This is a genomic window from Micromonospora sp. NPDC005553 (assembly GCF_042871765.1).
Taxonomy (GTDB): domain Bacteria; phylum Actinomycetota; class Actinomycetes; order Mycobacteriales; family Micromonosporaceae; genus Micromonospora.
The window spans coordinates 56138-107446 of the sequence record NZ_JBIAJD010000011.1; the positions used below are offsets into that span (position 1 = coordinate 56138).

Here is a 51309-nt window from a genome sequence, read left to right on the forward strand (position 1 = left end):
TGGTCAAGGCCGACGGCACGAAGCAACCGGCCGAACTGGGCGGCGACTGGGTCGTGACCGCCCTCGGGCTGCAGCCCATGCCGGTACGGACCACCGGCGCCGGGTTCGCCGCAGCCCGCTCGGTCGACGTGATCCCCGGCGGGCAGTTCAGGTACCAGCCACCCACCCGGTTCACTGTCGTGCCGGGCGGAGACAACAAGCCCATACCGGTGTTGATGACCCCTGCGGTCCGCAACGCGCTGAGCCTGCGCATCGGCGACACCGTCGACCTGACCCTCTCCGGGGCGACGCTGCCGGTGCACCTGGTCGGCGAGCTGGACTCCGTACCGGCCACCACCGGCGAGGGCGTCCTGCTGGACCTGCCGGTCGCGGTCGACGCGATGATCCGGAGTAGCGGCGCGGTGCGACCCGTACCGGAGTGGTGGGTCGGCGCCAGCGACGCGAACGCCGCCGCCCAGGCGGCCAGAGCGCTACCCGGCGTCACGGTGCTCAACCGGGAGGCGGCCATCGAGGCGGCCGCCGACGACCCGTACTGGCGCGGCTCGCGTACCGGCATGCTCGCCGCCGCGCTCGGCGCGGTGCTCCTCGCCCTCGTCGGCCTGATGGTGGACGTCTGGGCCACCGCCCGACGTCGGCTCGGCGAGTTCGCGGTCCTGCACACCCTCGGCGCCACGCCCCGGCTGATGGCCCGGGCGCTGCTCGCCGAACAGACGTTCCTCGCCGGCATCGGCGTGGGCGTGGGGTTGTTACTCGGCACCGCGGTCAGCGCGACGATGGCCCCACTGGTCATCCTCACCCCGGCCGCAGGCCGGCCGACACCCCCGGCGGCGTTCGTGCTGCCCTGGGTGCCGATCGGCCTGACCGCTGTCGGTCTGCTGCTGGCGGCGCTCGCCTTCAGCGCGTTCATCGCCGCAGGCATCCGTCAGCGGGTGGCGGCGGTTCAGCTGCGAATCGGGGGAGAACGATGAGCGTCGGGGCGGCCGTCCGGCGGGTCCGGGCGTACGGGGGGCAGTTTCTCCTGCTGGCGGTGCTGACCCTGGTGGTCACGCTGCTGATCAGTGGAGTGCCCCGGCTGGTCAACCGGCTCGCCGAACAGGGGCTGCGAGCACAGCTCAACAGCGAGCCGGCCGCGCGCCGGGACATCTCGTACACCACCAGCCTGGAGCCCGCGACGTCGCGGCGGACGGCGATGGGCGACGCCGCCGAGCGGTTCGACGCCCTGGCCGCGGAGATGCCGCCGCCGGTGCGTTCGGCGGTGACCGAGCGGTGGTACAGCGTCGAGACCGCGCAGGCCCGCGTGGTCGGGCCGGACCTGGCGGCCCGCAACCTGCTGGTCGACATGGGCCTGCGGGCCATGCCCGACGTTCAGGGAGCGAGCACCCTCGTCGAGGGGACCTGGCCGAGCGAGACGTACGTTCCCGACCGGCCGATCGAGGTGGCGCTCGACGTCGACGTGGCCGGCAAACTCAACCTGCGCGCCGGCAGCCAACTGCGCATCGGCGAAACCGACGAGAAGGGCAGGCTCGTCGACGGTGTCCCGTTGATGGTGGTCGGGCTGTTCCGCCCCGTCGACCGCGCGAACGGCATCTGGGACGGGCTCCCACAGCTACTGCGGATCATCGAACCGCAGGGTGATGGCCAGCCGTTCGTCATCGTCGGCGTCGTCGCGCAGTCGCCCTTCAACAAGCGGGCCGCGGAGGGCTGGGCGATCCAGTCCACCTGGCGGTACCGACTGGGCGTCGACCGGATCGACGCACGCGAGCTGGACCAGATGATCGACGGCCTGCAGGTGATGCAGCGCAACAAGCCGCCGGGGCTCAGCCTGACCCAGGGCGTCGACGTTCCGTTGCGCGCGTTCGCCGCCCAGATCAACGCCGTCCGGACACTGCTGGCGGTGATCGCGGCCGGCGTCCTGGCCACCCTGGCGGGGCTCATCGTGCTCGCGGCCAGTCTCGCCACCAGACGGCGTCGCTCGGAGTTCGCGTTGCTGCGTGCCCGTGGCGGCGGGGCCACCGCCGGTGCCCGGCGTAGCCTCGCCGAATCGGTGCTGGTGGTCCCGATCGCCGCGGTGCTGGGCTGGTGGCTGGGCACGCTGTTCCCCGGTGCCCCCGACCCGACCACGCCGTACCTTGTCGCGGCGACCGTGCTGGTGACACTCGCGCTGCCGGTGGCGACGCTGGCCGTACCGGCCGGCGCAGCGGCTCGTCGGGACCTGATCCGGGTGCGCCCGTCGGCCCGTCGACTCACCGCCGAGGTCTCCCTGCTGCTCCTGGCCGGGCTCGCGGCGGTGCTGCTGCGTCGGCGTGGCCTGATCCTCGGAGAGGTGGATCCGCTCCTGGTGTCGGTGCCGGTGCTCCTGGCGGTCGCGGCGGCGGTGCTGGCGCTGCGTGCGTACCCCTGGCCGTTGTTGCTGGTCAGCCGGCTTGCCGCGCGGACCCGGGGCAGCGTGGCCTTCCTCGGCACGGCCCGCGCCGGACGCTCGGCGGTCGCCGCCCCGCTGGTCGTGGTGGTGCTGGCGATCGGCACCGCGGCGTTCTGCGCGGTCGTGGCCGCCGGCGTCGACGCCAGCCGCGAACGGGCCGCCGAGCAGATCGTGCCCGCCGACGCGGTGATCCGCGGGGAGCGCTTCGCACCCGACACCGTCGACGAGCTGGGCCGCCTGCCGGGGGTCCGGGCCGTCACCCGGGTGCTGTACGAGGACGACGAGCGGTTCGCGTCCGACGAGGCCGGCACCGACGCCTTCATCGAGCAGACGGACGTGCTGCTGGTCGACGGCTCGGGGTTGGACACTGTGGCCCGCGAATCGCAGGTGGACGTGTCGGTTCCGGCCGCGCTGCGCACCGCCGCGCCCGGCCCGGGACCGCTGCCGGCGATCGTCTCACCGGCGGTCGCCGCCGACCTGGCCAAGGCCGGGCTGGCCGACTCGGCCTTCATCTCGGTGCAGGGCCAGAGGTACGGGTTCCGGGTGGCCGGCACCGCCGACGGTTTCCCGATGCTGGCCGCGAACACCGGCCGGTTCGTGATCCTGCCCTGGCAGGCCCTGCCGACGCGGAACACCACACCCGTGCCGACCAGCCTGCTGATCGCCGGGAACTCGCTGGACGCCGAGGCGCTACGCGTCGCCGGCGACCAGGGGCAGGAACGCTACCAGCGGGACGGCACGGTCACCGGTCGGGAACGGCTGATCGGGGTCACCGTCGACACCCGGGCCGACGTACGCCGGGACCTTGGCGAGGGCGGCGCGAACGGGGTGCTGGCCTTCGGCTTCGTGGCCGGGGCCGTCGGCGGCACCGTGCTCGGGCTGTTGGCCATCGCGTTCACAGTGCTGGCCGGAGCGCGCGCCCGGGGTCAGGTGCTGTCCCGGCTGCGTACCCTCGGCCTGTCCCGCCGGCAGTGGCGTGGGCTGCTGCTTGTCGAGTTGACCCCGCTGGTAGCGGTGTCGGTGCTGACCGGCGCGCTGGTTGGTGCGGTGCTGCCCCTGCTGCTCAACCCGGTGCTCGGCCTGTCCGCGTTCACCAGTGGTGTGCCGGTCCGGGTGGCTTTCGAGCCCAGCCTGGTCGCCGCGGTGCTCGCGCTCGGGGCGGTCGCCCTCGGCTTCGCGGTCGCCGTCGAGGCCCTGAACAACCGCCGGTTGCGCCTCGGAGAGGTGCTTCGGCTCGGAGAGGAGAGCTGAGATGACCGCTACCGCCCAGACTCCACTGGTGCCTGACCTGGCCGCCCTGCAACAGCGGGCTGCGCTTCGCGCCGCCGAGCGGGCCGGCGGGCAGGACCGCCTTCGCGGGCACATCGTCTGCGACGGCCTGGTGCGCATCTTCAAGACCGAGGGGGTGGAGGTGGTCGCCCTGCAGGGGCTCGACCTGGTCATCGACCGGGGCGAGCTGGTGGCGATCGTCGGTGCCTCCGGTTCGGGCAAGTCGACGCTGCTCAACATCCTCTCCGGCCTGGACACCCCGACCGCCGGCATCGCCCGGGTGGCCGACTACGACCTGCTCTCGCTCTCGGCGAAGCGACGGCTGAGCTACCGCCGGCAACTGGTCGGGTTCGTCTGGCAGCAGACCGGCCGCAACCTGCTGCCGTACCTCAACGCGCTGGAGAACGTCGAGCTGCCGATGCAGTTGGCCGGCAAGCGCAGCAGCAAGGCCCGCCGGGAGCGGGCCCGGGAACTGCTCGACCTGGTCGGTGTGGGCTACTGCGCCGACCGGCGCCCCGGGCAGCTCAGCGGTGGCGAGCAGCAGCGGGTCGCGGTGGCGGTGGCGGTGGCCAACGACCCGGAGGTGCTCTTCGCCGACGAGCCGACCGGTGAGCTGGACGAGGCGACCGGCGCGGAGGTCTTCGCGGCGCTGCGCACCATCAACGCGGAACTGGGCGTGACCATCGTGGTCGTCACCCACGACCACGCCGTGGCCACGCAGGTCCGTCGGACCGTCGCGATCCGCGACGGCCGGACCGCCTCCGAGGTACGCCGGACCGCGCGGATCGACGCGGACGGCAACACCGAGCTGGTCAGCGAGGAGTACGCGGTGCTGGACCGCAACGGTCGGATGCAGTTGCCGGCGGCGTTCGTCGACGCGCTCTCGCTGAAGGAGCGGGTCCGGCTCGACCTGGAGCCGGACCATGTGCAGGTACGGCCCGGCGACCGGGCCTCGGACGAGCGGGGGGCCCGGGCATGAGCCGGCAGAACATGGTGGTGACCGGCGCGGCCGGGTTCGGCGGTGCGCCCGGGGCACACCCCGACGAGGTGGTCCGGGTCAGTGGGGTGAGCCGGACCTTCGGCCGGGGCGAGCACGCCGTGCACGCCGTGCGGGACGTGTCGTTCAGCGCCAACCGGGGCGAGCTGGTCGCCATCCGGGGTCGGTCCGGGGCCGGCAAGACCACGCTCCTGAACCTGATCGGCGGGCTGGACCGACCGGACAGCGGCCAGGTGGTGGTGGCCGGGCACGAGGTGACCTCCGCCGGGGAGGCGGAGCTGCTGCGGCTGCGCCGGGGCACCGTCGGGTTCGTGTTCCAGACCTTCGGGCTGGTGCCGATCCTCTCCGCCGCCGAGAACGTGGGAGTGCCGTTGCGGCTGGCCCAGGTGCCGGCCGCGGAGCGGGAGGAGCGCGTCGCGGTGCTGCTGGAGCTGGTCGGCCTGGGCGGGCACGCCGCGCAGCGCCCGTACGAACTCTCCGGCGGGCAGCAGCAGCGGGTCGCGGTGGCCCGCGCGTTGGCCAACGAGCCGGACCTGCTCATCGCCGACGAGCCCACCGGTCAGCTCGACTCGGAGACCGGCCGGTCCATCATGGACCTGCTGCGCGCGGTGGTGCACGCCCGCGGCATGACGGCCCTGGTGGCCACGCACGACCCGGCCCTGATCGACCTCGCCGACCGGGTGCTGGTCCTGCGCGACGGCCGCCTGGTCGACGGCTGACGGCCATCGAACTGCTGTCCGACGCTGTCCCACGCCTCCCGCATGCGGCGGTTGGGCGGCGGGTGGCTGGGCGGCGGATGGTGGTCCGCGTTTGCTGTGGAGCTGATGTCGTCAACGAATCGCCGGACGGTGACTCGTCCACGACATCAGCTCCACAGCCTTCGTACGGCAGTAGGGCGAGGGAGTTCCCCTACTGCGTCTGGTCGGGCCGGTCGTGCTCGAGCCGGTCGTCTCTGGGTTGGTCGGTGCGCTTCTGGCGGTCAGGAAGGGACCCGGCGAGCGGGATCAGCAGATAGCCCAGCAGGGCGAGGAGAAGACCAGCGCCCGGCCCGGTCGAGATCAACTCGTGTTTGACGTAGGGGTCCGCGGCCTCGAAATACCAGTACGCCCCGGTGAGGCTGCCGCAGGCGAGCACGTTGGAGATGAGCATTCCCAGGCTGGCCTGCCGCCAGACCCAGCGGGCCGGGCCGGTGTTGGCGAGCGACAGCACCGCGAACACGGCGGCGGTCACCGCGAACGGTAGCGCCCAGGCGAGCACCTTCCAACCCGGAGTGGTGTCCGTCCGGTCCAGGTGGACGCTACGCCAGGCGGGCAGCCAGAACGCGACGACGACCAGGAGGACGCCGACCGCCAACAGCGCCGAGCCAGTCCGGCGCCATGACGGGCGCGACGGTGCGGCGCCGGGCATCGTCGGCCTGCTCATGGCGGCGAACGTAACCCGTTCGGGGCGATTTCCACTGCCCCGCCGGGTGAACCAGACGCCGGGTCAGAGCGCGAGCTTCATGCCCTCGTGGCTGGCCACGAAGCCGAGGCCCAGGTAGAAGCGGTGCGCGTCCTCGCGGGTCTTGTCGGTGGTGAGCTGCACCAGCGCGCAGCCACGCTCGCGAGCCTGGTCGACCGCCCAGGTCATCAGCTGCCGGCCCAGCCCCTGGCCACGCCGGTCGGAGCGGACCCGGACCGACTCGATCAGCGAGCGCTCGCTGCCGTGCCGGCCCAGGCCGGGGATGTAGGTGATCTGGAGGCAGCCGACCAGTTCGCCGGCCTGCTCGGCCACGATCAGCTGGTTGCGCGGGTCCGCGTCGATGGCCGCGAACGCCCTCTCGTACGCCTCGTCGACCTCGGTTAAGTCGCGCGCCTTGCCCAGGACGTCGTCGGCGAGCAGGGCGATGACGGCGGGCAGGTCGGCCCGGGCCGCCTCCCGGTAGATCACGTCGCTCATGTTGGCGATCCTGGCACAGCGAAACCGGCGAATGGGTCTGTGCCGGTTGCGGACGACGGGCAGCATGGGGCGGCATGGAGCTAGTGCTACTGCCGTTCCGCTGGATATACCGGGCGTTGGTGTGGTTCGCGAACTCGCCCCGCACGCTGATCACCTCGTACCTGTTGATGATCGTGGTGGCCGGGGTCATCTACGGGGAGGTCGAGCAGCGCAGCCCGGCCGATGCCGTCTGGTGGGCGGTGGTGACCGCCTCCACCGTCGGATACGGCGACATCTCGCCGACCACCTGGGCGGGCCGCACACTGGCCGCGCTGCTCATCTCGACCATGGTGCTGCTGGTCATCCCGCTGATCACCGCGCACTTCGCGAGCCGGCTCATCGTCGACGACAACGCCTTCGAGCATGAGGAGCAGGAGCAGCTCAAAGCCGACGTGCGCCGGATGCGGGCGCTGCTGGAGGAGTTGGCCACCCGGCAGGGGATCAATCTGCCCCCACTGCCGCCGACCCAGCCTGTCAGCGGGCCGGGCAGCGCTGCCCCTCCGGTGGCACGGTCAGGTCGATCAGGTAGGCGTCGACCGCGTTGGTGATGCAGGACGTCTGCGGGTAGGCGGTGTGCCCCTCGCCCTCCCAGGTCAGCACCCGACCCACACCCAGCATCGACGCGAGCCGTGGGGTCTGCTCGTACGGCGTCGCCGGGTCGCCGGTGGTGCCGACCACCACGATCGGCGGTGCGCCGTTCGCCTTTCCGGTCGGGTAGGGGTCACGCCCGCCCGGCCATTCGACGCAGCTCAGCATGCCGACCGCCAACGCCGGCCCGAACAGCGGGTATTTTCCGCGCCACTCGGACTGCAACTGCCGGATCTGCTGCCGGCTCGGCTTCTCCGTCTCGTCGGCGCAGTTGATGGCCAGGTTGGCGTCGAACAGGTTCGAGTAGTGCCCGTTGTCCTCCCGGCCGGCGTACGCGTCGGCGAGTCGGAACACGTCCTTCGGGTCGCCCTCGGCGAGCTTGTCGATCGCCTGGGCCAGCTCCTGCCAGCCGGATTCGGTGTAGAGCGAGGAGATGACGGCGTAGAACACCCAGCCGGCGGTGGCCTCCCGCCCGTCGTCGCCGCGTACCGGGGAGACCTTGGCCTTGTCGATGGCCGACGTGACGGCGGCGCGGGCGTCCGGGGCGATCGGGCAGCGGCCGGCGTTCGCCGCGCACCAGCGGGTGAAGTTGGTGAAGGCCCGTTCGAAGCCGCGGGCCTGGCTCTCCGAGCCCTCGACCAGCCGCTGCTGCGGGTCGACAGCGCCGTCGAGCACCAGCGCCCGCACCCGCTGCGGGTAGAGCTGGGCGTATGTGGCACCGAGCAGGGTGCCGTACGAGTAGCCCAGGTAGGTGAGCTTGTCGTCGCCCACGGCGGCGCGTACCGCGTCCATGTCGCGGGCGGCCTGTTCGGTGCCGTACAGCGGCAACTGGTCGCCGTAGCGGTCTCCGCAGCCGCGCCCGATCCGCTGGCTCAGACCGACGAAGCCGTCGAATGCCGACTGGCTCGCCGGGTCCGGGTCGAAGCCGAAGCTGGCGTCCAGGTCGGCGTCGGAGATGCACTTCACCGGGCTGGAGCGGGAGACCCCGCGCGGGTCGAAGCCGACGATGTCGAAGCGCTCGGTGATCGAGGCGGGCAGCCCGCCGAACTGGGAGCCGAAGGAGAGGTAGACGGCGGTGTCGACACCGGAACCGCCCGGGCCGCCCGGGTTGATCACCAAGGAGCCCAACCGGTCGCGCTGCTTGGTGGACCGGGCGCGCAGCAGGGCGATCTCGAAGGTCTGCCCGGCGCCCGGGCCCGCGCTCGCCCCGTTGCCGGTGCCCCAGTCACGGGGCACCTGAATCCGGGTGCACTCGTAGCGCATGTTCGGTGCGCTCCGCCCGACCAACTCGTCGGGCACCTCTGGGCAGGGCCGCCAGTTCGGTGAGCTGCCGGTCGGGGCGGCCGCGCCTTCCACCTCGGTGCGCGGCGCGAACGCCGGCAGCGTGCAACCGGCGGTGAGCAGCGCGGCGACGACGAAGGCGGCCAGAGTGCGACGGCCCCGGCGGCTGGACGCCATCCGAGGCTGGTCGGCGGTGCGGATCACGTGGTCCTCCGGAGTCGGGTCAACGGGCCAGGCTACGCCGAGCCGGTGGCGGCTCGGTCCACGGTGGCCGTCGGGTCGCCGCGCAGCACCTGGTCCACGTCGAAGCGGATCGGCCGGTCGAGCTGGTCGTAGCGACAGGATCGGGGGTCGCGGTCCGGGCGCCACCGAACGAACTGCGCGGTGTGCCGGAACCGTTCGCCCTCCATGGCGTCGTAGCCCACCTCGACCACCAGCTCGGGGCGCACCGGCTCCCACTCCAGGTTCTTCGTGCCGGTCCACCGGCTGACCCCACCGGGGATGCGTTGGCCACGCTCGTGGTCGCCGTGCACCCACGGGTGTTCACCGGCGATGTCCCGATAGGGCGCCAGCTCGTCGAGTAACTCGGCGCGGCGGGCCATGCTGAACGACGCGCTCACGCCCACGTGGTGCAGGACCCCGGCGTCGTCGTACAGGCCGAGCAGCAGCGAGCCCACCACCGGGCCGGACTTGTGCCAGCGGAAGCCGGCCACCACCGCGTCCGCGGTGCGGGCGTGCTTGACCTTGAACATCAGTCGCTTGCCCGGCTCGTACGGCAGGTCGGCCGGCTTGACGATCAAACCGTCCAGCCCGGCGCCCTCGAAGACGTCGAACCAGCGCCGCGCGGTGTCCGGGTCGGTGGTGACCTGGGTGACGTGCACCGGCGGGCGCACCCCGGCCAGCGCCTCGACCAGCCGCTCCCGACGGCGCGGGTAGGGCTGGTCGAGCAGGGCCTCGTCACCGATCGCCAGCAGGTCGAACGCGACGAAGTCGGCCGGGGTGGTCTCGGCCAGCATCTTCACCCGGGACGCGGCCGGGTGGACGCGCTGGGCCAGCAGCTCGAAATCCAGCCGGGGCTGGCCGCTCGGCCCATCGCGCCGAATCACGATCAACTCCCCGTCGACAGCGCACCGCGGCGGCAGCTGCCGGCGGGCCTGCTCGACCACCTCGGGGAAGTAGCGGGTCATCGACTTGCCGCCCCGGCTGGACAGCTCGACCTCGTCACCGTCGCGGAACACGATGCACCGGAACCCGTCCCACTTGGGCTCGTAGGTCACCCCCGGCGTGGTGGGCAGCTTGGGAACGCTCTTGGCCAGCATCGGCTCGACCGGCGGGTTGATCGGCAGGTCCACGCCGACCAGTCAATCAGACGGTGCCGACAGTCGTGAGGCAGATCACCGTGCACGGCGGGGCGGCGTGTCCCTCCGCGCGCCGCTCGTCCCGACCGGGCGAATCGAATAGCCCCAGGTCAGAGCTACTTTCGCGAGGTGTCCGAGTGGGTCTGTGACTGCTGCGGGCGGTGGCGGGTGAGCGTCGAGCTGATCCGGGGCCGCTACCGCTTCCGGCTGACCCGCCGCTATCCGGAGCGGTTCGGCGGCGGCCGGAACGTGCTCGGCGAGGTGGGTTCGGTGCCGGAGCTGGAGGAGCTGTTGCGGCGGCGTACCCCGCTCACCCTGGCCGACCTGCGCGAGGCCGCCTGATCCGCGCGGCGGCGGCGCGCGGCCAGGAACTGCCGGTTGCCGGCCCGGGTCCCTCCTCCACTGAGGAGGGACGGACGGCGGTGAACCTCGCTGTCACAATGCTCCCGGCGGCCTCGTCTGCACCCGTGGCGGTGCCGAGCGGCGCCGCCGGGGAGGGGACACCATGCGGTTCGAGGCCGATACCGAGATCGCCGGGGACGCCGAGCAGGTCTGGGCGGTGCTTGTCGACGTGCCCCGCTGGCCCGAGTGGACGGACTCGGTGACCCGGGCCGAGCGGGGCGAGCCGGGGCCGCTGACCGTCGGCGCTACCGCACGGCTGACCCAGCCGAAGCTGCGACCGGCCCTCTGGCGGGTCACCGAGCTGACCGACCGGCGGGAGTTCGTCTGGGTCTCCGACGCGCCGGGTGTCCGAACCACGGCAGAACACCGGCTGCTGCCGCTGCCCGACGGGCGTACCCGCGTCGAGCTGGCCTTCAGCCAGTCCGGCCCGCTGGCCGGCCTGATCGGCCGGCTGTACGGCGGGCTGTTCCGTCGCTACGTGCGGATGGAGGCCGACGGGCTCAGGCGTCGCTGCGAGCGGGGCTGACGGCTGGCTTCTCCAGCACCGCCAACGGGATGCCGCCCTTGCCATCGACGGGCGGCCCGACCGCACCGGCCGTACCCTGACCGGTGTCCGGTCGAGGTCGAGGGGGCAACGGTGGCCGAGTTGACGTACCCGGAGGTGGGGTCGACCCGGCACGGGCCGTTGCCCGGCGGGTACCACCACCTGCGCCACCGGTATCCGTTGCCCGGCGGCTGCTTCGAGACCGCCGCCGACGCGGTGTTGAGCTGGCGGCTGCACCGCGCCGCCGGCGTCCGGATCCGCACCGACGCGCCGCGGGCCACCACCGGTGTGCTGGTGGCCTCTGGCCTCGGCGTCGGCCCGGCCCGCCTCTGGGGGCCGTGCCAGGTGGTCTGGAGCGTGGACTCACCAACGCTCGCCGGTTTCGGTTACGGCACTCTGCCCGGGCATCCGGAGCGGGGTGAGGAGGCGTTCGAGGTCGTCCGCGACGACGCCGGCGCGGTCTGGTTCGAGGTCCGCGCGTTCAGCCTTCCGGACCGCTGGTTCACCCGCGCCGGCGGCCCGGCGGTGAGGGCCGTGCAGCACACGTACGCCTGGTGGCTCGGCCGTACCCTGCGTCGGCTGTGCGAGGGTTGCTGAGCACCCTCGCGCCGCAGCGACTCAGAACCGGGCGAACGAGCGGATCGGGGCGCGCGGGCCGTACTTCGGTGCCCGGATGCCGGCCGCCTCCAGCAGCAGACACACCCGGCCCCGGTGACCTCGGAACGGCTCCAGCAGGGCCATCATCCGGGCGTCGTCGCCCCTCGGTTCGCCGGCGAGCGCCCAGGCGACCGTGTTCGGGATGTGGTAGTCGCCGACGCTGACCGCGTCCGGGTCGCCGTACGCGATCCGGACCACCTCCGCTGCCGTCCACGGCCCGATGCCGGGGATCGCGGTCAGTCGGCGGGTGGCGTCGGCTGCGTCGGTGCTGCGCTCCAGGCGGTCGGCGAGCGCGGCGGCGCGACGGAGCGTGTCGGCTCGGCGCTGCTCCACCCCGAACGGGTGGAACACCCAGTACGGGGCCGCGGCGACGGTGGCTGCCTCGGGCGGCAGGAGCAGCGGCTGCAACGGGCCGGGAGCCGGCTCCCGGAAGTGCCGCACCATCGCCGAGTACGCCCGGTAGGCCTCCTTGCCGGTGACCTTCTGCTCGAAGACCGCGCGCAGCAGTCGGGGGAAGACCTCCCCGGTGGCGGGCATCCGCAGCCCCCGGTGCTCCCGGGCCAGTCGGGCGACCAGCGGGTGCGCCGCGGCCAGTTCGGTGAAGCCGGTCAGGTCGTCGCGCAGCCCGGCGATCGCGTCGGCGCGGGCGAGGACGTGCTCGGCGCCGGGCCCGTACCCCTCCGCGAGCAACTCGCCACCGGCCGGCCGCAGCGCGAGCGTGGCCGGACCGTCCGGGGTGCGGGTGGCCCACCAGAAGGTGCCGGCCGCCACCCGGGCGCACGGGTCGTACGGGCTGAAGGTGAGGGCGCGGACCGAGGCGATCAGCCGGTAGCCGACCGGTGGGTGCAGCACCCTGGTCGCGGCGGGTCCGGTCTCGGTCACCCCGCTACTCTGCCAGGTCACGGTGCGGGCTGGCGAGCGGCCGTATCGGTTCCGCCCGCGGTTGAGGAGCTTCGCGGGGGTACGTTCGTCCGACCTTCCCGGTGTGGTTGATCACCCGAACGGCCAGGATTATCTTGGCGAACCCTCGCATACCGCCCTTATGCCATTTTCGGCGGTGGGTCAGGTATCGATCATGTGGTTGTTTGATGGCCTGCAGGTAAACGAGTGCCTCGGGCACCTGCGCAGTGTCAACGGGGGATCTGTGGAAGGGCATGCAGTGATGGCTGCGCGAGTCTGTGTCGAATCATCGCGAGTGGGATTCCACCCCGCTACCCGTCCGCAGGGCTGACGGGTGCCCGCTGACGAGGCGGCCGTCCCGAGCGGACGGCGGCCCAGCGCATGATCGCTCTGAAGATCTATCGACTCCTACCGTCGTCGGCACGGCGACGGCTGCTGGGTCTGCTGCCCGCACACCGGCGGATCGGCCTGGTGCAGACGCTCTCCCGCCCGCGCGGCAGCGACACAGTGCATCACCGCGGCGCCCGGGTGGCAGTGACCGACGGCGGCGTTCGGACCCGGGCCGAGGTCGTCGCCACGGCGACCCCGTTGCAGCAGTGGCACCGCAACCTCACCGCCGTCACCACGGCGCTGCACGCCGCCGGCATCGAATACCACTGCATTCGTAACGACGACCACCTGCGCAGCACAGTCGCGGTCCTCGACGACCAGCGGACGGCGGTACGACGCCTGATCCGCTCCGCGCCGGAACTGTCGGGCGCGGACGTCCGGGTGGTGCAGGTCCAGCCCCGTCGCGATCAACCGGACGGCGCCCCGACCGAGGTGATCCAGGTCTGCTTCCCGGTCACCGATGCCCGCGCCGGAGTCGTCCTCGGCGCCCAGTTCGCGTGCGAGATCGAGTTCTGGAGCCGGCACGGTGACATGGTCCGCGCTCCCCGGCGCAACGGGGTCGTCGACGAGGCCCCCGCCCAGGCACAGCCGGTCCGGGTGGCGGCGGCGCTGCTGAGCCACTTCGTGCCCGAAGCCGACGACCACACCTACGGCACCCGCCGGGATCTGGCCGTCCGGGCGCCGGACCGGATCGGCTTTCCGATCGACGCCGTCTACACCTGGGTGGACGGCTCCGACCCGCAGTGGCTCAAGCGCAAGTCGATGGCGCTCGGCACCCCCGGCGGCCCGTTGCACGCGGTCGCGGCCAACTCCTCGCGTTACCACAACCGCGACGAGCTGCGGTACTCGATGCGGTCGCTGCACAGCTTCGCGCCCTGGCTGCGGCGGATCTTCCTGATCACCGACAGCCAACTGCCGAGCTGGCTCGACCCGAGCCATCCGATGATCACGGTCATCTCGCACGCCGACCTCTTCGCCGACCTCGGTGGCCGGTCGTCGTACAACTCGCACGCCATCGAGTCCCGACTGCACCGCATCGACGGACTGGCCGAACACTTCCTCTACCTCAACGACGACGTGTTCATCGGTCGTCCGCTGCTGCCGAACCACTTCTTCCACGCCAACGGGATCGCGAAGTTCTTCCCCTCGCCGGCCCAGTTCGGCCTGGGGGAGGCGAAGCCGGAGGACCCGCCGGTGAAGGCCGCCGGAAAGAACAACCGTCGGCACATCCAACGGCAGTTCGGCGTGACCATCACGCAGAAGATGAAGCACACCCCGTTCGCCCTTCGCCGCAGCATCATGCAGCAGATCGAGGGCACACTTCCGGACGAGGTGGAGGCCACCGCACGGCACCGGTTCCGGCACCACGGCGACCTGTCCATCCCGTCGTCGCTGCACCAGTACTGGGCGTTCCTGACCGCGCAGGCCGTCCCCGGCGACATCGAGTACGAGTACGCCGACCTGGGTCACCCCTCGACCCCCGCCCGGCTGGCCGAGCTGCTGGCTCGTCGCAACCGCGACGTGTTCTGCCTCAACGACACCGACTCCGACCCGCTGTCGTTCGCCGAGCAGGAGCGGATGCTGGCCAACTTCCTGCCGCGCTACCTGCCCTTCCCCGCCCCGTTCGAGCTGCCGGACGACGTGGTGGCGGAGCGGCGGAACGTGGGTGCCGGGGAGCTGTGGCGGCGTTCGTACCGCCCGGTGCTGGATGCCCGTCGACGCGCCCCGGTCGACGCGCCCACCATGCCCAACAACATGCTCAACACTGTCAGCGACTTCAAAGCCGTCCTCGACTCCAGAGAGCGGCCGGGCCGGCGACAAGCCGATCCAACTGGGGAGCGCCATGACGTCTGACCGCCGTCCTCGGTCCATGGCGGTCGTGGCCCACCAGGACGACGATCTCTACTTCCTGAACCCGCTGCTCGCCAGCCAGCTGCGCCACAGTGCGACACACCTGACGGTCTGCCTGACCTCTGGTGAGGCGGATGGACGTAACGCCCCCGGTGGGTCGGTGGCACACGCCACGCTGCCGGTGGACTTCGAGGGCTTCGCCGCCGCCCGGTTCAACGGGCTTCGTTCGGCGTACGGGGAGATGGTCCTCGACGACCGGGACGCCGAATGGCACCGTGCGGCGATCACCGTGGGCTCGACCGCCGAGGCGGACCTCTCGACGCTGGTCGACGCGCCGTGGATCCGGTTGGTGTCGCTGAACCTCTGGTGTGCGCCGCCACCCGACTCGCCGGTCGGAGCTGGTTCGCTGCCACAGTTGTGGACCGGCGAAGCCACCGTCACACCCACCATGGTCCCGCTGGGTTCGCCCGTCTCCGGAACGTTCGCCTACTCGCGGGAGAACCTGATCGAGGCGCTGCTGCACCTGCTGCGCGACGTCGAGCCGACGCTCTTGTGGACGATGGACCCGGATCCCGATCGGCAACTGCACGACAAGGCGAACCCACAGCACGCCGACACCGGTGACTACTCCGACCACCTTGCCCACACCATCACCGGGCTGTTCGCCCACGAGTCGGCCCGACGATGGTTCGCCGAGGGCGGTGGCAGCGCCACGGTCGTCGAGGCGTTCCGCGGCTACTACGTCCGACGGTGGCCGTCCAACCTCAGCCCTGAGGCGCGGGCACTCAAGCAGCGATACAAGGACATCTACGGGTGGGCCGACGGCCGCCCTGCCGACGGAACCGTCGGCCACGGTGACCGCAAGGTCGGTGGCGACGCGATCGGCAACGGGAACGCCTCCGGAACCACGTTGCGCTATCCCGGCTCGCGGACCTGGGCGGCACCGGGGCCGGACGGTGAGGTGTCGGCCTTCGCCGTGCGGGGCGGCCAGGTGGTCCACTGGCAGCAGGCCAGCTCAGGCGCGTTTGCCCCGAGCCGGCTGATTCCTGGCGGCGGACTCCTGCCGTACGTCGCCGCGTTGGCCACCCCGAACGGCGGCTGGCGGCTCTTCGTGGTGCGGCAGGAGCTCACGGCAGAACCCGATCGGCACGTCCGCGACATCTGGACAACAGTATTGCCTGCCGCCGGCGACGCCGGCGTTCGCTGGGAGTCGCTCGGCAACCCCGCCGGGCGACATGCCCCGTCGGATCGACGGAACATCGGCATGCCGCAGGCTGTCTCCCTGCCTGACGGGGGTGTCCTGTTGCTGGCCCGGAACGCCGACAAGGGACTGAGCGCCCGGCTGTACGACGGGACGTCCTGGACGCAGTGGCAGGACCTCGGTGGTCGGGACATCCAGGATGGCCTGGCCGCGGTGACGTTGAACGAGCACCACGTGGAGGTGCTGGCCGCCGGGCGCACTGGAATCGGACGCTGGCTGGTCGGCGTGCCGGAACTCGTCGCCGAGTACGCCCAGTTGGAGACGGAGGCACCGGCCGGCCCGCCTGCCGTGACGTGGCTGCCCGACGGCGAGCGGCTACTCCTGTTCCGGCGACGGGACTCGGCGTCCGTGCTGGCGTACCGGACGCGCGGCGGCGGCCGGGAATGGGACCTGTCGACGGCCGCAGACCTCGGTGGTCACGGCGGTCCCGGCCCGCTGACCGCCGAGTTCGTGCCCGACGCGGGCGCGGTCCTGCTGGCGGTCCGGGACGACGCGTCGGGTTCGAGCGTCGCGTGGCTGGACCCGGCCGGTCCGACGCCCTGTCGCTGGCACCGTGAGTCGACCCCGATTGCTGGTGGCCACGCGGTGCAGGTCGACGCGTCCGGCTGCGCCGTTCTGCTGGCCGTGTCGACAGCGGGCGGGCTCCTCGCCTCGCGCCCGGACCAATTCGGATCGTCCTTGAACCCGATGAAGGAAGTGCCGTGAACAACACGCCGGTGGTACCGCAGCACGCGGGCGCGCCATCCCGGGCTGCCGACGCGGCCAGCTCCGCGCCGGGAAGCGCCGGGTGGGACCTTCCCGCGCTCTGCGAGGTCCTGGTCGACGGTGGACGTCGCACCGCGCACGTGCACGCCGACTTGACGCCGATCCTGGGGCGTCAGCTCAATGTGGACGCGGTGAGCGGCGCGCTGGATGCGCATGGGGTGGACTACTTCCTCATCCGCGGCATGGACGACCGGACGCCGGTGATTGGCGTCAGTGAGCTTGATCGGCTGGCCACGCTGAGCGCGCTGGAAAAGTTGGGTGGGGCCGAGACCTGCTACGTGAGCCAGGTGCTGCCCCGGCCGCCGATCGTCGGCGGCCTCAAGGACGCGTCGGAGGCGCCGGCGTGGACAGAGCTGTACGCCGCACAGGCGATCAAGCTGACCTGGTTCCGCGCCGACCCGACCCTCAAGCTGATTCTGGGCCCGGCGTACGGCTGCGAGATCGAGTTCTGGAAGCCCGATCGGGCGGCCGGCGTGCTCCGCTCGCCCCGGCCGAACCGGATGATGCGGGCGGTGGCACTGGAGAGCGCGCCGGTGCAGGTGGACGAGCATCGGCTGACCCGCCTCGCCTCTCCGGCGAAGTGGCACCCGCCCCGGCGTAGCCGCGCGGAGTTCGACCGCCTGCTCCCGGACGACATCGACTTTCCCATCGACGTGGTCTATACCTGGGTGGACGGCGCGGACCCACAGTGGCAGCAACGCCGTGCGGGCGTCCGTGGCGAGTCGCTGCACGCCGAGGCGGCGAGTGAGTCGCGGTACATCAACCGCGACGAGTTGAAGTTCTCGTTGCGATCGCTACACCTGAACGCCCCGTGGGTCCGCAACATCTACATCGTGACCGACCACCAGCGTCCGGCCTGGCTGGACCTCAGCGCCGGCAACATCTTCATGGTCAACCATGACGAGATCTTCGCGGCCCCGGACGCCCTGCCGACCTTCAACTCGTGTGCCATCGAGAGTCAGCTGCACCGTATCGATGGGCTCTCCGAGCACTTTCTGTACCTCAACGACGACATGTTCTTCGGTCGCCCCCTGGCACCGCAGACGTTCTTCCTTGCCAACGGCAACACCAAGTTCTTCCTGTCGCAGAACCGGATCCCGCTCGGCGAGATCACCGAGCTGGACAGCCCGGTGGACGCAATGATCAAAAACAACAGGGCGCTGATCGAGAAGCGGTTCGGCCGTACCCTCACCCAGGGCTCCCAGCACGTGCCCTACCCGTTGCGGCGCAGCATCCTCGCGGAGATCGAGCGGGAGTTTCCGGTCGAGCATGAGGCCACCATGCGCAGTCGGTTCCGCAGTGCCGACGACCTGACCATCACGTACTCGCTGCACCACTACTACGCGTTCCTGACCGGCCGCGCGCTGCCCGGACGCGTCAACTACGGCTACGTTCAACTCGCGGTACCCGACCTCGAGGCGCGGCTGCGGCGAGCGGAGGCACGGCGGGACTGGGACACCTTCTGCATCAACGACGCCTACTCGACGTTCGCCCAACTGCAACACCAGATGACCATCCTCGAGCCGTTCATGGAGGCGTACTTCCCGGTCCCGAGCCCCTACGAGCTGAGGACCGCCGGGTGAAGTTCGCCTTCCTGATCCACAACATGTACGGCGTGGGTGGCACCAACCGGGCCGTGCTGAACCTGGCCACCGCACTGCTGGGCCGGGGGCACGACGTGGAGATCGTCTCCGTGTTCCGCCGCACCGACGAGCCGATGTTCGCCATCGACGACCGGATCGCGCTCGTGCCGCTCGTCGACACCCGACCGCGCCGTCCCGACCGGGCCGATCCCCGGCTCCGGGAGCCGTCCCTGCTGGTGCCGAAGAACGAGGAGTTCCACACCCAGTACAGCCGGCTGACCGACGAGCGGATGATCGACTACCTGCGTTCGTCCGGGGCCGACGTGCTCGTGGGTACCCGGCCGGGCCTCAACATGATCGTGGCGCGGCACGGCCCCGAACACGCGGTCCGTGTGGCGCAGGAGCACATGACGCAGGATCTGATCGACGACGTGCTGAAGGAGGAGATCCGGGTCTCGTACGACCGGATCGACCTGGCCTTCACGGTGACCGAGGCCGACGCCGCCGCCTTCCGAACGGGCAATCCGGTGCCACACACCCGTGTCGTGGCACTGCCGAACAGCGTTCCCCAGCCCACCGTGCCGCCGGCCGACGGGACCAACCGGATCGTCGTCAGTGCGGGGCGGCTCGACCCGATCAAGCGCTACGACCGACTCATCGCCGCCTTCGCGCAGGTAGCTGGCGACTATCCGGACTGGAAACTGCGGATCTACGGAGACGGTCCGCAACGCCCCGCGCTGGTCGCACAGGTCCGCGAGTTGGGAATGTCCGACCAGGTCCAACTGATGGGCCGGCGCGAGGACATGTCCACCGAGTGGGTCAAGGGCTCGATCGCGGCGGTCTCGTCGGAGCGGGAATCGTTCGGCATGACCATCGTGGAGGCGATGCGGCTCGGCCTGCCGGTCGTCAGCACCGACTGCCCGGTCGGACCCCGCGAGATCATCCAGCACGGGATCGACGGTCTGCTGGTCACGATGGACGACATCGACGCGTACGCCTCGGCGTTGCGGACCCTGATGCACGACGGCGATCTCCGGGCCCGACTGGCCCAGCAGGCGTTGGTGAACGCGGCGCGGTTCGACCCGGACACGCTCGCCGAATCCTTCGCCCGGCAGTGTGCCGCCGTGCTGGTCGAGCGAGGCCCGGCGCTCGGGCGGCCCGCGCGGGCCACCCGGTCGGGCAAGGGGCCGCGAACTGGTCGTTCGATGCTGGCTCGCGGCGGCGAGGTGGTTCGGGAACCCGACCTGGTCCGGCTGTTGGGCGACCCGGTCCTTCGCGGGATCGCGGGTAGTGACCTGGTCCGTCGGGCGAGCATGGGCGCCTTGGTGCGCCTCTCCCGCATTCGGCAGGCCCGGGCCACTTCCGCCCGTTTGCAGAAGGCGATTCGGCGGCGGGCCGCCGCACCGGCCGCTGGGCCGAAAGTGGACTGTCAGGTGCTGCCGGACCACGGCCTCAGCCTGAGTATCGATGCACCGGACCTCGCTGCGGGCGCGCACCTGTTGCTGCGCGACCGGGACAACGGGCACAAGGTACGGGTGCCACTGGAACCGCAGGACGACGGGGTGCGCCAGGTGGCGGTGCTGCCCGCCGACGCGTTGCCGGAGGGCCGTTGGAACGCGTACCTGCAGCCAGTGACGGGGACGCGCCTGCGACTGTGCCCGGCCCGGATCGACACGCGGGTACTCGCCGGCGGTCACCGACCGCCGGATGACCCGGCCGGTGCGTACGCGGTCCGTTCGCACCTGCCATATCGCACGGCAGACGGCTTTCTGGCGGTGCGCAGCTGGGTCCGGGCAGAGCACGCCGAGGTGCGGCGGATCGCGCTCAGCGGCGAGCGGGTGTCGATCGAGGCCGTCTGGTGCGGGTCGGGCACTCCCGAGCAGGCCGTGCTCCACCGACGGGGTCACCACGAGGGCGCGGTGTCCGTGCCGGTGGTACGGACCCGCGGCGGTCACCTGCGTATCGACGTCGCGGTGGACGAGTTGGCCGCACATCGACTGGGCCGATACGAGGACTGGGATCTGTGGCTGCGGCAGGCCGGCACGGACCGTGAGGTCCGGTTGGGTCTGCTCGTCGACGACGTCGTCGACAAGAAACTCGTCTACAACTACCCGGAGATCTACCTGGTAGACGATCCGGGGCTCGATCTCGTCGAGGAGGACCCGGCTCCACTGCTGCGCGTCCGCCCCTACTACACCCGCGACAGCGAGCTTTCGATCGTCGTCATCGATCGCCCATGAGCACGGACACGAGGAGAAACGCGCGGTGACCGAGTCGAAGCCCCCACCGGGGGAGCCAGTCCGGGCGCTGGCCGAACCCACCGGGTTCGTGGAGGTGTACCGCCGGGTGCTGAGCCCGCAGACCCGGCGGGCCATCGCGACGAAGGTGAGCCCCCGGGCCCGGCACCAGCTGAAGCAGTGGGTCGCCCGGGCCGCGCGGGACGGGCACCTCTCCGAGCGCCGGGGCGAACGGCTGGCCCGCCGCCAGCCGGAGTTGCTGGCCGGCGCGGACCGGGTTGTCGTCACCGCCGACCGGGGACCCAGGGTGGCCCGGATCGGGGCGGTCACCCCCCTGATGGCACGACTGGACAACCTCACCGCGGTGACGGCGGCGCTCGACGAGGCCGGCGTACCCCACTTCCGGGTACGCGGCGAAACCCACCGCTCGTCGGTGGTCGCCGTCGACGCCGCGCACCGCACGCGGGCGTACGCCGCACTCGCCGCCGCATGCGGTCGGGTCCCCGGCTACGTCGGCGAGCCGAACGACACCGGGCAGCCGGCGGCCGGCTTCGAACCGAAGACCTGGGACCGCCTGGCCGACGCCGCGGTGTTGCGGCTGACCTGGTACTGGACCGACCCCCAGCGGCGGCTGGTGCTGGGGCAGGCGTACGGGTGCGACGTCGAGTTCTGGGCCCGGGAGGGTGACACCCTCGTCGCCCCGCGGCCCAACGCCGTCGCCGAACAGGTGACCGTGGCGGCGCCGCTGGTCCTCGTACCGGAGTCGCGGTTCACCGGCCTGGCACCCGCCGCCGCACCCGCGACCGCCTGGACGCGTCCGGAGTTCGCCGCACCGCGCCCCGACGACGTGCCGTTCCCGGTCGACGTGGTCTACACCTGGGTCGACGGCACCGACCCGGCCTGGCTGCGCCGACGGGCAGAGGTGGCCGGGGTGCCGTACCACGCGGAGGCGGCGAGCGCGGCCCGCTTCCTCAGCCGCGACGAGTTGCGCTACTCGCTCCGATCGCTGCACCTGTTCGCGCCCTGGGTGCGCCATGTCTACGTGGTGACCGACGACCAGGTGCCGCCCTGGTTGGACCCGTCCGCCAGCGGGCTGCGGGTGGTCAGCCATCGGGAGATCTTCACCGATCCGACGGTGCTGCCGACGTACAACTCGCACGCCATCGAGAGTCAGCTGCACCACATCGACGGGCTCTCCGAGCACTTCCTGTACTTCAACGACGACGTCTTCCTCGGCACCGAGGTGCTGCCCCAGGATTTCTTCCTGGCCAACGGCATCTCCCGGTTCTTTCCGTCGCCGGCGCTGGTGCCGCCGGGCCCACCCGCCGCCGGGGACATTCCGTCGTCGGCGGCCGGGAAGAACAACCGGGCGTTGATCGCGGAGCGGTTCGGCACAGTGCTGACCCAGAAGATGAAGCACATGCCGCACGCGCTGCGGCGAAGCGTGCTCCAGGAGATCGAGCAGACGTTCCCGCAGCAGTACCAGCGGACCGCGGCGAGTCAGTTCCGCAGCATGGACGACCTGTCGGTCGCCTCGTCGCTGCACCACTACTACGCGTTCCACACCGGTCGCGCGGCACCGGGAAACCTGCGGTACACCATCGCCGAGCTGTCCAACCCGGACACGCCCGCCCGGTTGGCGCACCTGCTCGCCCGTCGGGATCGGCAGGTGTTCTGCCTGAACGACGCGTTCTCCGTCGAGGAGGACCTAGAGGCGCAGATGGCGCTGCTCATCCCGTTCCTGGAGACGTACTTTCCGGTGCCGAGCCCGTGGGAACGGGCCTGACCCACCCCGGACACGGCGGTGGCCGGTCGCGCCCTCCCCGGCGACGACCGACCACCGTGCCCTCGTGGGCGACCAGGCTCAGTACGAGTAGCCCGAGCCGCCAGCGTCGTTCGAGCCGCTGTCCGCCGGCGGTGCGACCGCCTTCGGCGTGCCCTTGGGCAGGCAGCTCAGGTTCTTCTTGCCGTCCGGCTGGACCACGAACCAGGTGCCACCGACAGCCTGGCCCTTCCACTGGCCGGGCTTCTTGTCACCGATGTAGCGGTAGACCGGCCAGCCGCCGACGGTGAGCTGACGGGTGCCGTCCTGCCGGGTCACGCTGCTGACCTTGTCGTCCGAGACGCCGGTGAGCTCCGGGTTGCCGTCGGTCAGTGCCGGGGGCCACACCTCGGCGCACTTGTCGACGCAGTTCGACGACGGCGGGTCGGCGGTGTCCTTGTCGAAGCGGTACAGGATCCAGCCGTCCTGGTCGGTGACCACCTTGCCCATCCGGGCGACGCTCTTACCGACCAACTTCTCGGTCAGGTCGACGTCCGCGGGCGGGGCGTCGGCGGCGGGCGCCTCCGCGGAAGCCGAGGCCTCAGGTTCAACCGTCGCAGTGGGCTCGGCCGCGGCGACGGCGACCGGCTCAGCCGCGCTCGAGTTCGCCCCGTCGTAACCCGCGGGAGCGCAGGCCGTTAGTGCGACCATCGCGCTCGCGACGATGACGGTCCGCTTCATCTGTGCCACGTGCCCTCCTCATTCTTGACAGTTCACCCATAGGTACGGCGGTTGGGCTGTCAAGGTTGAAGTAGTAACAGTGGTCAATTTCACTTAAATCGATTGAACCTTTTCCGGCTGCCATGCGTACGCACCCGCGAGGGGATCTTTTACGTAACGACAGATCGGCGCCGGCCATTGTGACAATGACCGGCGCCGATGCGGTAGGCGCGCTTACATGGGTACGGTGACCAGCGGACTCGCCACGCCGTTGGCATCCACCGACTGCACCTGGAGCTGCTTGATGTCCTTCGGCAGAGCAGACGTCGAGGCGCTCAGTTCGAGACCCTGCGGCCGGGTGTTGGTGCCATAGCCGCCCTCCGGCACCGACCAGGTCGAGATGACCTCGGTGGTGGCGTTCTTGCGTACGACCACCAGTCGGCAGACGCGTGGGCCGGGTAGCTTCCGCAGGCTGAAATTGATCCGGGTGCCGTAGTCCTTGGTCACCAGGAACATGGTGGTCTGCACACCGGTGGTCGGGTCGGTCGCCTCGACCTGGTCGCCCTCCACCTCGGTGCCGCCCACACCCGGGCCGCTCGGCGCGGCCGTCGGCGCGCTCGTCGGAGGGTCGTTGGGCGCGCTCGGCGTCGACTCGGCGAGCACCCCCGGTGGTTGCTCGTTGCCGGTCACGCTGACGAAGCCGTACCCGGTCAGACCGCCGAAGACCACCACCGCGGCGGCCGTCGCGAGCAGGTGGCGAAACCGGCTACGTCGCCGGTCGGCCCGGACCGCGCCGAGCGTCCGGTCCAGCAGGGCCGGGTCGGTCGCCGTCTGTTCCAGCGCCATCATCGTCTCGCCGTCGATGTCGGAGAGCAGCCCGACGACCGGCACCATCGTCTCCAACTCGGCCGCGCACGCCCAGCAGGTGGCGAGATGTTCCTCGAACCGCTCCGTGTCCTGCTCGTCGAGCACACCGAGCGCGTACGCCGCGACGTCCATGTGGTCCGGCCGGCTCATTCTGTCACCCCCCGCTCCTGCAGAGCCGTGCGCAGCGCGCGCAGCGCGTAGTAGACCCTCGACTTGGCGGTGCCGAGCGGCAGGCCCAACTCCTCGGCTGCCTCCGGCACCGTCCGCCCCCGGAAGTACGTCGAGATCAGAATCTCCCGGTGCGACTGACTGAGCGTACGCAGCGCGTCCGCCACCGTCATCGTGCGCAGCACCCGGTCGGTGCTGTCCGCCTCGGCGAACGCGGTGAGGTCCCGGTCGTACGTCTCCGGCGGCCGGGCCTCCTGGCTGCGGTGCTCGTCGATGGCGATGCGGCGGGCCACAGTGACCAACCACGGCCGCAACGAGCCCTGCCCCTGCGTGCCCAGCCGGTGTGCGTTGCGCCAGGCCCGCAGCAGCGTCTCCTGGACGATGTCCTCCGCGCGCTGCCGGTCCCCCCCGGTGAGGCGCATGACGAACATCAGCAACGGGCCGGCGTGCTCGGCGTAGAGCTGACGGATCAACTGGTCGGAGTGGCTGGCCTCGGTTGTCGTCGCCTGATGGCGTCCGGGCGCCGGTCGCGGCGTCACCGGACCATTCTGGCGAGTCGACGCCCGTGCGTCGACCCCTCGGGCAGACGAGGTCGACCGTGACGAGGGTCGCGCCGACAACCAGTCAGCGCGTACCGCGTCGCCATGCCAACCGGCCGCCACCGCGTGCATGCAGACCTCCGGGATGTCCGTGACCAACGCCAGCCCACGAGGTGGGTCGCCCGGTGGTACGCAGCACCTGCCCCAGCGGATCAACAAACGACGAAAAAACTTCCCCGCCGCTGTCGGGTGGACGGTCAGCGGCGTACCGAGAACAGCCCCGGCGGTGGCGGATCGGAGCCGGTGGCGTCCGCGTCCCGAACCACCTGCGCGCCACCGACGAAGCGGTCCAGATCGTCGCCGGCGACCACCCTCCCGGGGAACCAGTCGCCGGCGGCGCGTCTGGTCAGCTCCGGCACCGGCGGTGTGGACCGCCCGGCGACCAGCACCAGGTTGCCGTACCGCCGCCCACGCAGCACCGCCGCGTCCCCGACCAGACAGGCCTGCGGCAGCACCGAACGGACCGTGGCGACCTGCCCACGGGCGTGCCGCAACGGCGGGCCGTCGGCCAGGTTCGCCAGGTACCAACCGGCGGGGCGGAGCACCCGGGCCACCTCGACGGCGTACTCCACCGACGTGAGGTGGGCCGGCGTACGCGCACCGGCGAACACGTCGGCGACCACCACGTCGTAGCTGGCCTCCCGGGTGGACGCGAGCACCGCCCTGGCGTCCTCCACCCGGACCCGCAACCGGGCGTCCGACGGCCACGGCAACGCCCGACGGACCAGCTCAACTAGCGCACCGTCCACCTCGGACACCCGCTGGGTCGACCCGGGTCGGGTCGCGGAGACGTACCGGGGCAGGGTCAGCGCGCCGCCACCAAGATGCAGCACCCGCAACGGCTCACCGGCCGGCGCGAGCAGATCCACCGCGGCAGCCAACCGTCGCACGTACTCGAACTCGAGGTGGGTGGGGTCGGTCAGGTCGACGTGCGACTGCGGCGCGCCGTCCAGCAGCAGCGTCCACGAGCCGGCCCGGTCCGGATCCGGCACCAACTCCGCCAGCCCGGTGTCCACCTGCTCGACCACACGGTCACCCGCCCGTTTACGCCCCATCGGAACCAGTGTCCGCGCTCATCTGGCGGCGCGGGCCGCAGCGGTCAACGCACGGTGCAGCAGCCGGGAATCGCCGAGCAGGGCCCGCAGTCGGCGCTCCAGGCCGGCGATCGGGATCAGGTTCTGCGGGGCCCGCGGATCCTTGTACGGGGTGGAGGCGAAGCGCGGCAGGGTCACCAGCGACAGATCGGCCAGCTCGATCGCCGCCTCGACGGGCAGGTCGGCGGAGCACTCCACCCGAACGATGCCCGCCCACGGCGCGCCGGTCGCCACCGGCAGCCGCAAATACCACGACCAACCGCCCCAGGCGGTGCCGAGCCGGAACACCGGGGAACGCTCACCCGATGCCATACCCGTCACCACAGCGGTCAGCCGGGCGTCCAGGTACTGACTGTGCTGCGTCTTGATGTAGCCCAGGGTGCGCGGCAACTGCCGACGACTGCGCAGCGGGCCGTCCACCACCAACAGGTCACCGTCGACCCGGGCGGCGTCGGACACCGCCACCTCCAACGCGGTCAGCGGACCCTGCACGGCGGCCGGCAACTTCGCCAGCTCACCGGTGCCACCCACCCGGTGCACCGGGTAACGGATCGCGCCCGCCACCACGTCCTGCGCCGACGGGCTCGCTGTGAACAGGCCCCGACCAACCCGGGTGCCCGCCAACTGCGCCGCACCCCGCCCCAGGTCACACCGGACCACCCCGGCCGCGTACGAGGCGGCCAACCCGGGGAACGACAGGCCGTCGGTCTCCGCCGTCCAGATGCTGGCGTCGATGCGCCGAACCCCGTCGACGAGCAACACCACGTCCGGCGCCCGCACCCCGGGGCGTACCCCGATCGCCCGCCAGTCCACGGCGGGCAACTCGACGTCCGCGTCGACCTGGGCGCTGCTCGGCGCGGCCGGCCCGGCGGTCGACGCCTCGAACGACGCCCCGTACGCCGGATCCCACGAATCCACGAAGAACGCGGCGTCGCTCACCGGGCCGGCCCCTCGTCAGCGACTGCGCTGCTCCCGTGCGCCGCACTCCTCGCGCTCACCGGCCGGTCCGTTCGATGCGTGACGAGCGCGCGTCCTTGCGCACCTCGAACCGGACCGGGATCCGCTCGGCCAGCGCCGGCACGTGGGTGACCACACCGACCATCCGATCGCCCCGGGCCGCCAGGTTCTCCAGGGTCGCCGCCACAGTGTCCAAGGTGGCGGCGTCGAGCGTGCCGAAACCCTCGTCCAGGACGATCGACTCCAGGCTCGCCGCCGTTGTCGACATGCCGGCCAACTGCTCGGAGAGCGCCAACGCCAACGCCAGCGACGCCTGGAACGTCTCACCGCCGGAGAGGGTGCGCACGCCCCGGCGCAACCCCGCGTCGTGGTGGTCGACCACCACGAACTCGCCCTTGTCGTGCACCAGCTCGTACTGACCGGAGGAAAGCTCCCGCAGGATCCCCGACGCGCCGTCGACGAGCAGGTCCAACGCCTCGGCCAGCAACCACCGCTCGAAGTTGTTGGCCCGCAGGTGCCCGGCGAGCGCGCGCGCCACCTGCGCCTCCCGCTCGTGGCCCGCCCGCTGCTCGCGCAACGTACCGGCCTGCTCGCGACGCTCGTGCAGCCGCCGCCGGTCGGCGTCGGCCCGCTCCACCGCCACCGTCGCCGCGTGCACCGGGTCGTCCCCGACCGGCACGTCGGCGGCGGCGAAGATGCCAGCGATGCCCCGCTGCACCCCGTCGGCCACCGCCACGGCCTCCGCCACGGCGTCGGCCCGACCGGCCCGCTCGGCGCGCCGCAGGTCCGCCTCGGTGGTCGCCCACCCGGTCAGCGCCGCCCACGCGGCGGCCACGTCGTCCCGGTCGGTCGCCGGAGGGCCGAACCGGGCCAAACCGTCACGGGCGGTGTCGAAGGCCCGCCACGCCGCCCGCAGCCGCTCCTCGGCGGCGTCCACCCCGGCCCGGGCCTGCCGAGCGGCCTCACGGCCAGCCCGGACCGCTGTCGCCGCCTCCTCCAGCGCGCGCCGCAACCGGGCGTGCTCGGCCAACTCCCGGCGCAGCACGGCCGGCTCGGCCGCGCCGGAGAGCTGCCCGTCCAGCTCGGCCAGCCGGGCCTCCATCTGCTCCTGGCGCGCTCGCGCCTGCACCAGCAGCCGCTCCAGCTCCCGCGCCGCCGTGTCCCGCTCCTGCACCGTCGCCTGCGCGGCCTTGGAAGCGGCCCGCGCCGCCTTGCCCGCCGCCGTCGCGGCGGCCACCGCCGAATCGGCCGGCACCGCCGGCACCTCGGCCACCGGCTGCTGGCACACCGGGCACGCCGCACCAGCATGCAGGTGCACCCGCAGGCTCACCGCCAGATCGGTGGCCTTCGCCTCCTCGTGCGCCCGGAAGGCCGCCTCCAGCTCGGCGTCGGCCCGCTCGGCGACCACCCGTGCGGCGGCCAGCACCGCCACCGCGGCGGCGTGCTCGTCATTCGCCGCGCGCACCGTCGCCCGGACCGTCTCGGCCTCGCCGGACAGCCGATCCCGATCGTCGTACGCCCGCAGTTGAAGTCGCAGCGCGCTCTCGTCACCGGCGGCGGCCAGCTCGCCGCGCAGCTTGTCCTCCCGCTCCTCGGCCAGCGACACCCCGGCCGCCGCCGCCTCGGCGTCGGCCCGCGCCGCGGCGACCGCGCGAGCGACAGCGGTCACCCCACCCGGCGCGCGCACCCCGGTCAGCACTGTCAGCTCGTCGTCCAGCGCTGTCAACGCCGCCGCGGCCTCCCGTGCGGTGACCCGGGCCGCCGCCAGCTCCGGCACCGCCTCGGCCACCGCCGCCGCCAGCTCGGCCATCCGGTCGACCCGGGCGTCGGCCTCGGCCAACGCCTCGTCGTCCACACCGGTCAACCCGGCAAGCACCTGGTCGACCGCCTCCAGCCGGGCCTCCGCCTGCGCGGCGCGCGCCGTCGCCTTCTTCTGCACGTCCTCGTAGACGCCGAGGCCCAGCAGGTTGACCAGGATCTGTTGCCGGGTCGCCGGCTTGGCGTGCAGGAAGTCGGCGAACTGCCCCTGTGGCAGCACCACACAGCTGGTGAACTGCTCGTACGGCAGCCCGACCGCCTCCAGCACCGCCTGCTCCATCTCGGCGGGGGTGCCGGCCACCACCTCGCCGAGGTCGTCCGGGCTCAGACCGGTATCCAGTTTGGTCACGTCAAAACCGGCCGGCATCAGCTGCAACCCGGCGTTCGCGGTCTTCACGTTGCCCCGGCCGTCCCGGCGGACCACCCGGGTCGCCACGTAACGGGCGCCGCCGGACTCGAAGACCAACCGCACCCGCGCCTCGGTCGCCGACGGCGCGAGCGCGTTCGCCAACCCCCGGGCGCCACCCCAGCGGGGCACCATGCCGTAGAGGACGAAGCAGATCGCGTCCAGCACTGTCGACTTGCCCGAACCGGTGGGACCGATCAGCGCGAAGAAGTCGGCGTCGGTGAAGTCGACAGTGGTCTCGTCCCGGAAGACCGTGAAGCCGGCCATGTCCAACCGCATCGGACGCATCAGTGCTCGACCTCCTCGAAAAGCTCGTCGAAGAGCTCCTGGACACCCTCGTCGGCGTGACCCCGGCTGTCCAGGTAGTCGGCGAACAACTCCCGGGGCGAACGCCCCGACCGCTGCGCGATGCGCGCGCCGCTGCCCGGCGCGGCCAACAGCTCCGGGTCGATCCGGATCTCCAGGGCCCGGGGGAGCAGCTCCTGGATCTCCTCGCGCAGGCCGGCGCGGGGTTGCTCCCGCGCGTACACCCGCAGCCACGCGTCCGGTGCCTCGATCTCGGCGAGCTGCTCCAGGGTGCCCCGCACCGTCCGCAGCGCGCTGGCCGCCGTCACCGGCACCTCCCGCACCCGGGCGGCGGTGCTGGCCGTCACCTCGACGATCGTCACCGAGGGGACGTTCTCCTGCTCACCGAAGTCGACGGCGAGCGGACTGCCGCTGTAGCGCACCGGGCAGGGGCCGATGACCCGCTGCGCGCGGTGCAGGTGGCCCAGCGCCACGTAGTGCGCGGTGGCCGGGAACACCGTGGCCGGAACCGCGTAGCCCAACACGGTGTGCGCGTCGCGTTCGCCACCACCGGTGGCCGCACCGGTCACCGTCAGATGCGCGGTGACCAGGTGCACCCGGTCCGGTTCGGTGAAACCCTCGGTGAGCCGCCCCAGCACCCGGCCCAGGTGGTCGGCGTACGTCTGGTTGGTCTCCGCGGCGGTCAGCTCGTACATCTCCAACGCGCGCACCGCGTACCGCTGGGACAGGAACGGCAACGCGGCCAGCCGCCACCGCTCGCCACCGGCGGTGGTGCCGTCGATGACGTGCTCGTCCGGGTTTTCCCGCACCCCGCCGCGCAGCGTGATGCCGGCGGCGTCGGCCCACGGACGCAACGCGTCCAGCGCCGGGCCGTTGTCGTGGTTGCCGCCGATCGCCACCACGTCCGCGCCGGTACGCCGCAACGCCGTCAACGCCCTGGTGACCAGTCGGGTCGCCTCCGAGCTGGGCGCGGCGGTGTCATAGAGGTCACCGGCGACGATCACCAGATCCGGCTGTTCCGCACGGGCGATCTCGATCACCCCGGCCAGCACTGCCTTGTGCTCGTCGGCCCGGGACTGCCCCTTGAGCACCTTTCCCACGTGCCAGTCGGAGGTGTGCAGGATCTTCATGGCTGTGCTTGCCTTCCGTGCGCGGCTGCGGGGCTCGCAAGCTCACTCCTCGCGCTCACCTGTGCCGGCCCTAGCTAGAACGGGATGTCGTCGTCGGTGCCGCCGCCGGAGCCCACCACGGCGAACGGGTCGGCGGACTGGGTGATCGAGCGCAGCGTCTCCGATGGTGCCCGACCCGCCTCGGAGACCCGGGTGGCCCAGGCCGGGAACGGGAACTCCAGGCAGAGCGGCACCGGAATGTCCGGCTGGTTGACGAACATGGTGCCCGGCTTGGCCAGCAACGCCCGCTGGCGCTGCGCGGGCGGCAGGAAGCCGTACTCCGGGCGGGACGCCTCGGCCGGGTCGAGCCGGCCGACCACCCGGATCGCCGAGTTCGTGACGATCCGCCGCTCCACCTCACTCGCCGTCTGCTGCGCGCCGATCAGGATCACCCCGAGCGAACGGCCCCGCTCGGCGATGTCCAGCAGGACCTCCTTGATCGGCGAGGAGCCCTCCCGGGGGGCGTACTTGTTGAGCTCGTCGAGGACGACGAAGAGCAGCGGCTTGGCGGTGCCGGACTTCTCCTTGCGCTCGAACTCGCTCTTGAGCGTCACACCGACCACGAACCGCTGCGCGCGGTCGGGAAGGTTGTGCAGGTCGACCACTGTCACCTGGGCCGACTCGCTCGTGTTGATGGAGTGGGGGCGGCGGGTGGCGAGGTCGCCACGGATCAGCCGGGCCAGGTCCTTCTTGCTGCCGATCAACCGCCGGGCGAACGCGTTGACGGTGCCCAGCCCCACAGCGCTACCCGCCCAGTCGGAGCGGGTCTCGTCGTCGTTGAGCTGATCGACGATGTGGTCGACCAGATCGCCGTAGGAGCCGAGTCGGACCCCGTCGATGCTCACTCCGCCGTCGGCGGGCTGGGCGTAGCGGGCCAGGTGCGCGGCCACCGAGTGGACCACCATCGTGTACTGCTGGCGCTCGTCGTCGGCGTCGGCGAAGACGTACGGCAGCAGGCGGTCGGTGCAGAACTCGCTCAACGTCCAGTAGAACGCGTCGACCCCGGTGAGGCGGCTGCTCACATCCGGAGTGCCGGCCGAGTCACCGACCCGGGGCGGGGCGTACACCCGCACGTCGGGGAAGGCGCCAGCGCTCAACCCGAGCTTCGCGTACGCGGCGCGGGTGGGCTCGTCGAGGCGGGTGTTCGGGTGGTCAAGGAAGAGCAGATCCTCGCCCTTGACGTTGAAGATCAGCGCCTTGGCGTTGACCGCGTCGCCGCCCAGCACGCCCGAGCGGAACACCGAGTAGAGCAGGAAGGTGGCGAAGCTGGTCTTGGTGGCCACCCCGGAGATGCCGGAGATCGAGACGTGCGCGCCCCGGCTGCCGTCGAGGAAGTCGGCGTTGAGATAGACCGGAACCCCGTCCCGACCCATCCCCATCGGGATGCGCCGCTCCATCCGGTCGAAGTGCAGCGCGCGGGCCCGGGCGTCGCCCTCGGCCCGGTGCACCACAGCGCCCGGGGTCGGCGGCACGTACAGCTCCGGATCGACCCGGGTGGTGGTCACCTCGGCCGCCTCCTGCACCTGCGCGGGCAGCGTGCCGTCGGCGATGGCGAACACGTCGGACTCGAACTGGGCGCCCTCGTGCCGGGCGCGGACCTGGGTGACCACTCCGGCGATCGTCACCGGCTCCCGGTCCGGCAGCTCGCGCCGGGTGACCACCACGTCGTCGAGCTGGAGGTAACTGCCCGGGGCGACGGCCGTCCAGAACTGCAACGGGGTGGCGTCGGCGGTGCCCAGCACGCGGCCGACCACCCCGCCCGGGCTGTCGAGCTCGGCGTCGGTCATCGGGCGGCTCGGGTCGGTCGGGCATCACGGTCGGCGCGCATGCAGTGCATCCTGCCCGAGGAGTACGACAGGTCGCCACGCGACGCGGCGGACGACACCATGCGCCGTCACACTCATGACGCTGGGTGTTCGACCGAGCGCAAGAGGTGGGCGGGAGTCGTGTCGGCGTGCACCGCACCAGGTCCGGACTCAACTCCCGGGGCGCCGGCCGCGTTACCTAGGCATGGAGCACGTATGAATGACGACTTCGGCGCCTTCGTCGCGACGAGCGGCCCGCGACTGCTCCGTTTCGCCGTACTGATCACCGGGCAGCGGGCGGACGCCGAGGACCTGCTGCAGGAGGTGCTGGAGCAGGCGTACCCGCGCTGGCACGTGGTCCGGCAACGGCAGCCGGAGGCCTACCTGCGTCGCGCCATGACCAACCGGTTGGTCAGCCGGTGGCGCTCGCCGTGGAACCGACGTCGGGTCGCCGGTCTTCCGGAGGCGGTGCCGCAACAGGATGAGATGACCCGGGTCGACGACCGCGAGTTGCTGCTGACGGCGCTGCGGGAGCTTCCACCGCGGATGCGGGCGGTGGTGGTGGTCCGGTACTGGCTCAATTTCTCCGAGGCCGAGGCTGCCGCCGAACTGGAATGTTCGGTGGGCTCGGTGAAGAGCCAGGCGTCGCGTGGTCTGCGCCGCCTGCGGGCCCGACTGGAAGCGGCCGGTGTTCCCCCACTCGACCTCGACCTCGCGGAGGAGAACCATGCGTGACAACGAGGTGGCCGCCCTGCTCGACCATGCCGTCGCGACAGTGGAGCTGCCACCCGGTCTCGCCCAACGGGTCGTCACGAGAAGCCGGGCGCGTCGCCGTCGGCGTCTGCTGCTCTCGGGCGGCACTGTGGCCGCGGTGGTCGCCGCCGGGGCACTGCTGCTCCCGCAACTGGGGCCGGCCGGTCGCGGTGGCGGCAGCGAGGGCGGGGGTGCCGCGTCGAGCGCGGTTGCCGACGTCCCGGCCGGGATCGTCGGTGCCGACGGTCGACCGGTGACGCAGGCACAGGTCGTCGCCGTCGGCCGGATCGGGACGGAGACGCTGGTGCTGATCCGGCGCGAACCACGCGCCGAGGAGCGGCCCGCTGGGGGACACGCGGCCGAGGTGCTGATCACCTCGGACGGGGGCGGTCCGCGCCGGTTGCTCGACTACCTCTCGTACGACCTGGCCTGCGTCGATGGTGACGCGGTCTGCGCGGCCGTCCGATCCACCGGCAGCGGGCTGGGCGTGGCCGTGGCCCGGCGCTCCGGCGGTCGGCTCTACGTCCTGGTCCAGGCTCCGCAGGGGCGTACCGTCGAGGTCGTCGCCGACGGCGTGTCGCATCCCCTCGGCGCGGCACCGCGCGGCGCGGTGGCCGAGGTGGTCGCGGCCGAGCCGTACGACGAGGTGCAGGTCTGGGCGAGCACCGCCGACGGCCGGCGCTACCGGATTCCGTGGGCTCCCGGGGCGGTGCTCACCGACTGAGGTCTCACGGGCGGGCGTGGCGGAGCATCAGGACGCCGTCGTCGGAGGCGAGCACGTGGCGCAGTGGCAGGTGCCGGGGCGGTGCGGTGTCGCCGGCGGTGATCCGGCCGGGGCCGGGCCCGGCCAGCAGCGGCGAGACGGTGAGGCACAGCTCGTCCACCAGGTCGGCGGCGGTGAGCGTGCCGAACAGGTGCGGACCGCCCTCGCAGAGCAGTTGGGTGAGCCCGCGGCGGTGCAGCTCGGCGAGACCGGCGGCCAGGTCGACCCGCTCGGCGCCGCAGCGCAGCACGTCGGCGACGTCGGTCAGGCCGGGCGGGGGGTCGGCGTCGGCGTGGGTGAGCACCACCGGGCGGGTCGGCGCGTCGGCGAAGGCGGCCTGCGCCGGGTCCAGGTCGAGGGAGTTCGAGACGACCACCAGCGTCGGGTACTCCGCCAGCCCGTTGGCCAGACGCCAGGCTCGGCGGCGCTCGTTGAGCCGGACCGCCCGGTACTTCTCGTGGCGCAGTGTGCCGGCGGCCACCACCAGCGCGTCGCAGACCATCCGCAGCAGGCCGAACACCCGCTTGTCCGGCTCGCCGGAGAGCCCGGCCGAGTAGCCGTCCACGGTGACCGCGCCGTCCAGGCTGGCCACGAAATTCACCCGCAGTCGGGGCTCGTCGGCGCGGCCGTAGAGGGCAATCAGCGCGGAGTCGTCGAGCGGCTGCGTCGACGGCTCGGGCCAGAGCCGTCGGATCGGAATTCCGACGGTCATTCGCCGGCCGGACCGGTGACCGGAGGGGTGGGTTCGGCGGTACGGTGCTGGCAGTCGCACCAGTTCCGGCCCGGGCAGTCGTCGTGTCGCCGGGCCCGGCACGCTCGGCAGATCATGCTCGCAGCCTAAGCCGCGGGAGGACAGGACAGCCATGGCGCGTCAGATCTTCCAGCTGAAGATGTCCCTTGCCGGGACCCGCCCGCCGGTGTGGCGCCGGGTGCTCGTGCCGGCCGGCTACACGTTGGATCGGCTGCATCGGGTGGTGCAGCACGCGATGGGTTGGCGGGACTGCCACCTGCACTCGTTCGAGATCGACGCGGTGCAGTACGGCGAGCCGGACGCGGACGGGGAGTTGGGGTTGCACGACGAGCTGGACGTGCGGCTCGACGCGGTGCTCGGCAAGGGCAGCCGGTTCTCCTATACGTACGACTTCGGCGACTGGTGGGAGCACGACCTGGTCGTGGAGGACGCGGTGACCGCCGACCCCGACGAGCGGTACCCGGTCTGCCTGGCCGGGGAGCGGGCCTGCCCGCCGGAGGGTGTCGGCGGGTCGTTGGGCTACCAGGCGCTCCTGGAAGCCGTGGACGACGAGAGCGACACGGCCGACCTCGTCAGCTCCCGCCACGCGATGCTGCGGGACTGGGCGGGTCCGACCTTCGACCCGTCCCGCTTCGAGCCGTCCCGCGCGACCACCCTCCTGCGCCACTTCTGCTGATCCACCACCCACCCCACCCCCTGACGCGCCCGACCAGAGCCGTTGTCGATCAAGAGGTCTGCGTCAGCTGGGCTCCGCTTCCTGACCGAAAACTCTTGATCACCCCGCTGGGGCGGGGGGTGTGGTTGGGGTCGGTGCGGTGGGAGTGATCAGCGGTAACGATCTGGGAACGCTCCCAACGTCCTATTGACACTCCCGTTACCCGCCGGCAATCTCATGGGAGCGCTCCCGGAGGTGGTGTGTGTCACTCACGGACCCCGGCCCGGCGCGATGAGCACCCCCCACCACACACATCAGCCTCACCACCGGAAAGAGGGGTCAGCGAATGAGTGTCACCACGCGGCGTACCCGCCTGGCGGCCGCTGCCCTGGCCGCGATCACCGCGGTCAGCGGTCTCGCAGCCTGCGGCAACGACGACGACAAGCCAGCGGCCGGCGAGAAGCCGGCCAAGTTGGTCGTCGACACCTTCGGCGAGATGGGCTACGACGAGCTCGTCAAGCAGTACGAGAAGGACACCGGCATCAAGGTCGAGCTGCGCAAGACCGCGCAGCTCGGTGAGTACCGGCCGAAGCTGGTCCGCTACCTGGCCACCGGCAAGGGCGCGGCGGACGTCACCGCCCTGGAAGAGGGCATCCTCAACGAGTTCAAGCCCAACGCGCGTAACTGGGCCGACCTCGCCCCGCTGGTCGCCGACCACTCGAAGGAATACCTGCCCTGGAAGTGGGAGCTGGGCAAGGCGCCGGATGGTCGACTGATCGGCCTGCCGACCGACGTCGGCAGCCTCGCCGTCTGCTACCGCAAGGACCTGTTCCAGGCGGCCGGCCTGCCCACCGAGCGTGACCAGGTGTCGGCGCTCTGGCCGGACTGGAAGGGCTTCCACGACGCCGGTCTGAAGTACAAGCAGGGCAGCGGCGGCAAGGCGTTCATCGACTCGATCACCGCCGTCTCCAACGGTGTCCTGTTCCAGGGCAACGGTGACCTGTTCTACGACAAGGAAGACAACATCATCGCGGACACCAGCCCCGCGGTGAAGAACGCCTGGGACACCGCCACCTCGATGGCGGACATCTCCGCCAAGGCGTCCACCTGGTCGCCGGAGTGGTCGGGTGGCTTCAAGCAGGGCACCTTCGCTGCCACCTTCTGCCCGTCGTGGATGCTCGGCATCGTGTCGGACAACTCCGGTCCGGCCAACAAGGGCAAGTGGGATGTCGCGTCCGTGCCGGGCGGCGGCGGTAACTGGGGCGGCTCGTGGCTCGCGGTTCCGGCGCAGAGCAAGTACCCGAACGAGGCGGCGAAGCTCGCCGAGTACCTGACCAACGCGAAGAGCCAGGTCGAGGCGTTCAAGCTCAAGGGCCCGCTGCCCACGAACCTGGAAGCGCTGAAGAACGAGGCGTTCATCAGCTACACCAACGAGTACTTCAGCAACGCGCCGACCGGCAAGATCTTCGGCGAGAGCGTCGCCAAGATCCAGCCGACCCACCTGGGCCCGAAGCACCAGGCGGTGAAGGAGAACGCGCTCGAGCCGGCTCTGCGGGCGTTCGAGAACGGGCAGGCCGACAAGGCGAAGGCCTGGGAGCAGTTCACGAAGGACGCAAAGACTCAGGGTGCCTTCTGAGTGATTCCCTGCCGGTGGCGTTCGGGGCTTCCCGAACGCCACCGGCCGGTCCCCTCCGCGTAGCGCCCTGCGCGAGGGCCCCCGGGCCTCGCCGGAAAAGGAAATTCGCATGAGCCTGTCGGCCACGACGGCACGGCCGTCGCCAGCAGCACCGCCTTCTCCCGACGTCGATCGCCAACGTCGACGGGGAAGATTACTCAACCGCCTCGATGTCAAGTACTCGCCGTACCTCTACATCGCCCCGTTCTTCCTGATCTTCGGTGTGTTCGGGCTGTACCCGATGGTGCGTACCGCCTGGATGTCGCTGCACGACTGGGACATGATCGGCGACCACTCGTTCATCGGCTTCGACAACTACACCCGGCTGGTGTCCGACGAGTACTTCTGGAACGCGCTGGTCAACACGTTCGGCATCTTCGCCCTGTCGACCATCCCGCAGTTGTTGCTCGCCCTCTTCCTGGCGAACCTGCTCAACCGGACCCTCCTGCGCGCCAAGACCTTCTTCCGGATGGCCATCTTCATGCCGAACGTGGTGTCGGTGGCCGCGGTAGCGATCGTCTTCGGGATGCTGTTCCAGCGGGAGTTCGGTCTGTTCAACTGGCTGCTCAGCTTCGTCGGTGTCGACCCGGTCGACTGGGACGGGCACCGGTGGAGTTCCTGGACTGCCATCTCCTCCATGGTCAACTGGCGGTGGACCGGGTACAACACCCTGATCCTGCTCGCCGGCATGCAGGCCATCCCGAAGGACCTCTACGAGGCCGCGGAGATCGACGGCGCCGGCCCGTGGCGACAGTTCTGGCAGATCACCCTGCCGATGCTCAAGCCCACCTTCATCTTCGTGGTCATCCTGTCCACGATCGGCGGCATGCAGCTCTTCACCGAGCCCCTGCTCTTCGGCAACGGCAACATCATCGGCGGCAACCAGCGGGAGTTCCAGACGCTGGCCATGTACATGTACGAGATGGGCATCGTGAACCTGAACACCGCCGGCTACGGAGCCGCGATCGCGTGGGCGATCTTCATGATCATCATCGTGGTGTCGCTGTTCAATTTCCTACTCGTCCGCCGCTCGGCGAAGTGAGGAGAGATCGATGATCTCGGCTTCCCAGCGCCTGTGGCGCACCAGCCCGCTGACCTACCTGGCGCTCGTCCTGGCGGCGCTGCTGTCGATCTACCCGTTCTACTACATGCTGGTGATCGGCAGCCGCAGCCTGGACAACATCAACGACGTGCCGCCGCCGCTGACCCCGGGCGGGGCGTTCGGTGACAACTTCGGGCGGGTGCTCGACAACGACGCCGCCAACTTCCTCACCGGCATGATGAACTCGATCATCGTCTCCTCGGTGGTCACCCTGTCGGTGGTGCTCACCGGTTCGCTGGCCGGGTTCGCGTTCGCCAAGCTGAAGTTCCGCGGCAGCAACGCCCTCCTGCTGGCGATCATCGTCACCATGATGATCCCGACCCAGATGGGCCTCATCCCGCTCTGGGGCATGATGCAGGACCTGGGGTGGTACGACACGCTCTACGCGGTCACCGTGCCGTTCCTGGTCACCGCCTTCGGCGTCTTCATGATGCGGCAGTACGCCAGCCAGGCCATCTCCGACGAGCTGATCGAGGCCGGTCGCGTCGACGGAGCCAGCACGTTCCGGATCTACTGGAGCATCGTGCTGCCCGCGCTGCGTCCCGCCGCCGGCGTGCTCGGTCTGCTGACCTTCATGGAGACCTGGAACTCGTTCCTCTGGCCGTACGCCATCCTCACCCCGGAGAACCCGACCCTCCAGGTCTCGCTCTCCTTCCTGTCGTACGCCTACTACACCGACTACTCCCAGGTGTTCGCCGCCACGGCGATCGGCACCATCCCCCTGGTAATCGTCTTTCTCGTGTTCGGCCGCCAGATCATCGGCGGGATCATGGAAGGTGCCGTCAAGTCGTGAGCAACCCCGCCAGCCCACCCGCCGTCGACGTCCTCGACGAGCGTCCCGGGCTGACCTTTCCACCCGGATTCCTCTGGGGGGCCGCGACGGCGGCATACCAGATCGAGGGGGCGGCAGCCGTGGACGGCCGCACCCCGTCGATCTGGGACACCTTCAGCCACACCGACGGCCGGGTCCTCTTTGGGCACACCGGCGATGTGGCGTGCGACCACTACCACCGCCTCGGCGAGGACGTCGCGCTGATGGCCGAGCTGGGCCTCAAGTCGTACCGTTTCTCGGTCTCCTGGTCCCGGGTTCAGCCCGGCGGCGTCGGCGCGGCCAACCCGCAGGGCCTGGACTTCTACCGGCGACTCGTGGACGAGCTGCTGGCCAACGGCATCGAGCCCTGGCTCACCCTCTACCACTGGGATCTGCCGCAGCCGCTCGAAGACGCCGGCGGTTGGCCGGCCCGGGACACCGCGGCCCGCTTCGCCGACTACACCACCCTGATGGCCGACGCGCTCGGTGACCGGGTGCGCTACTGGACCACGCTGAACGAGCCGTGGTGCTCGGCGTTCCTCGGCTACGGCTCCGGCGTGCACGCCCCCGGCCGCACCGACGGAGCGGACGCGGTGCGCGCCGGCCACCACCTGATGCTCGGTCACGGCCTGGCCGTGCAGGCACTGCGGGCCGCCCGGCCGGGCGCCGAGGTGGGCGTGACCGTCAACCTCTACCCGGTCGACCCGGCCAGCGACAGCGCCGCCGACGTGGACGCGGCGCGGCGTATCGACGGGTTGGCCAACCGGTTCTTCCTGGACCCGCTGCTGCGGGGGTCGTACCCGGAGGACCTGGTGGCCGACCTCAGCACGGTGACCGACTTCGAGCACGTGCACGACGGCGACCTGGCGACCATCTCCACGCCGCTGGACCTGGTCGGCGTCAACTACTACAGCCGGCACGTGGTCGCCGCGCCGGTCGAGGGCGTGGCGGCCGACCCGGCCCCCTCGTGCTGGCCGGGCAGCGAGGACGTCCGGTTCGTCACCCGTGGCGTTCCGGTCACGGACATGGGCTGGGAGATCGACGCCCCGGGTCTGACCGAGACGCTGCGCCGGGTGCACGACTACACCGAGCTGCCCCTGTATGTCACGGAAAACGGCTCCGCGTTCGTCGACTCGGTGGTCGACGGGCAGGTCGACGACGTCGATCGGCTGGCCTACTTCGACGCCCACCTGCGCGCCGCCCACGAGGCGATCGACGCCGGAGTGCCTCTGCGGGGATACTTTGCCTGGTCGCTGATGGATAATTTTGAATGGGCCTGGGGTTACACCAAGCGGTTCGGCATGATCCACGTCGACTACGACAGTCAGGTCCGCACCCCCAAGTCCAGCGCCAAGTGGTACGCCTCGGTGATCCGGCGCAACGGTCTGGCCGCACAATAGGCTCGGGCCAGCCATCAGGACGGCCCCGGCGTCCACCTCCCGCAGGTGGCGCCGGGTCCGCCCGCCGTCGGAGGAGCACACGATGACAACGCAGCGCACCCGGTCGCTCGGGCGCCCGACCCTCGACGCGGTCGCGGCGCGTGCCGGCGTCGGTCGGGGCACAGTCTCCCGCGTGGTCAACGGCTCGCCCCAGGTCAGCCCGGAGGCCCGGGCCGCGGTCCAACAGGCCATCGCAGAGCTGGGGTACGTGCCGAACCGGGCCGCCCGTGCGCTCGTCACCCAGCGGACCGACTCCGTCGCGCTGGTGGTGTCCGAATCCGGCGAGCGGGTCTTCACCGAGCCGTTCTTCGCCTCGATCGTGCGGGGGATCAGCTCCGGGCTGCTGGAGACGCCGATGCAGCTCTGGCTGGCCATGGCCCAGTCGCCGGTGGAACGGGAGCGCGTCGAGCACCACCTCACCAACCAGCACGTCGACGGCGTACTGCTGCTGTCGTTGCACGACTCCGACCCGCTGCCGACGCTGCTGGAGGAGCGCGGCCTGCCCGCCGTGCTCGGCGGTCGGCCCGCCCGGATGCTGCAACCCGGCGCCCAACCGGCCTGGTTTGTCGACGTGGACAACGTTGGCGGGGCCCGGCAGGCGGTGGAATACCTGGCGAGACAGGGCCGGCGGCGCGTCGCCACCATCGCCGGTCCGCAGGACATGGGTGCCGGGCTGGCCCGTCTGGCTGGCTACACCGATGCGGTGAAGGCCACCGGCGCCAGCGTCAACCCCGACCTGATCGCGTACGGCGACTTCAGCGAGGGCAGCGGCGCTGCCGGAATGCGCCGACTGCTGGATGTCTGCCCGGATCTGGACGCGGTCTTCGTCGCGTCCGACCTCATGGCGTTCGGCGCGCTGCGTACCCTGCGTGAGGCCGGCCGGCGTGTGCCCGAGGACGTCGCGGTGATCGGGTTCGACGACGCGACCATCGCCCGACAGGCTGAGCCGCCGTTGACCACTGTCTTCCAGCCGGTGGAGGAGATGGGCCGGCAGATGGCCCGCCTGCTGGTGGCCCGGATCCGTGGCGAGGAGCTACCCGCCTCCCACATCCTCCTGGACACCCAACTGATCCACCGAGCCTCCGCCTAACCCCCAACCACCCCCACCCCCTCACCCCACCCCCACCCCGCCCCGCGCCCGGCGTGTGTCGATCATGGGGTTGGCCTGGACATTTTCGGCATTCCAGCCCGCCAACCTCATGATCACGAAGGCTGGCGGGGAAGATCGTGCTCGTTCCTGGATGTAGTGGCCTCCGGGCGACCGCACACCACTACATCCAGGATCGAGCGCGATCTTGGGGTGTGGTGGCGTGCGGGCGCGGGACGTGCGGGTGCGGTGGGCGCGGGGCAGGGCGGGGCGCGGGGCGGGCGGGGTTACGGGGCCCAGCGGCGTAGTTCTCGCTTGGCCAGCGAGTTGCGGTGCACCTCGTCGGGCCCGTCGGCCAGGCGGAGGGTGCGGGTCTGCGCCCAGAGGGCGGCCAGTGGCGTGTCCTGGCTGACACCGGCGCCGCCGTACCCCTGGATAGCCTTGTCGATCACCCACTCCGCCATTGCCGGCGTGCCGATCTTGATTGCCTGGATCTCGGTGTGCGCGCCCTTGTTGCCGACGGTGTCCATCAGCCAGGCCGTCTTGAGCACCAGCAGCCGGGCCTGCTCGATGCGGACCCGGGACTCGGCGATCCACTCCCGGACCACGCCCTGCTCGGCCAGCGGTCGGCCGAACGCGATCCGCTCGTTGGCGCGGCGGCAGAGCAACTCCAATGCCCGCTCCGCCATTCCGATCAATCGCATGCAGTGGTGGATCCGGCCCGGCCCGAGCCGGGCCTGGGCGATGGCGAAGCCAGTGCCCTCGGCGCCGATCAGATTCTCCGCTGGCACCCGGACGTCGGTGAAGTCGATCTCGGCGTGCCCGCCGTGCGAACCGTCGGTGTAGCCGAAGACGGTCATGCCCCGGCGCACTGTCACCCCGGGGGTGTCCCGGGGGACCAGCACCATGCTCTGCTGGCGGTGCCGGTCAGCGGTGGGGTCGGTCTTGCCCATCACGATGAAGATCTCGCAGCGCGGGTCCATGGCCCCGGACGACCACCACTTTCGTCCGTTGATCACGTACTCGTCGCCGTCGCGGGTGATCCGGGTGGCGATGTTGGTGGCGTCGGAGGATGCGACATCCGGCTCGGTCATGCAGAAGGCCGAGCGGATCTCGCCCTCCAGCAGCGGCATCAGCCAGCGCTGTTGCTGCGCCTCCGAGCCGAACTCGGCCAGCAACTCCATGTTGCCGGTGTCCGGTGCCGCGCAGTTGACCGCCTCCGGCGCGAGGTGCGGGCTGCGCCCGGTCAGCTCGGCCAGGGGGGCGTACTGGAGGTTGGTCAGGCCGGCGCCGTAACGCGGGTCGGGCAGGAAGAGGTTCCACAGGCCGCGCTTGCGGGCCTCCGCCTTCAGTTCGGCCAACACCGGGGTACGCGACCACGGGTCCCCGGCGGCCACCTGTTCGGCGTGCACGGCCTCGGCCGGGTAGACGTGCTCGGTCAGGAACCGGGTCAGCTCGGCGCGCAGCTCTTCGGTCCGGCTGTCGTATGAGAAGTCCATCACCGCTCCCTGGCGGCGGTCAGTCCGTGCGCGACCAGCGGTGCCACCATCTCGCCGATCCGGTCGAAGCCCTCGCCGAGCGTCTGCCCGAGCGTGTGGCGGTAGTGGATGCCCTCGCAGATGACCGCGAGCTTGAAACAGCCCAGCGCCACGTGCCAGTGCAGCGGCCCGACGTCGACATCGCTGCGGCCGGCGTACCTGTCGATCAGCTCGCTGCCGGTGGGGAAGCCGGCGCGCGGGCCGAGCCCGTCGGCGACGGGGTTGCCCGCGGCGGTGTCGCTGCCACCGAGCACGTCCCAGTAGGTCAGCAGCAGCCCCAGGTCGGCGAGGGGGTCGCCGAGGGTGGCCATCTCCCAGTCGAGCACCGCGTGCACGGCCACCGGGTCGGCCGAGGCGAGGAGGTTGTCCAGCCGGTAGTCGCCGTGCACGATCCGGCCGGCGTTCGCGCCCTCCGGTGCGGTCGCCGCGAGCAGGTCACGCAGCTCGTCGATGCCGGGCAGCGGCCGGCTGCGGGAGCGGTCGAGCTGCCCGGACCAGCGGCGGACCTGCCGGGCGAGGTAGCCCTCGGGGCGGCCGAAGTCAGCCAACCCGACGCTCGACGGGTCGACGCTGTGCAGCGCGGCCAGCGTGTCCATCATCGCCATGGCCAGTGCGCGGCGGCGCTCGTCGCCCAGCGGGTCGGTCTGCGCGCGGGCGCGGAACACCTCGCCAGGCATCCGCTCCATGAGGTAGAACGGCGCGCCGATCACCTCGGGGTCGGTGCAGAGCAGCAGCGCGCCCGGCACCGGCACCTCGGTCGGTGCCAGCGCCGAGATGACCCGGAACTCGCGCGCCATGTCGTGTGCGGTCGCCAGCACGTGGCCCAGCGGGGGGCGGCGCAGCACCACCTCGCGGTCGCCGAGGCGCAGCAGGTAGGTGAGGTTGGACTTGCCGCCCGCTATCAGCTGGGCCCGCAGCGGCCCGACGGCCAGCTCGGGTCGGTGCTGTGCCAGATGGTCGGCGAGACGGTCAAGGGCCAACCCCGCTGGGGAGACGGCCGTGGCCTCCGGCCGTGACTCGTCGACGGCCGGATCGCTCATCGGACTAGTTGATTGCAGCCCGCTCACGTTGTCAAGGTCAGAATTTCCGCTCGGGACATGCCCCTGCAACAGGGACGAAATGGTCAACTACCAGGCTGTGGTCAGCCTGCCGGTCGTTTCTCTGCCGGCCCGCCGAGCGGAGGGACAGACATGTTGCTGCGAGTTCGGGTCACCCTGCCGGACCGTCCGGGCACCCTCGGTCAGGTCGCCCGCACCTTGGGCGTCTCCGGGGCGGACATCGTCCAGGTGGTGGTCCTCGAACGGCTCGGCGGGCGCGCGGTGGACGACTTCACTGTCGTCTGGCCGGGTGCGGCGCGGGTGGAGCGGCTGCTGGCTGGCCTCGCGGCGATACCGGGAGTGCGGGTGGACGGTGTGTGGCGGGCGATCGGCGCGCCCACCACCACCGGCCAGGACGCGGAGCTGTTGGCCCAGGTCGCGGCCAACCCGGCCGACGGGTTGGCCACCCTGGTCGACGCGGTACCGGGACTGCTGGCCGCCGACTGGGCGGTGGCCGCCGTGGTGCCGGTCGACTGGGCCTCGCGCAGCGGGGGCGGCGGGGCGACCGTGGGGTACGCGAGCTGGCGGGCTCCCGTACCCGCGCTGTTGCCGGAGGTGACCCCGCTGCGCGGTCGGTCGATGACCACGCCCGACGGGACCCACCACGCGATCACGCCGTTCGGCCGGGCGGGCCTGGTGCTGGTGGTGGCCCGTGAGCGCAACGAGACCCTCTCCGCCGCGGCGTTCCACAGCACCGAGGTGGATCGGCTCACCCAGCTCGTCCGCGCCTGCGCGGTGATCCTCGGTGACCGACTCGATCTCGTCGGTTCGCCGCCGGTGGTCGCCGGCCCCTGAGCGGCCGAGGAGTTCCCGGGCCGACACCGCCGGGCAACCGGGCGGCAACAGGCGGGGGCGAGGCTCTTACCGGGGAAGGGAGCCAACCATGACGTTGTGGCGAATCCGAGCGACGGTGGACGACCGACCGGGTTACCTGTCGGTGCTCACGGCGAGCCTCGCGCTGCGTGGGGTCAACATCCTCACCGTGCAGGTGCAGCCCACCGAGCAGGGCGCGGTGGACGATTTCCTGGTCGACGCGCCGGACGCGCTCGACGAGGCTGGGCTGATCGCCGCCGTCGAGCGGGGTCGGGGCCGGGACTGCTGGGTGGCGCGCAGCGAGGCGCGTGGTCTGGCCGACCAGCCCACCCGGGTGCTCGGGCTGGCCAACCGGTTGGTGCGTGACCCGGACGCGACGGGCGAGGCGTTGCGGACCCTGCTCGCCGCCGACGTCGTCAGCTGGCGACCGGCGTCGGTCGGCGGCGAACGGGGGATCACCGGGGCGAGCATGCTGTTGGCGGACCCGGCGGGCGGTTCGTTCGCGCTGCGCCGGGCCGCGCCCGACTTCACCCCGGCGGAGTACGCGCGGGCGCAGGCCCTCGTCGAGCTGGCCGCCACTGTGGCGCGCCGAGCCGCCGAACAGGTGACAGTGGTGCTGCCCGACGGCGCGGAGGTGGCCGTCCGGCCGGCGAGCGCCCACGATCTGCCCGGCGTGGTGGAGCTGCACGAGGCGTGCTCGCCGCGTAGCCGGCAGCGGCGTTACCTGGGCGGGGCGGCGCTGCCGCAGCCGGCCCGCCTGCGTCGACTGCTGGAGCCGAGCCGAGGGTTGACGCTGATCGCCAGCAGCACCGGCTCCGACGGCGCGGCCGAGTCGGTGGTCGCCATGGCGAACCTGCTCGGCGAGGGCGACGAGGCGGAGGTGGCGCTGCTGGTGCGCGACGACTGGCAGCGGCGTGGGCTCGGCTCGGCGTTGCTGCGCCGGGTGGTTCAGCACGCCGACCGGTCCGGGTACGCGGCGCTGGTGCTGCACGTGCAGGCCACCAACGACCCGATGCTGCGGACGCTGCACCGGCTGGGCCGGCCCACCGTCGTGGAACGCGACGGCGGGCTGCTCACCCTCACCGTGCCGCTCGCTGTCCCCGCCGGGGCGGACCGGACGGGCGCGTTCGCCTAGGGCCCTGCTCAGGGCCCGGGCGGCTCGCGGCGGCCCGAGACGCAGAACCGGTTGCCCTCCGGGTCGGCGAGCACCACGTACGGCGGCTCCGTCGGGTGTGGGTCGGTGGGGTAGTGCCGCCAGTCGACGATCCGCGCGCCGAGGGCGAGCAGCCGGTCAAGTTCCTCGTCGAGGGGTCGGTCGCCGGCGTCCAGATCCAGGTGGAGCCGGGGGAAATTCCGCACAGGGCTCTCGCTGAGGTCCATCGCGAGGGCTGCGCCCGACAACCCGGGCGGCGGCTCCAGCACGATCCACTCGTCGCCGGTGAATCGGGGCTCGCGGCGACGGTAGCCGAGAGCCGCGGCCCAGAACGTTCCGGCCCGTTCGGCGTCGGCCACGCCCAGGGAGAGCTGTGCGATCAGTGCCATCTCCCGACCGTACGTGGCGACGAGAGCCCCTTGTGCGCGGCGAGCCTCCACAAGGGGCCCGGTCGTCAGGTGCTGGGGTAGCTGTTGTAGTCGGGGAAGTTGCCGTAGAGCCGGCTGTCTCCGCCGACGGTGACGGCCTGCACCAGCAGGTCGCCGCCGACGAACGCGCCCTTCCAGGAGGCGCCCCGGCCGCCGAAGGGTTCGTCGCGGTCACCGCGTGAGCGCGGCTTGTTGATGCCCACCTTGAACGCCTGAAGGTCCACGGCGAGCTTGCCGGCCTCGTCGGTGTCGTCGCAGGCGAGTGAGGCCACCAGCGCGCCGTTGGAGGCGTTCATCGCGGCCAGCAGCTCGTCGGTGGTGTCCACCACGACGATCGTGTCGACCGGACCGAACGGCTCGGCGTGCATCAGTCGGGACCGTCCGGGCGGGGCGAGCAGCACCGACGGCGCGACGTACGCCGAGGTGTCCTGCCCGGGCAGGAACGGCGCGCCGGCGAGTTTGCCCCGGTGCAGGGGGATCGCGCCGCCACGGACCGCCTCGTCGACGGTGCGGCGGAGCTCGTCGGCCTTGGTGGCGCTGATCAGTGGACCGAAGTCCAGCTCGGGCAGCGGGTCACCGGCGGCCCAGTCGTCGCCGACGGCGAGCGGGTGACCGAAGCGGACCGAGCGGACGACCGGCAGGTACATGTCGAGGAACTCGTCGACGAGGTCGCGCTGCACCACGAACCGGGGGTACGCGGTGCAGCGCTGCTTGCCGTACTCGAAGCCTTTCCTGAGGTGCGTGGCGAGCAGGTCCCACTGGGAGAAGTTCCAGATGCCCCAGGCGTTGAGGCCCTCCTGCTCGATGAAGTGCCGCTTGTCGCTGTCGAGCAGAGCGGCGGCCACCTTGCCCCCGTTGGAACGACCGCCGACGAACGCCACGGCGCCGATCTCGGGTGCCCGGACCAGCACCTCGGACAGTTCCGCGCCGCTGCCGGAGACGAGGGTGGCGGGCAGTCCGGCCCGGCGCATCAGCGCGTGCGCGACGGTCAGGCACACCGCGCCGCCCTGGGACGGGGTCTTGGCGATGACCGCGTTGCCGGCCAGGAGCTGCACCAGCTCGGCGTGCACCAGCACGCTCATCGGGTAGTTCCACGACGCGATGTTGCTGACCGGGCCGGGCAGCGGCTCGCGGCCGTCGGCGAGCATCCGGTCGATCTCGCCCGCGTACCAGCGGACGCCGTCGAGCGCCCGGTCCACGTCGGCGCAGGCCAGCCGCCACGGCTTGCCGATCTCCCACACCAGCAGCAGGGCGAGCAGGTCGCGGTGGGCGGTGAGCGAGTCCAGGGCCTCGGCGACCCGGGCCGTGCGGTCGGCCAGCGGGGTCCGGGCCCAGGCCCGGTGCGCGGCGGCGGCGTGGGCGACCGCGGCGCGCGCGGTGGTCGCGTCGACCCGGGGCAAATTGATGAGGACGGTGTTGTCCACCGGGGTGCGGACCGGGGCGGGCTGGCCGACCGCCCGCCATTCGCCCTCGACCAGGTTGTGCAGGGTGGTGACGCCGTCGACCTCGGTGCCGAACGCCTCCGGGGCGACGGTCACCGCGCGGGCCAGGATGTCGGCCCAGGCGGTGTCGTCGGCGAGTCGTAGTGCCATCGCTTCTCCTCAGGGTTGACCAGGGAGCGGCGGCGTCGATGGCACCGCTGGTGAGCGGTACTGTCTCGCGCTTCGTAGCGGGTCAGCAACAGTACGTTTGTCTGGCTGGTCGTCGGAGCGCTCGATCGGTGCGAAATCTATCGCGGACGCTCCCACCGTGAGCTGCGCAAACATGTTTCACAGATCGAGATGCATCGATGATGTGAAATGGTCCGCAGTGGTTACTCGCGAGTACAGAAGTGGGGCCGCGCGCGTCGGCCCCGATGGCAGGCTTCCCAACCAGCGAACCGCCCATTACATTGTCGCTTATCCATGGGAGCGCTTCCATGACCCATGGTCACACCGCCACCCCCGCTGTCGCCGGTGGCCGTGCCGCCCGTACGCCGTCCCGCGTCGGTGCGACCGCCGGCGGCGCCTCCGACAGGAGTCCGCCATGCGCCACCTGACCCGGCCGTTCAGCGGCCAGCCCGGCCGGTCGCCGGCCGCCGACCAGCCCTGGCCGCGGCGGCTGCTGGCTCTCGGCGTCGCGCTGCTCACCGGCGCGTCCCTCGCGGTGACCGCGCCACCGTCCGGGCCCGCCTCCGCCGCGCCGGCGGCCAAGCCTGCCTCCGCCGCGCCGGCGGCCACCTACAACTACGCCGAGGCGTTGCAGAAGTCACTGCTCTTCTACGAGGCGCAGCAGTCGGGTCCACTGCCCGACTGGAACCGGGTCTCCTGGCGCGGAGACAGCGCGCTCACCGACGGCGCCGGCGCGGGCGTCGACCTCACCGGCGGCTGGTACGACGCCGGTGACCACGTCAAGTTCGGTTTCCCGATGGCGTTCAGCGCCACGATGCTCGCCTGGGGCGCTGTCGAGTACCGCAGCGGTTACACCTCGTCCGGGCAACTGCCACACCTGCTCAACAACCTGCGCTTCGTCAACGACTACTTCATCAAGGCGCACCCGTCGGCCAACGTCCTCTACGGACAGGTCGGCAAGGGCGACGACGACCACAAGTGGTGGGGTCCGGCCGAGGTGATGCCGATGGCGCGGCCCGCGTACAAGATCGATGCGAGCTGCGGCGGCGCGGACCTGGCGGGGGAGACGGCGGCCGCGATGGCCGCGTCGTCGATGGTGTTCCGCCCCACCGACGCGGCCTACGCCGACAAGCTGCTCGGCCACGCCCGGCAGCTCTACACCTTCGCCGACACGGTGCGGAAGGCCTACCACGAGTGCATCACCGATGCCACGAGCTTCTACCGCTCGTGGAGTGGCTGGCAGGACGAGCTGGTCTGGGCCGCGATCTGGCTGCACCGGGCCACCGGCGAGGCCAGCTACCTGGCCAAGGCCGAGAGTGAGTACGACAAGCTCGGCACCGAGAACCAGACCACCACCCGCTCCTACAAGTGGACAATCGCCTGGGACAACAAGCAGTTCGGCGCGTACGTGCTGCTGGCCAACCTGACCGGCAAACAGAAGTACGTCGACGACGCAAACCGGTGGCTGGACTACTGGACCGTCGGGGTGAACGGGCAGCGGGTGCCGTACTCGCCCGGCGGGATGGCGGTGCTCGACTCCTGGGGCGCGCTGCGCTACGCCGCGAACACGTCCTTCGCCGCGCTGGTCTACAGCGACAAGACCACCGACACCACCCGCAAGGCGCGCTACCACGACTTCGCCGTCCGGCAGATCAACTACGCGCTCGGCGACAACCCACGCAACTCCAGCTACGTCATCGGGTTCGGCGCCAACGCACCGAAGAACCCGCACCACCGCACCGCGCACGGTTCCTGGTGGGACAGCCAGACCGTGCCTGTGGAGACCCGGCACACCCTCTACGGCGCGCTGGTCGGCGGCCCGTCCTCGGCCAACGACGCGTACAGCGACAGCCGGTCGGACTACGTGATGAACGAGGTGGCCACCGACTACAACGCCGGCTTCACGTCCGCGCTGGTCCGGCTGACCTCCGAGTACGGCGGCACGCCGCTGGCGAACTTCCCGGTCGCCGAGACGCCGGACATCGACGAGCTGACAGTGGAGACCACAGTGACGCAGGCCGAACCTCGGGCCACCGGGCTCAAGGTGATGGTCTACAACAAGTCCGCGTTCCCGGCCCGCGCGCTGACCGACGGCCGGTTCCGGTACTACTTCCGGCCCGACGGCACCGGCCCGGTGCAGGTCACCGCCGGCTACACCCAGGGCTGCCCGTCCCCGACCACCGCCAAGCAGTTCAGCGGCGACATCTGGTACGTCGAGGTGGACTGCGCCGGGTACACCATCGCTCCGGCGGGTCAGTCGCAGCACCGGATGGAGGTCCAGTTCAAGATCGGCGTGCCGGAGGGCGGCACCTGGGACCCGACCAACGACCCGTCGTACCAGGCCACCGCCGGGCCCAACCGGAAGGTGCCGCTCTACTCCGGTGCCACCCGCGTCTGGGGTGAGGAGCCGGGCCCGGTCGTACCGGACACCACCAAGCCGACCGTCCCGGGCACCCCGGTGGCGTCCAACCTCGGCCCCCGCACTGTCACCCTGGCCTGGGCGCCGTCCACCGACAGCGGCGGCAGCGGCCTCGCCGGCTACGACGTCCGCGAGGTCCAGGTCAACAGCGACACGGTCCTGGTCCGGCCGGTCACCGGCACGACGTTGACCATCACGACGCTGCTGCCAGCGACGTCGTACGAGTTCACCGTCGTGGCCCGCGACGGGGCCGGCAACACGTCGGCCGCCTCACCGAAGCTCACGGTGACCACGCCGCCGGCCGGCACCGCCGACACCACAGCGCCGAGCACCCCCGGCACGCCGGTCGCCTCGGCCGTCACCGCCACCGGGCTCACCCTGGCCTGGACCCCGTCGACCGACAACGTGGGCGTCACCGGTTACCGGGTCTACCGCGAGGCCGGCGCCACCGACGTGCTTGTCGGCTCGCCAACCGGCAGCACCCAGGCGGTGTCCGGGTTGACCGCCTCTACGGCCTACCAGTTCTACGTGGTCGCGGTGGACGCGGCGGGCAACACCTCCGCGGCGTCCACGCCGGTCGCGGTGACCACCGCGGCCCCGCCGGTCGGTGGCACCTGCACAGTGGGGTACGCCACCACCGACTGGGGCGGCGGCTTCACCGCCAACGTGTCGATCACCAACACCGGCACCACCGCGATCAACGGCTGGACCCTGCGGTTCAGCTTCCCCGGCGGGCAGAGCGTCAGCCAGGGCTGGTCGGCGGCGATCAGCCAGAGCGGCGCGGCGGTCACCGCCACGAACCTGTCCTACAACGGCACGATCGCGGCCGGCGCGTCGGTGAGCTTCGGCTTCAACGGCACGTACAGCGGCGCCAACCCGAAACCGACCGCCTTTACCGTCAACAACACCACCTGCGCCGTGTCCTGAGCTAATCCGAGGCCGTCGCGGGGGGGGGCCCCCCCCCCGGGGGGGGGGCGCCGGGGGGGGGGGGGCCGCCCCCCCCCCACCCCCCCCCCCCCCCCCGGCGGGGGGGGGGTGGTTGGGGGGGGGGGGTGGGAAAAA

Annotated in this window: 42 protein-coding genes (1 of these 42 running past the window's edge); 24 read left to right on the forward strand and 18 right to left on the reverse strand. The window is 71.5% G+C overall.

All coding sequences use genetic code 11. The annotated features are described in order from the left end of the window. The 4 genes in view from ACFYPG_RS31370 to ACFYPG_RS31385 are tightly spaced (at most 11 nt apart) and all read left to right on the forward strand, a layout consistent with a single transcriptional unit that may run on beyond the window. A protein-coding gene (locus ACFYPG_RS31370) for an FtsX-like permease family protein (RefSeq protein ID WP_387354838.1) crosses the window boundary here: on the forward strand, positions 1–968 show its end. 2218 nt of this gene lie to the left of the window's left edge; 968 of the gene's 3186 nt are visible here — the last part of the coding sequence; its start codon lies beyond the left edge, outside the window; its stop codon occupies positions 966–968. Next, entirely contained in the window at positions 965–3673 is a 2709-nt protein-coding gene (locus ACFYPG_RS31375) for an FtsX-like permease family protein (protein ID WP_387354839.1), read from the forward strand. Before ACFYPG_RS31370 ends, ACFYPG_RS31375 begins: the two co-directional genes overlap by 4 nt. 1 nt (position 3674) lies before the next feature. Then, on the forward strand, positions 3675–4670 hold the full coding sequence (locus ACFYPG_RS31380; RefSeq protein ID WP_355009382.1) for an ABC transporter ATP-binding protein: 996 nt from the start codon (positions 3675–3677) through the stop codon (positions 4668–4670). Positions 4671–4681: 11 nt separating this feature from the next. Further along, positions 4682–5407, forward strand: coding sequence for an ABC transporter ATP-binding protein (locus ACFYPG_RS31385; protein ID WP_355009424.1), 726 nt, complete (start codon positions 4682–4684; stop codon positions 5405–5407). A gap of 190 nt (positions 5408–5597) precedes the next feature. Here ACFYPG_RS31385 and ACFYPG_RS31390 read toward each other — a convergent pair whose 3' ends face one another. Next, positions 5598–6110, reverse strand: coding sequence for a hypothetical protein (locus tag ACFYPG_RS31390; RefSeq protein ID WP_355009383.1), 513 nt, complete (start codon positions 6108–6110; stop codon positions 5598–5600). Between the two features lie 63 nt (positions 6111–6173). Beyond that, positions 6174–6626, reverse strand: a complete 453-nt coding sequence (locus ACFYPG_RS31395) for a GNAT family N-acetyltransferase (RefSeq protein ID WP_387354840.1) — start codon at positions 6624–6626, stop codon at positions 6174–6176. Positions 6627–6700: 74 nt separating this feature from the next. On the opposite strand from ACFYPG_RS31395, the gene ACFYPG_RS31400 reads away from it, so the two are divergent. Then, positions 6701–7213, forward strand: coding sequence for a potassium channel family protein (locus ACFYPG_RS31400; protein ID WP_124858807.1), 513 nt, complete (start codon positions 6701–6703; stop codon positions 7211–7213). On the opposite strand, the gene ACFYPG_RS31405 is transcribed toward ACFYPG_RS31400, so the two are convergent. Then, positions 7140–8711: an alpha/beta hydrolase gene (locus ACFYPG_RS31405; RefSeq protein WP_387354877.1), complete on the reverse strand. Its 1572-nt coding sequence runs from the start codon at positions 8709–8711 to the stop codon at positions 7140–7142. The two genes, ACFYPG_RS31400 and ACFYPG_RS31405, sit on opposite strands and share 74 nt — an antisense overlap. Positions 8712–8770: 59 nt before the next feature. Further along, positions 8771–9886 carry an ATP-dependent DNA ligase gene (locus ACFYPG_RS31410; RefSeq protein WP_355009385.1) on the reverse strand — a complete coding sequence of 372 codons (1116 nt, stop codon included), beginning with the start codon at positions 9884–9886 and terminating at the stop codon, positions 8771–8773. Positions 9887–10021: 135 nt separating this feature from the next. Here ACFYPG_RS31410 and ACFYPG_RS31415 point away from each other — a divergent pair, with 135 nt between their 5' ends. From ACFYPG_RS31415 to ACFYPG_RS31425, 3 genes are all read left to right on the forward strand, one after another. Continuing rightward, entirely contained in the window at positions 10022–10234 is a 213-nt protein-coding gene (locus tag ACFYPG_RS31415) for a hypothetical protein (RefSeq protein WP_124858806.1), read from the forward strand. Positions 10235–10397: 163 nt separating this feature from the next. Then, positions 10398–10820, forward strand: a complete 423-nt coding sequence (locus ACFYPG_RS31420) for an SRPBCC family protein (protein WP_387354842.1) — start codon at positions 10398–10400, stop codon at positions 10818–10820. Positions 10821–10931: 111 nt separating this feature from the next. Next, entirely contained in the window at positions 10932–11435 is a 504-nt protein-coding gene (locus ACFYPG_RS31425) for a DUF1990 family protein (RefSeq protein WP_387354843.1), read from the forward strand. 21 nt (positions 11436–11456) lie between these two features. On the opposite strand, the gene ACFYPG_RS31430 is transcribed toward ACFYPG_RS31425, so the two are convergent. Continuing rightward, the gene (locus tag ACFYPG_RS31430; RefSeq protein WP_355009388.1) at positions 11457–12377 is read right to left on the reverse strand and encodes a DNA-3-methyladenine glycosylase 2 family protein; all 921 of its coding nucleotides are present in this window, start codon (positions 12375–12377) and stop codon (positions 11457–11459) included. A gap of 399 nt (positions 12378–12776) precedes the next feature. On the opposite strand from ACFYPG_RS31430, the gene ACFYPG_RS31435 reads away from it, so the two are divergent. From ACFYPG_RS31435 to ACFYPG_RS31455, 5 genes are read left to right on the forward strand one after another with little or no spacing between them, the layout of a single operon-like run. Continuing rightward, positions 12777–14639, forward strand: coding sequence for a stealth family protein (locus ACFYPG_RS31435; RefSeq protein ID WP_387354845.1), 1863 nt, complete (start codon positions 12777–12779; stop codon positions 14637–14639). 16 nt (positions 14640–14655) lie between these two features. Next, positions 14656–16602 carry a PIG-L family deacetylase gene (locus tag ACFYPG_RS31440; RefSeq protein WP_387354847.1) on the forward strand — a complete coding sequence of 649 codons (1947 nt, stop codon included), beginning with the start codon at positions 14656–14658 and terminating at the stop codon, positions 16600–16602. Next, positions 16599–18245, forward strand: a complete 1647-nt coding sequence (locus ACFYPG_RS31445) for a stealth conserved region 3 domain-containing protein (RefSeq protein ID WP_355009391.1) — start codon at positions 16599–16601, stop codon at positions 18243–18245. Before ACFYPG_RS31440 ends, ACFYPG_RS31445 begins: the two co-directional genes overlap by 4 nt. Beyond that, positions 18242–20485 (forward strand): glycosyltransferase family 4 protein, encoded by a 2244-nt coding sequence (locus ACFYPG_RS31450; RefSeq protein ID WP_387354849.1) that lies wholly within the window; start codon positions 18242–18244, stop codon positions 20483–20485. Before ACFYPG_RS31445 ends, ACFYPG_RS31450 begins: the two co-directional genes overlap by 4 nt. 25 nt (positions 20486–20510) lie before the next feature. After that, complete coding sequence (locus ACFYPG_RS31455) at positions 20511–22268, forward strand: stealth family protein (RefSeq protein WP_387354851.1); 1758 nt, start codon at positions 20511–20513, stop codon at positions 22266–22268. 78 nt (positions 22269–22346) lie between these two features. On the opposite strand, the gene ACFYPG_RS31460 is transcribed toward ACFYPG_RS31455, so the two are convergent. The 8 genes from ACFYPG_RS31460 to ACFYPG_RS31495 form a co-directional block, all read right to left on the reverse strand. Beyond that, positions 22347–22994, reverse strand: a complete 648-nt coding sequence (locus ACFYPG_RS31460; RefSeq protein ID WP_355009394.1) for a hypothetical protein — start codon at positions 22992–22994, stop codon at positions 22347–22349. A gap of 204 nt (positions 22995–23198) precedes the next feature. After that, complete coding sequence (locus ACFYPG_RS31465) at positions 23199–23981, reverse strand: zf-HC2 domain-containing protein (protein WP_355009395.1); 783 nt, start codon at positions 23979–23981, stop codon at positions 23199–23201. After that, positions 23978–24670: a sigma-70 family RNA polymerase sigma factor gene (locus ACFYPG_RS31470; RefSeq protein WP_030488630.1), complete on the reverse strand. Its 693-nt coding sequence runs from the start codon at positions 24668–24670 to the stop codon at positions 23978–23980. Before ACFYPG_RS31470 ends, ACFYPG_RS31465 begins: the two co-directional genes overlap by 4 nt. Before the next feature lie 125 nt (positions 24671–24795). Continuing rightward, complete coding sequence (locus ACFYPG_RS31475; protein WP_387354853.1) at positions 24796–25653, reverse strand: spermidine synthase; 858 nt, start codon at positions 25651–25653, stop codon at positions 24796–24798. A gap of 18 nt (positions 25654–25671) precedes the next feature. Next, positions 25672–26631: a hypothetical protein gene (locus tag ACFYPG_RS31480; protein WP_355009397.1), complete on the reverse strand. Its 960-nt coding sequence runs from the start codon at positions 26629–26631 to the stop codon at positions 25672–25674. 55 nt (positions 26632–26686) lie between these two features. Beyond that, positions 26687–29161 carry an AAA family ATPase gene (locus tag ACFYPG_RS31485; RefSeq protein WP_387354855.1) on the reverse strand — a complete coding sequence of 825 codons (2475 nt, stop codon included), beginning with the start codon at positions 29159–29161 and terminating at the stop codon, positions 26687–26689. Continuing rightward, on the reverse strand, positions 29161–30309 hold the full coding sequence (locus ACFYPG_RS31490) for an exonuclease SbcCD subunit D (RefSeq protein WP_387354857.1): 1149 nt from the start codon (positions 30307–30309) through the stop codon (positions 29161–29163). The genes ACFYPG_RS31485 and ACFYPG_RS31490 overlap by 1 nt, the downstream gene beginning before the upstream one ends. 74 nt (positions 30310–30383) lie before the next feature. Beyond that, positions 30384–32135 (reverse strand): ATP-binding protein, encoded by a 1752-nt coding sequence (locus ACFYPG_RS31495; protein WP_355009400.1) that lies wholly within the window; start codon positions 32133–32135, stop codon positions 30384–30386. Between the two features lie 234 nt (positions 32136–32369). Between ACFYPG_RS31495 and ACFYPG_RS31500 the strand changes: the two genes are divergently transcribed. After that, positions 32370–32888 (forward strand): SigE family RNA polymerase sigma factor, encoded by a 519-nt coding sequence (locus ACFYPG_RS31500; protein WP_387354858.1) that lies wholly within the window; start codon positions 32370–32372, stop codon positions 32886–32888. Then, positions 32881–33630: a hypothetical protein gene (locus ACFYPG_RS31505; protein ID WP_387354859.1), complete on the forward strand. Its 750-nt coding sequence runs from the start codon at positions 32881–32883 to the stop codon at positions 33628–33630. The genes ACFYPG_RS31500 and ACFYPG_RS31505 overlap by 8 nt, the downstream gene beginning before the upstream one ends. A gap of 4 nt (positions 33631–33634) precedes the next feature. On the opposite strand, the gene ACFYPG_RS31510 is transcribed toward ACFYPG_RS31505, so the two are convergent. Next, the gene (locus ACFYPG_RS31510) at positions 33635–34381 is read right to left on the reverse strand and encodes a pyrimidine reductase family protein (RefSeq protein ID WP_387354861.1); all 747 of its coding nucleotides are present in this window, start codon (positions 34379–34381) and stop codon (positions 33635–33637) included. A gap of 151 nt (positions 34382–34532) precedes the next feature. Here ACFYPG_RS31510 and ACFYPG_RS31515 point away from each other — a divergent pair, with 151 nt between their 5' ends. From ACFYPG_RS31515 to ACFYPG_RS31540, 6 genes are all read left to right on the forward strand, one after another. Then, complete coding sequence (locus ACFYPG_RS31515; protein WP_355009404.1) at positions 34533–35096, forward strand: plasmid pRiA4b ORF-3 family protein; 564 nt, start codon at positions 34533–34535, stop codon at positions 35094–35096. Between the two features lie 325 nt (positions 35097–35421). Next, positions 35422–36711 carry an extracellular solute-binding protein gene (locus tag ACFYPG_RS31520; protein ID WP_355009405.1) on the forward strand — a complete coding sequence of 430 codons (1290 nt, stop codon included), beginning with the start codon at positions 35422–35424 and terminating at the stop codon, positions 36709–36711. A gap of 109 nt (positions 36712–36820) precedes the next feature. Then, positions 36821–37792, forward strand: coding sequence for a carbohydrate ABC transporter permease (locus tag ACFYPG_RS31525; protein ID WP_387354863.1), 972 nt, complete (start codon positions 36821–36823; stop codon positions 37790–37792). A 10-nt stretch (positions 37793–37802) separates the two neighbouring features. Beyond that, entirely contained in the window at positions 37803–38645 is an 843-nt protein-coding gene (locus ACFYPG_RS31530; protein ID WP_091400707.1) for a carbohydrate ABC transporter permease, read from the forward strand. Continuing rightward, a complete protein-coding gene (locus tag ACFYPG_RS31535) occupies positions 38642–40063 on the forward strand; it encodes a GH1 family beta-glucosidase (RefSeq protein WP_387354865.1) in 1422 nt (473 codons plus the stop codon). Before ACFYPG_RS31530 ends, ACFYPG_RS31535 begins: the two co-directional genes overlap by 4 nt. Positions 40064–40145: 82 nt before the next feature. After that, entirely contained in the window at positions 40146–41192 is a 1047-nt protein-coding gene (locus ACFYPG_RS31540) for a LacI family DNA-binding transcriptional regulator (RefSeq protein WP_355009408.1), read from the forward strand. Positions 41193–41476: 284 nt separating this feature from the next. Here ACFYPG_RS31540 and ACFYPG_RS31545 read toward each other — a convergent pair whose 3' ends face one another. Both ACFYPG_RS31545 and ACFYPG_RS31550 read right to left on the reverse strand, forming a co-directional pair. Next, entirely contained in the window at positions 41477–42688 is a 1212-nt protein-coding gene (locus ACFYPG_RS31545) for an acyl-CoA dehydrogenase family protein (RefSeq protein WP_387354867.1), read from the reverse strand. Next, on the reverse strand, positions 42688–43767 hold the full coding sequence (locus tag ACFYPG_RS31550) for a phosphotransferase family protein (protein WP_387354868.1): 1080 nt from the start codon (positions 43765–43767) through the stop codon (positions 42688–42690). Before ACFYPG_RS31550 ends, ACFYPG_RS31545 begins: the two co-directional genes overlap by 1 nt. 150 nt (positions 43768–43917) lie before the next feature. On the opposite strand from ACFYPG_RS31550, the gene ACFYPG_RS31555 reads away from it, so the two are divergent. Next, a complete protein-coding gene (locus ACFYPG_RS31555) occupies positions 43918–44619 on the forward strand; it encodes an amino acid-binding protein (protein WP_355009411.1) in 702 nt (233 codons plus the stop codon). Positions 44620–44707: 88 nt separating this feature from the next. After that, positions 44708–45772 (forward strand): GNAT family N-acetyltransferase, encoded by a 1065-nt coding sequence (locus ACFYPG_RS31560; RefSeq protein ID WP_355009412.1) that lies wholly within the window; start codon positions 44708–44710, stop codon positions 45770–45772. Between the two features lie 8 nt (positions 45773–45780). Here the strand turns inward: ACFYPG_RS31560 and ACFYPG_RS31565 are convergent, their stop codons facing one another. Both ACFYPG_RS31565 and ACFYPG_RS31570 read right to left on the reverse strand, forming a co-directional pair. Continuing rightward, a complete protein-coding gene (locus ACFYPG_RS31565) occupies positions 45781–46179 on the reverse strand; it encodes a VOC family protein (protein WP_355009413.1) in 399 nt (132 codons plus the stop codon). A gap of 65 nt (positions 46180–46244) precedes the next feature. Then, on the reverse strand, positions 46245–47810 hold the full coding sequence (locus ACFYPG_RS31570; protein WP_355009414.1) for an aldehyde dehydrogenase family protein: 1566 nt from the start codon (positions 47808–47810) through the stop codon (positions 46245–46247). 433 nt (positions 47811–48243) lie between these two features. Between ACFYPG_RS31570 and ACFYPG_RS31575 the strand changes: the two genes are divergently transcribed. Next, positions 48244–51174 carry a glycoside hydrolase family 9 protein gene (locus ACFYPG_RS31575; RefSeq protein ID WP_387354870.1) on the forward strand — a complete coding sequence of 977 codons (2931 nt, stop codon included), beginning with the start codon at positions 48244–48246 and terminating at the stop codon, positions 51172–51174. The last annotated feature ends 135 nt before the right edge of the window (positions 51175–51309 follow it).

Coding starts and splice junctions, on each gene's coding strand:
- ACFYPG_RS31540 (WP_355009408.1), top strand. CDS start 40,146: ATGACAACGCAGCGCACCCGGTCGCTCGGGCGCCCGACCCTCGACGCG.
- ACFYPG_RS31565 (WP_355009413.1), bottom strand. CDS start 46,179: ATGGCACTGATCGCACAGCTCTCCCTGGGCGTGGCCGACGCCGAACGG.
- ACFYPG_RS31390 (WP_355009383.1), bottom strand. CDS start 6,110: ATGAGCAGGCCGACGATGCCCGGCGCCGCACCGTCGCGCCCGTCATGG.
- ACFYPG_RS31500 (WP_387354858.1), top strand. CDS start 32,370: ATGAATGACGACTTCGGCGCCTTCGTCGCGACGAGCGGCCCGCGACTG.
- ACFYPG_RS31525 (WP_387354863.1), top strand. CDS start 36,821: ATGAGCCTGTCGGCCACGACGGCACGGCCGTCGCCAGCAGCACCGCCT.
- ACFYPG_RS31515 (WP_355009404.1), top strand. CDS start 34,533: ATGGCGCGTCAGATCTTCCAGCTGAAGATGTCCCTTGCCGGGACCCGC.
- ACFYPG_RS31400 (WP_124858807.1), top strand. CDS start 6,701: ATGGAGCTAGTGCTACTGCCGTTCCGCTGGATATACCGGGCGTTGGTG.
- ACFYPG_RS31550 (WP_387354868.1), bottom strand. CDS start 43,767: ATGAGCGATCCGGCCGTCGACGAGTCACGGCCGGAGGCCACGGCCGTC.
- ACFYPG_RS31385 (WP_355009424.1), top strand. CDS start 4,682: ATGGTGGTGACCGGCGCGGCCGGGTTCGGCGGTGCGCCCGGGGCACAC.
- ACFYPG_RS31475 (WP_387354853.1), bottom strand. CDS start 25,653: ATGGGGCGTAAACGGGCGGGTGACCGTGTGGTCGAGCAGGTGGACACC.
- ACFYPG_RS31435 (WP_387354845.1), top strand. CDS start 12,777: ATGATCGCTCTGAAGATCTATCGACTCCTACCGTCGTCGGCACGGCGA.
- ACFYPG_RS31510 (WP_387354861.1), bottom strand. CDS start 34,381: ATGACCGTCGGAATTCCGATCCGACGGCTCTGGCCCGAGCCGTCGACG.
- ACFYPG_RS31505 (WP_387354859.1), top strand. CDS start 32,881: ATGCGTGACAACGAGGTGGCCGCCCTGCTCGACCATGCCGTCGCGACA.
- ACFYPG_RS31555 (WP_355009411.1), top strand. CDS start 43,918: ATGTTGCTGCGAGTTCGGGTCACCCTGCCGGACCGTCCGGGCACCCTC.
- ACFYPG_RS31560 (WP_355009412.1), top strand. CDS start 44,708: ATGACGTTGTGGCGAATCCGAGCGACGGTGGACGACCGACCGGGTTAC.
- ACFYPG_RS31380 (WP_355009382.1), top strand. CDS start 3,675: ATGACCGCTACCGCCCAGACTCCACTGGTGCCTGACCTGGCCGCCCTG.
- ACFYPG_RS31520 (WP_355009405.1), top strand. CDS start 35,422: ATGAGTGTCACCACGCGGCGTACCCGCCTGGCGGCCGCTGCCCTGGCC.
- ACFYPG_RS31495 (WP_355009400.1), bottom strand. CDS start 32,135: ATGACCGACGCCGAGCTCGACAGCCCGGGCGGGGTGGTCGGCCGCGTG.
- ACFYPG_RS31490 (WP_387354857.1), bottom strand. CDS start 30,309: ATGAAGATCCTGCACACCTCCGACTGGCACGTGGGAAAGGTGCTCAAG.
- ACFYPG_RS31530 (WP_091400707.1), top strand. CDS start 37,803: ATGATCTCGGCTTCCCAGCGCCTGTGGCGCACCAGCCCGCTGACCTAC.
- ACFYPG_RS31575 (WP_387354870.1), top strand. CDS start 48,244: ATGCGCCACCTGACCCGGCCGTTCAGCGGCCAGCCCGGCCGGTCGCCG.
- ACFYPG_RS31395 (WP_387354840.1), bottom strand. CDS start 6,626: ATGAGCGACGTGATCTACCGGGAGGCGGCCCGGGCCGACCTGCCCGCC.
- ACFYPG_RS31420 (WP_387354842.1), top strand. CDS start 10,398: ATGCGGTTCGAGGCCGATACCGAGATCGCCGGGGACGCCGAGCAGGTC.
- ACFYPG_RS31470 (WP_030488630.1), bottom strand. CDS start 24,670: ATGCACGCGGTGGCGGCCGGTTGGCATGGCGACGCGGTACGCGCTGAC.
- ACFYPG_RS31545 (WP_387354867.1), bottom strand. CDS start 42,688: ATGGACTTCTCATACGACAGCCGGACCGAAGAGCTGCGCGCCGAGCTG.
- ACFYPG_RS31405 (WP_387354877.1), bottom strand. CDS start 8,711: ATGGCGTCCAGCCGCCGGGGCCGTCGCACTCTGGCCGCCTTCGTCGTC.
- ACFYPG_RS31375 (WP_387354839.1), top strand. CDS start 965: ATGAGCGTCGGGGCGGCCGTCCGGCGGGTCCGGGCGTACGGGGGGCAG.
- ACFYPG_RS31440 (WP_387354847.1), top strand. CDS start 14,656: ATGGCGGTCGTGGCCCACCAGGACGACGATCTCTACTTCCTGAACCCG.
- ACFYPG_RS31465 (WP_355009395.1), bottom strand. CDS start 23,981: ATGAGCCGGCCGGACCACATGGACGTCGCGGCGTACGCGCTCGGTGTG.
- ACFYPG_RS31485 (WP_387354855.1), bottom strand. CDS start 29,161: ATGCGTCCGATGCGGTTGGACATGGCCGGCTTCACGGTCTTCCGGGAC.
- ACFYPG_RS31570 (WP_355009414.1), bottom strand. CDS start 47,810: ATGGCACTACGACTCGCCGACGACACCGCCTGGGCCGACATCCTGGCC.